Raw genomic sequence first — 57,671 nt, 5'->3', positions numbered from 1 at the left:
AAGCCGCCAAGCCCTACAATAACAACGTTGGCATCGGCCAGTTGTAATTGCCCTGCCTCACCCACTTCTGGAAGTAAGACTTGCCGGGAATAAAGCATAAAATCGGCATCGCTAAGTGTTTTGCCACTGACCGTCTCGCCATGATAAAGCGGTTTATTTGTGCTCATATTTGGCATGCACTTAGCACCCAAATATGGCTCCCAAGCTTGGCTAAGCACTGCAAACGCCGCGACTGGATCCTGAGCCTCGGTTATTGCCCGCACCACAGCAATATTGGCCACACCAGTGGCTTTCACCTTTGCTAAATTATCTAAGTCGATGCCGCCAATAGCGACCAAGGGATAATGGTCTTGGAACAGTGCGACATAGCGTTTAAGTTTTGCAAGCCCTTGGGGCGCCGAAGGCATTTGCTTCGTCGTGGTTGGGAATATATGCCCAAGCGCTATGTAGGATGGCGAGTATTGGTGCGCCAATAGCAACTCGAAATAACTGTGGCTCGATATGCCTAGCGCGAGCCCCGCGGCTTGAATGGCCGCTAAGTCAGTAACGGCGAGATCTTCTTGGCCTAAATGTACCCCGAAGGCATGGTATTTTATCGCTAACTGCCAGTGATCATTAATAAAAAGCTGTGCATTAAAATGCTTGCCTAAGGCAATGGCTGTTTGAATTTGTGCTTCTAATTCGGAGCCAATTAACTCAGGTTCACCTGACTTAGATTTGCCTGACTCACATCTATCTAGCGCAGACTTGCCTAAATCAAATTCGACTGGCGCTGAACTAGTTAACTCGCTGATGTCAGTTTTGATCCGTAACTGCACGGTTTTAACGCCCGCAGCTAACAAACTTTCCAGCATGGTTAAGTCATTCACTACGGGGTAAACACCAAGATCGGCATCGAGCACTTTAAAACAGTGGGATAAAATATTTTGAGGTGGCGTCGAGGCTATTCTTACCTGAGCGGTTGCCTGAGCTGTTGCGGATAAAACTGTTGCAACTAAATCACTTCTAACATCAAGATGTCGATTGAGGTGATGACGAATAAAATTGCCATCACACAGATTTATCTTGGCATAGCGGGACAAGTTATTAGGCCAACCCGTACGGGCCAACGGCCCTGGACCTTGCCCTAAACCAATCGCCGCGCTTAAGCCTTGACTCACATAGGCTTTGGCAACCACCACCGCATCTTGCAATACAAAACCCTGCGCTAACACAGCGGCAATGGCCGATGACAAAGTGCAGCCGCTCCCATGATTATGGCGGGTATTAACCCGTTGGCTGGCTAACCAGAAGCGCCCATTTTGATGCAGCTCAGAGCTCGCGCGCACTTGACGACAAACTAGATAATCCTCGGCAAGCTCAAGATCCCAGCCATTACTCTTGTAAGCGGTATCAAGAGCGTTAGCGTGAGTTTGAGCATGAGTATCAGCAAGAATGTCAGAGCTGCCAAAGCTTACATCGCCCCCTTTGGCGAGCACACTGCAATCAAGACTCTGAGATAAAGCCAGTGCAGCAGCAGCGAATTGCGCTTTCGTTGAAACATCACTGTGAGTTAATCGCCCAAGTTCAAGCACATTGGGCGTGATAAGTTCGATTAAACCTTTGAAAGGCCTAAAATCTAAGGCTGATTTAGCCGCACTTTTTATATCCTGACAGTTATCGACTGCTAATGCATCGCCACAACTGGCGACCATCACAGGATCGACAATCACAGGCACAGATGGATAGTGGATTTTAAAACTCGCGATCCAATCTGCCAGCAATGCCACTTGAGTTTGATCTGCCAGTAAGCCGATTTTAATTGCTTTGGGTGGTAAGTCGGAAAGTAAAGTCGTCAGCTGAGCCATTAACATCGCCGCTGATACGGGCTCGACTAAAGTGACCGTCACAGAACTTTGCGCCGTCACTGTGGTGACCACACTGCAACCGTGACAGCCCAAATCTTGAATTGTCGCTAAGTCCGCCTGAATACCGGCACCGCCGCCACTGTCTGAACCAGCTATGGTCCAAACAAACGCGGGACGCTCGGTATTCATGGGCGCATTATCCCCATGAATACCCAACATAATTAGGCTTCCTCAGCTTCGGCGACAAGCTTGTCTTTCACGTGATAGATCTCGGCGCCCGAGGCAGCAAATTGTGCCGATTTTAGCGCCATTGCCGCTTCCAACTCCTGCGGCGTCTTGATTGTGACTTGCATGGCTTGGGCTGCCGCTTCAACTTGCTCCGCCTTCGCTTGTGCCGCCTCTAAGCCAGCGGCATAGGCGCGCACATCTTGGGTGATTTTCATCGAACAAAATTTAGGGCCGCACATAGAGCAAAAATGCGCGACTTTAGCGGATTCCTGCGGTAAGGATTCATCGTGATAAGCACGTGCGGTTTCAGGATCGAGTCCTAAGTTATATTGATCTTCCCAGCGGAATTCAAACCGCGCCTTTGCCAGCGCATTATCACGAATTTGCGCACTTGGATGACCTTTCGCCACATCGGCGGCGTGGGCGGCAATCTTATAAGCAATCAAACCTTGCTTAACATCTTGTTTATTCGGTAATCCTAAGTGTTCTTTTGGCGTGACATAACACAACATAGCGCAGCCGTACCAAGCAATCATGGCCGCGCCTATGCCGGAGGTGAAATGATCATACCCAGGTGCGATATCGGTGATTTGCGGGCCAAGGGTGTAAAACGGTGCTTCATCGCAGTGAGCTAACTGCTTGTCCATGTTCTCTTTAATGAGCTGCATCGGGATATGTCCCGGCCCTTCGATAATGGTTTGTACATCGTATTCCCACGCGATTTTGACTAGCTCACCTAAGGTTTCAAGCTCTGCAAACTGGGCAGCATCATTGGCGTCGGCAATTGAGCCTGGACGCATACCATCACCTAAAGACAGGGATACATCGTAGGCGACGCAAAGCTCACAGATCTCACGAAAATGGCTATAGAGGAAGTTTTCCTTGTGGTGACTCAGGCACCATTTGGCCATGATTGAACCGCCGCGGGAAACGATCCCGGTAACGCGTTTAGCCGTCATCGGTACATAACGAAGTAACACACCAGCATGAATCGTAAAGTAATCAACACCTTGCTCCGCTTGTTCAATCAAGGTATCGCGGAACACTTCCCAGGTTAAATCTTCTGCCACGCCGTTCACTTTCTCCAGCGCTTGATAAATCGGCACTGTGCCAATGGGCACTGGCGAGTTGCGGATGATCCATTCGCGGGTCTCGTGGATATAACGACCCGTGGATAAATCCATTACCGTATCTGCACCCCAACGGGTTGACCAGACGAGCTTTTCCACTTCTTCCTCGATGGATGACGTCACCGCAGAATTACCAATATTGGCGTTCACTTTCACCAGAAAATTACGCCCTATGATCATAGGTTCGGCTTCGGGATGGTTAATATTCAGCGGAATAATCGCGCGGCCACGGGCGACTTCAGCGCGGACAAATTCGGCGGTAATCGGTTCGCCGACTAAGGCACCAAAAGCTTCGCCCTTGGCTTTACGATTGAGGATTTCATCCTGTACTTCGGCAAGTGCCATGTTCTCGCGGATCGCCACATATTCCATTTCGGGAGTGATAATCCCTTGACGGGCATAGTGTAATTGACTGACTCGCTTGCCCTGCAGCGCTCTGCGTGGGCGGACAATGGCACTCGAGCCTGCCTCAAAACGCAGATGGTCTAAACCATCATCGGCGAGTCTTTGTTGGGTAAAGTCTGAGGTCGCACAGGGTAATTGCTCTGTATCGTTGCGGGCTAGGATCCAGTTTTGTCTTAATTTACCAAGGCCTAGACGCACATTGATGTCGGCCTCAGGATCGGAATAAGGTCCGGCGCAATCGTACACTCGGATTGGCGGATTTTTCTCCATGATAGGCGCATCATCTGTTCCGCCCACCAGCGTGTCAGTCTGCAGAATGTGTCGCATGCCAACGCGAATATCGGCACTTGAACCTTCGAGATAAATCTTTTGTGAATTAGGATGTTGCAGTGGCGCTAACGTATCGATAAAGGCTTGGGCCTGCGCGCGGGTTTCGCGGCGACTCGGCGCCTTAGGCACGATTGATTGACTAGACTCAGCCGATTTATTAGGCATTGTCGATTTATTAGGGATTGTCGATTCTGGCGCTGTGATTTCTGTCGCATTGGCAGCTACAGCTGGGTTTTGGTTTGAACTGGACATAAGCAATCTCACGTTAAAAAATGGAGTTGCTTGTCTGGAGAATTGAGTTGTTGATAGCTGGACATGGCAATCAACTTTTGTGGCCAACACTGGCTTCAAAAATTGAGTTACCCTGCTCAATAACAATTAAATCTAAACATTAAGGCTTAAAACACTGCTGAGTAAACAGGTGTTCAAGCCGTCTATTTTTGCGATTTAATGTGTGTTATTACGCTTGTTTCCTTCGCAGGTTTTAACCTGATCAGGTTCAACGGATCCCGAATAAACGGTCTCAGCCAAGAGGCACTCCGACAAGATGAGTGCGCAGTATAGACAGAAGCGGCAGCAACAAACAAGGAAAAAAGCAATTAAAAACCTTAACTACCAATCCAAAATAAAGATTCATAATTTATTGTTTTTAATTGATTAAATTAAATTAAACTAAAAAATCTATAATTAGCATGAAAATAGATCATAAAAGAAAGTCACTATTTATGGGGTTTGAGCATCATTTTATTTAATCGAGATTGAATGGCATCATCAATAGCTTGATTGATTTTTTTGCCACTGCAGTTAATGGGAAAACCTAAATTTTCGGCGTTAGGATTAATTTGTGTCCCCAGACGGACGACGCGATAACAAGTATCCCCTATACGCACAATACGATTTGGGTCTAAGGGTAAATCTAGACTCGTTGTGCCACCGAAATCATCGGCGTTAGGGACAAATAACACTTCCATCTCAGGGCTCATTTCACTCATATTCGATTTCCGGGTGAATTTATCGGCCTGTTCAATGACGAGATCATCGAGCGCTTGCTCGCGCTGACGTTCAAAATATTGCTGGGTGAATAAACTCATGCTTGAGCTTGTCGCTATTGTGCTCTCACCTTCTGCTGCGGGCGAACTCTTAGTGCCAAGCTGCGGCTTTATTTCTGTGGTATCAAGCGTATTAGTTGGTTTTTTTGCCGTCACTTCCGCGGACTGTACTTCACTTTGGGCACTTGATTGAGATTGGCTTGATTGAGTGATGTCCGGTTTAACCGTATCTGGCTTCACTTTTCCCTGATCTACTTTTTCAGGCACGACCTTTTCAAATATTGGCATAGGCTTAACTTGAGTTGCAGGCGTGGGAACAATTGTAGGCGTAACAGAACTTGTCATCTCAGTCTTATCCTCGGCCTTGCTCTCTGTTTCTAGCGCAGCGCTTTCAGCCTTCTCTACTGCGGGAGCATAAATAAAGTAAGCTTTGAGCGCCGTCACTTTAGGGCCCCGGCTTTCAGTTTCTGTTAATCCAAAGGGATTTAACTGTGGGCGCCACAAAATACAGATAAGTAAAAATAAACACGCATGCACTAAGAGCACAAAAAATAACAGACTTAATCCTTTGAAATACGGCTGACGAGTACGTAACCCCAATCCTTGAGCACGGGTTTGTATTGTCCTAGGCAGTTCAGGTTTGGATTCAGATTCAGCAACCAATTTATCTTGATGTTGATCTTGATGTTCAGCATGGATTTCTTGCAGTACTAAATCTTGGGCTTGCTCTTGGTCTATAGCTTGAGTGTCATGCTCAGTGACTAAACGGCCTGCACCGCGATTGAACGCTGACGGCTCGGCAGCAGTGGTAAAAACTGGCGTTTGAGCAGCATCTAGATCAACGAAGTGATGATCAAATGCAATAAAAGTCTCGCCTTCTGGCGATGTGACCGAAAAAAGCAAAGCACTATCAGTATCATCTCCAATCGCTATTGCTGTAGGAGATACTGTCAATAAAGGCACGGCTTTGGGTTGACGTTGAAAAGGCAAAATCCATCCTTAGGTTTTGTGTAGTCTCAATTGATTTCGATGATGCTTAACGTGGAACAATTACACTCAAATCCAATATCAATCCAATATCGAGTTGCTGAATATTGAAAGAGAATTATCCAATGATTGCATTTACTTGCGAGTGCTCAACGCAGATTAGAGGAGGCAAACAGGGTAAAGTTCAACGCGAATGCAACACGTTACAAGCGCAGTGCTTACGCTAATGCTTAGTAAGACACTTGTCAGTCGAGACAAATAAGGCTGGGAATTGAGATCACAATCGCGCTAAATTGATGGGAAAATGCTTGCTAACTCTTACGTCTTAAAGCGGATAACATCATCAATGCGATACGCTGACGGGAATACAAGACGGCGTTAAAAATCTAAAGGGCGAAAACAATAGAAGCCAGCCACACACTTAAGCTTACAAGTGTACGCTTAAATATGGTGATTTATTTTCCTAACTGATAGACTTAGCCATTATCGTTTGCGAGTGTGTATCTACCATGTCGAGTCAAAGTGTTATCGAACAACAAAACCCAGCTAAAATCCCTGCTAAGTCTGGGCCGTATAGTATTAAAGAAGAGATCGCTAATAGCGTATCCCATGGCTTAGGCGTCATCGCAGGCATAGTGGCATTAGTACTGATGTTACTCAAAGGGCAAGATCATCTAACGACAATTCAACTAACAGGCGTTGCCATTTATGGTGCGAGCATCATAGTGCTTTTTCTATGCTCGACCTTATACCACAGCGTTAGCCATTCAGGCTGGAAACATAAACTTAAGATCGCCGATCACTGCGCAATTTACTGCTTGATTGCAGGAACTTACACACCTTTGATGCTGATAAGCCTACAGGGGACGCAATCGATAGTGATTTTAACAGCGATTTGGTCGCTTGCGATTGGTGGGATCTTATTTAAAACGCTATTTATTCACAAATTCAAAAAGTTAAGCTTAGTCTTGTATCTCGCCATGGGCTGGCTATGTGTCACTGTGATGGGCGATTTAACGGCGGCCATGTCGGAGTTAGGTTTTAATCTATTGATCTTAGGCGGATTATTTTACACTTTAGGTGTTGTGTTCTACGTCGGGAAACGCATTCCATTTAACCATGCCATTTGGCATTTGTTCGTGCTTGGCGGTGCCATGAGTCACTTTCTGTGTATTTATCTGACTGTTATTTAAATGGCTATGATTTACCTGATGGTGATTTAACTAGCTCTAATTTAAATGGCTATGATTTAACTGATGGCGATTTAACTGGCTCTAATTTAAATGACTATGACTTAACAGATGGTGATTTATCTGTGGGTCAAAACTAAAAGTCGTTAATTATCTATTTAAGCACTTCCTCGAACTCTCTCTCAAACATCGCAATCAAGTACGGCTATTCAATTCAGTAAATAGCGACGCTAATAGCGTCGCTTGTTCTGCTCTACCACACTGGCGCCAAAGCGCAATAATACATTCTGCAGTGCACAAGCCCCCTTCTTGCTGATTACGCCGCAATATAAAGGCGGATTCAGGCATAAGTGGCGGCAAACTGACTCGTGCAGCCGTTTTAAGATAGGGGCTCTGGCGGAGCATCTTACGCGCCTCCTGCCAGGTTGCATCTAAAATCACCACTTGGTTAGGCATTCGCTGTGCTGCTATGACTGTAGATTGCGCTGCCGCTAACAACATTTGTGCGTTCGAGAGCACTGGCTCAGCTAAAACCGTATCTAAGGCATTATGATCAATGGGCACAGCGGGCTCAGTATCGCTTGCTGGAAACAACAGTTTAGCCTGCTGCGATGCCAACATAGCCACTAAATCGTTATCAGGTGCAGTTCTCGACCAGACGATGCTTTTCACCTCTTCAGGGAATGCGGCTAACGCGAGTTGGCCAGTATTCGTTTTGCGGGTTAACTCGCGTTCGTGGGTCAATAAAATAATCTGCATTGCCTTCCTTGCTGCGGCAAAAGAATGAGAAATAAAATTAAACATCTAGCGATGTTAGGAACAGGCTCGAAGCAGTATCAGCTTAAAAGAGCACGTTGAAATAACGACGTTTAATCGCTAACCAAACCCTGCTCACTCAGTTATGTGTGAAATAAAATCATATATTAAACACATGATTTGAAAGTGATAAAACTTACAAACATTCCAACACTATCTGTTTTAGCAGAAAAGTTTCACGCTCTATTGATTGGCCTTTATGTGGATGATTGCGCTGAATATCTTCATTATGGGCGATAGCTTGATGAATATTGAGCCATTCAGGCCGCATGCCATTTTTTATCTCATGGGCTTCTAATCGAGTCTCACCTAAACCACGCTTGCCCAGTGCGGTGTCGATACGGCACACGTAACAGAATGACTCCATGTGCACTACGTTCGCCCCTTCACGATACCAAGGCCGAAACTCTTCGTAACGACCAAAGGGGGCTAACACTTGAATGTCTAGGGCGCCGGTTTCTTCCTGTAGCTCGCGGATCAGCCCGTCTTCAAGGCTCTCGCCGTCGTCAATTCCGCCGCCGGGTAAGCTGTAATCGCGATATTTTTGGGTATACAACAGCAAAATGTCTTCACCCGATAACACTATCGCGCGGGCAGCTCTGCGATAAAAAACGCGTGCCGTCTGTAGGTTAACCGCTGGATCTTGGGTGGTTCTCAATAAACGCATAGTCGTAGCCATTTGCCGAAAAGGAGTCGCAGCATAAACGAAAATGTGCCAAATGCAGATCAAAAACTGTAGCAGAGGTAAAAGTCACATTCAGTCCAGTCCGAGTGGTTAATAGATTTTAACGATTACAGATTGATTGTTAACGGTTTATGCCAAAATCATTTTACCCATAATATTACAACGAGATCGCGATGCGATCCTCTCCTTCGCTTGATTCTCATCGTAGCTGCTCTTCTTAGGTTCTCAGCGTAATTCCCAAGCAGCAAAAAGACTCAAGCTCACTTATGCCCCCCCATGTTCACTCAAGAGCAGGGCCAATTGCTGCTGATAGGCATCAATAATCGCTGGTGTTTGCTTATGCGTGGGCATGCGTTGGTAATGACCAATCACCTGCGACAAATAACGCTGCGCTCGTCGCAAACTTGCTTCATCTAGCATCTGCCACATTAACGAACCCGTAGCACTGATAGACCGACCATTTGGAGCCGCGATAGTACTGACATTGAGGATTTCGTAGAAACGTTGATTCTCTTCCAATAAATGTTCCGACTTAAGCCCTAGCCCTAAGGCAGTGAGTGATTGCCTGACATAGTAATTATGATGCACGGGACACAAAATAAATTCGAGGTGCCGCTGTGGGTGCTGGGCTAGAATTGCCCGCACTAAGTCCACCAGCAGTTCACCGCCCACGCCAGCGATGATAATCAACTGTTTATCCTTGTCACTGGTTTGCGCGAGCGGTAAAGCCGCAACATCAAGGCAATGTACTTGCCACTGAGTATCACGACTTAAATTTGGCTCTATGTCTAGGTTTAAGTGTGGATCTAAGTTTGGATCTAAGTGTGAATTTAGGCCTGATATGTCAGCGGGGAAGAAACGCAGCAAACGCAGTTCAAGCGCCTGCATCAGCGAAGGCACACAATCGACAAAGTGTACATGGCGGGCAGCGCTCCTTTCTAGCAACAGCATACCGAGCAAACCATGATCGCAGCAGCAATCCCAAATATGGTCGTAATGATCACTGATCATGCTGTTTATCTGTTGTAAACGTTGGCTAATTTTCACGGTTTGACCTTACTGCTGCGGCTCCAAATACTGTAAATCCCACTGTAAATCCCACGCTAAATTGCATTTTTAAGCAAAAATAAAAGCGCGCATTCTACCCGAGTCAAAAGCAAACCACATCTTTTGTTCGTGCCCTCGCAATGCTTCTCGTCACTTCTGTTACGTCACGCCTTAATGTGGTGAATACGTATGCAGGCCGTTGCGGTTAAAAAGCCATCGCCACTAGTATGCTGTGAGTCACATTCATTATAAAAACAAGGATCAAGGAATGTTCATCAAGACCAACCCTATTCAGTTTACTGGCCGTCACTTAACAAAGAGTCACGCTCGCCAGAGCTCATCATGCCAAAAGCGATCGCAAGCGCTATTGAGCCCTACACTTATCGCTTTTGCGGTCACTAGTCTCTTTAGTGCCAACGTATTTGCCAAAACCGTTACCGTCAGCTCACCCAACCAACAAATTCAAATCAGCTTGAGTGACGATACAGGCCGCCCCGAATATAAAATCGATTTTCACGGCAAGACAGTCATAGAACCGAGCCGCTTAGGCTTAGTTTTTCAATCCCTTGGTGAACTCGGTCAAGGATTGCAGATTAACAGTAGCGATAAAAAGAGTGCCGATGACAAGTGGCAACAACCTTGGGGCGAACAGGAATGGATCCGCGATCAGCACAATCAACTGACCGCAGTATTAAGCAACGGCAAGGTGCAACTCGAAGTCGAGTTTAAAGCCTTTGACGATGGTATTGGCTTTCGCTATCACTTAGCCGAACAAGCCGCCCTGCCCGCGAATTCGCCGCTCTTAATCACAGACGAGTTAACCGAGTTCAATGTCGGTCAAGCCGATAAAGCCACAGCATGGTGGATCCCTGCCCGTGGCTGGAATCGCTACGAATATTTGTATCGCACCACAGCGCTGAAAGAAGTCGATAGAGTCCACACGCCCTTCACCTTTAAACTCGCGAACGGTACGCACTTAAGTATTCACGAGGCCGCCTTGGTGGACTTTGCCGCCATGACCTTAGATCAGCAGCGCGATGGAAAGCTTAAGGCCGATCTCACGCCTTGGTCCGATGGCATTCGCGTCAAAACTCAAGTGGGCTTTTATACGCCGTGGCGCACCATTCAAATTGCCGACAACGCGACTGGGCTGCTCAATTCGCACCTTATCCTTAACCTCAATGAGCCCAATAAACTCGGCGATGTTGCTTGGGTAAAACCGGGGAAATACGTCGGTATTTGGTGGGGAATGCACTTAAATGAAAATACTTGGGGTTCGGGCCCAACCCACGGCGCCACCACCAGCGAAACCGAACGCTACATGGATTTCGCCGCTAAATATCAGTTTGATGGTGTATTGGTAGAAGGTTGGAATGAAGGTTGGGACGGTGACTGGTTCCATAATGGCGATCAATTTAGCTTTACTAAGGCCTATGCCGATTTCGATCTGCCCGCCATCACAGCCTACGGCGCGAAAAAAGGGGTGCGTTTAATCGGCCACCACGAAACCGCAGGCTCTGTTACCCATTATCGCGATCAAATGGCAAATGCCTTTGCCCTGTATGAGAAGCACGGTGTGACCCAAGTCAAGACGGGCTATGTCGCTGATGGTGGCCAAATCAAGCGTATCGATGACAAAGGCATTACCCGTCACGAGTGGCACGACGGCCAGTTTATGGTGGGCGAGTATCTGCACAGCGTCACTGAAGCGGCGAAACACCATATCAGCATCAATAGTCACGAGCCCATTAAAGACACGGGCCTACGCCGAACCTATCCGAACTGGATCGCCCGCGAAGGTGCCCGCGGCCAAGAGTACAATGCTTGGGGTAGCCCACCAAACAGCCCTGAACATACGGCCATGTTACCCTTTACCCGTATGCTCGCGGGTCCAATGGACTTTACTCCGGGGATTTTTGACTTAGCGCCTAAGGGGTTGGATGCGCAAAACCGTGTGCAAACCACCTTGACCAAACAGCTCGCCCTGTACGTTGTGCTCTATAGCCCAATCCAAATGGCAGCAGACTTACCGCGCAATTATGAAAAGCACTTAGATGCCTTCCAATTTATCCGCGATGTGCCCACGGATTGGTATCAGAGTGTCGCACTTGCCGGTGAAGTCGGTGACTATGTGGTCTTTGCCCGCCAAGCGAAGGATCAAGGTGATTGGTATTTAGGTGCACTCACGGATGAAACCGCGCGCAAGGTCACGGTCAAACTGGATTTCCTCGATCCCAAGAAACGTTATCAAGCGCAGATTTACCGCGATGGCGCAAACGCCGATTGGAAAACCAATCCCTATGATTATGTGATTGAAACCAAAGAAGTGAGCGCTAAGGATAGTCTAAACCTCGCACTCGCTAGCAGTGGCGGCACGGCAATCAGATTCAAAGTACTTTAGGTTTAGCACTTTAAATTCAGCATGTTAACGTTAGCGCGTTAACTGAGTGTTTGAGCGAGTGCAAAAAATACAGAGTAAAAAGCAGAAAGTCACCCAGGATGCACCTTGTCCCTGGTGACTTTTTATTGCCAGATAGGACCTGTTTATCCCAATACAAAACGTAAAAGTTAACCAGAGTCGAGGCACCTTAGTTGATGTTGGCCTAAATTCAGTTCGTGCTCATTGGCCGACAAATTGCTATAAACCGAATAAACAGCCTGTTAATGCCCTCACAAACTCACCCACATCGTAGACAGACCATGCCAGTCCAAGGCGAATGCGTACAATCAACACAGGTGCAAAAATACTTCAGTTAGATTAATCTGACATTCCTTTACTTGCTTATGGTATTCAGCGTGCGATATAGGGCAAATTTATTAGAAATGCGCAGCTTTAAGCGTTTCGAGACTGAACTCGCGCACTTAGGCTTTAGCCATTTTCAACCCTTAGCGCCACTTCGCCCTTGGGTGCAGCGCTACTTTCATTTGCGCGTAGCGACTGATTTACCGCAGAGCATTGAGCAGACATTTTATCCAGACGGCGGCACTAGCCTACATTTCTATTTCCCAACGCCAACACTAACTCAAACGCTCAGCGGCGACGAACCTCAAGTGTTGTTTCATTGTGGTCAGAGCCGACATTCCCACGCCTTTTTGCCAGGAATCGAGCTGCTGACAGTTCGCTTTTACCCCGGCGGCGCGTTTCATTTACTCGGCATTGAACTGCAAGATATTCAGTCTGCCACATCAGTGATGGCTATTGATGCGACGCAATTGCAGCTAACAGGATTGGCTCAACTGTTATCGCAACTGGCGGAAACGAATCAACCAGCCCGACGCATCGCATTACTTGAGCATTGGCTATTGCAACTCAACCAGCGGCAATTTGATGCGGCCTTATCTCGACATAAAAGCGCTATGGTTGGCTTAGTGCAGGCGAATTTACCAAAGCTTATTCAAACCCAAGCCAGTTTAGAGGATTTCTACGGACAACTGCCCTTAAGTCGCCGCCAGTTTGAACGAAGATTTAAACAAGAAACCGGATTGTCGCCGGCGCAGTTACTACAATTAAACCGAGTCAAAGTCGCCCGAAACTTACTCAGCCAATCACCTAACCTCAGTCTAGTGCAGGTTGCATTCGATTGCGGATTTTACGATCAAGCCCATCTACATCAACACTTTGTGCGGGTGACACAGCAAACGCCAGGGCAATACAAAAAGCGTAAAATGTCGCAAATCTCCAATCCTAGGTCGCGCTAACCGCTTAGATTGAAGCCTCAGCTTATAGGAGGCTTTTATGTCAGAACGTATACCACGCCAGCAAATTTATCAGCTACAACCCGCACTCGCCAACGCACTGTTAAGCTTAGACAAAGCAGCCGGCGACTCCCACTTTTCGCCATTACTGGTGCATTTAGTCAAGCTTAGAGCATCGCAACTCAATGGCTGCGCGTTTTGTCAGCGAATGCACGCAGAAGAAGCCAGAAGCGACGGTGAAGAACAGCTGCGTTTAGATTTACTTGCCGCTTGGCACGAGGTCGATGGACTCTTTAATGAACGGGAACGTGCAGCGCTGCTCTGGACAGAAATCTTAACCCAAGTTGCCACTGCGCCCGTGCATGACAGTCAGTATGCGGCGCTTGCAGAGCATTATTCCGAGAAAGAAATTGTCGACCTCACCAGCTTAATCATTGCCATTAATGGCTGGAACCGCGTCGCGATTGCCTTCCACCTGCACCCCATCTAGCGGCACATAAATGGACAAATAAACAGGGCACCTAATGCGGTGCCCTGTTTGTTGGTATCACTATGCCGTTCGTATCGCTATGTCGTTAACTTAAGGTCAGCGCGACAATTTTAAGTGGATGATTGTCATCGAAAGATGGGAAATCTTCATGGGGATCGAGCCAAGTGTGCGCTGTGACTGTACGGCCTTGTTTTTCAACGCAGCGTACTAAACTGTCAAACCATGCTTGGCGCTCAACTTTCGCCACATTGTTGCAGCAAACGATAGTGCCACCGACTTTAGTCGCCATTAATGCAGGCTTAAATAAACCTTGATAATCATTGATCAAATCGACAATACCGAAAGCACTCTTGGCATAACGCGGTGGATCGAGGAACACGAGATCAAACTGGGTTTGCGGTAATTTGGGGTAGCTCGGTAATTTTTGATTGCGGCGCCCTCCCACACTTAAACCAGCTAATTGGCGCAGGGCCGGAAACGCATCACTCTGGACAAACTCACACACATTGGACACCTGATTTAGCGCCGCATTCGCCTTGCCCGTGGCTAAAGCAAAAGAAGAAAAATCGACGTTCATCACCCGAGTCGCACCGCCGATGGCTGCCGCAGTGCCAATGCCGCAGGTGTAGGAAAACAAATTCAGCACGGTTTTATCTTGGCTATTTGCCCGCACATATTCGCGGCCAATACGCATATCGAGGAATAGCAGCGGATCTTGCCCTTCGTGGCGCAGTTTAGTGCTGAACTTGATGCCATTTTCCTGCATAACTCGCTCAGCACTCGCAATCTCTGTCAGTGACGGTGATAACGCGTTCAATACGCGGGAATTGCCTAATGAGCGGTCGTTATACACAATCGGCAAATCGGCCTGTTGCAGCAAAACGGCACTCACATCGGCTAACTCTTCGTCGGTTAAGGTCTGATGAAAACTCTGCACTAGCCAAGTATCGCCGTAACGGTCGATATTCAAGCCACTCACGCCTTCGACTGTGCCATGGAACACCCGAAAACAATCGGTTTGATCCTGTTCTGCTTGTTGTAAAAAATCATGGCGTTTCGCCAGAGCCGTCGATAACAGCGTTTGAATAGACATAAAAAGCGGGACTCGCGCAGCGGAAACCTGCGTAAGGTTTCAAGAAGGAAAACGGCATGATAGCAAACTAGCACTCAGAATATCGGATAAATTCACCCTACCAATGCGAAAAACAGGCCTTAAAAAGTGCATAGTAGGACAACGACCAAGCTTGATTGGGTTCATACACTTTTTGGCTTTAGTCGTTACGGCTCAATGCATGCTCAAACTCACTTATGCCTTCCGTTTGCGATTCAATTCACTGAGTCCTTGATGGATAAGGCTTAAGCAGGCGGAGGGATCTTCTAACGGCAACAGATGCCCATATCGCTGATCTTCTAAAAATACCGTATTCGGTGTGAGCTGTTGCCAACGCTGCCAAGTCGCTTCAGAAAAGAACACTGACGGTTTCCCTCGAATGGCGACGCAGGGAAGCTTTATCTGCCGCAATATCGATAATACATTCGGCGGCTGGGTGTAATTATGCGCTTCCCACCGTTTAGGAAACTTCAACGTGAATTGGCCATCATTGTGTTGATAAACCCCGAATTGGGCTAAGGCAGCAAAAGCCTCATCATCAAAGCGTTTGTATAGCTTACTCATTTTGCAATATTCAAGGAAATGCTCACGACTTTCCCACACATCGCGCTTCTTTAAGGTGTTTTTGGCGGGCGCGGTCAAATTCATTAATGATTTAGGCATTAACTTGGCAAACCAAGCGATAGGGCGCGACACCATTGCAGGTTCAATAAGTATCAGTGCTTTAAACAAATCGGGTCTTTTGTTAGCGGCAAGAATGGTACTGGTTGCTCCCATCGAATGACCCATTCCGACAATTGGCGCACTGCAATGCCGCTCAATATGCAAGATCAAATCATCGGCATATAGCTGCCAATCTCGGCGCTTAGGCGGCAAACCTACATCGGGCCATGTCGGCCTTAACTCGAGTGAATTAAGGCTAAAGGCTTGCTGCAACTTGGCCAATAAAGGCGCATAAACACCTAATGGAAAACCATTGGCATGGTAGAAATGTACGCTTTCACCAGTATCAGAAAAGGTTTTAAAAACCTTAGCCTGTTGTAATTCAGTCCAAATTTGATCCATCAAATCCTACTTATCGAGTCCCACTGTTATAGTTCAACGGATTCAATCGTACCAATCTAAGCCGCTAGGCACCTTACGCTCAAGCTACGAAATCTAGCGATGAAATCAAACCTGTCGATATCAGTCTCTACGACGGCCTTAAAAGGTCATTAAATCACTTCAATCAACTGCTCTAATCCAGGCGCCGTTTTAGTTGGCACAAACTCTATCACCTCAAACTCGGCAACATCGGCAATGCAGAACGGATCTTGCTGCAAAATGGCCTCTAGCGCCGCGCGACTCTCTGCCTTCGCGAGGATGACGCCGCCAGTACGTGGTACTTTACGACCCGAGGCAATAAAAGTCCCTGCGGCATAATACTGATCAAGATATTCGATATGCGCGGCTAAATGTAACTCCACTTCGGCAATCGGCTTTTTATAGGTGAGCGAAACAACAAACATAGGTATCCTCTTATTCAGCAAGTCGGGGCTTATACAATAGGTTTCTTCCCGCTGACTATATAGTGCGGTCCTAATATATAGTGCGGTCCTCAAGTGTCAAATGAACTTAGCCTCCAGCAAAGTTAAAAACAGTCAACAGCAGGTTGCACCTCTGTTTACGTGTGGTTATCAACCCATGATGAATACGTATGTAAGCGGTTGTACCTAAAACCAAGGCAAGGCTACTATAAATCCGCTCGTTTCACCCTCTGCTTGTGGGGTTTGAGATGTGTGAGGTCGTTTCTGATAGGGTTATATACAAGGATTACTATCAGGCTTAAGTTCTTTCTGCTGACTGGCTTTGAGCCATTCTTTTGGACTGACTCGTTTTCATTAAGGTGTTAAGTCCAAATGTGAAATGAATTTATCGGCGAATATGCTTCTGAGGGAGAGGTATATTCGCCATTTTTTCACAGAGCAGACGCATTCATAATATGTGCGAAACCATCCATTGCTCGGCAAAACAATTAAAACAATAAGCACTCAAGGCAGACATACTGCCGGCAACAGAAAGGAAGTTCAATGTCTTCGAATCATCAACAGGCGAATCAACAAGATAGCCATCAAGCTGTCGTGCCTCAGGCGCCGCATTCATTCAAGCAACAACCTGAACTGAATTTCTGGCAAATTTTTAATATGTGCTTCGGCTTTTTAGGCATTCAATTTGGTTTTGCCCTGCAAAATGCCAACGTTAGCCGCATTTTCCAAACCTTAGGCGCCTCTATCGATGAAATCCCCATTCTGTGGATTGCCGCGCCGCTGACGGGTTTGTTGGTTCAACCTATTATTGGTTATTTAAGCGATAAAACTTGGGGACGCCTTGGCCGCCGCCGCCCTTATTTTTTGATTGGTGCGATTTTTACCACTCTCGCCATTTTTATCATGCCGCACTCGCCTACCCTGTGGATTGCCGCGGGCATGTTGTGGATAATGGATGCCTCGATCAACATCGCCATGGAGCCGTTTCGCGCTTTCGTTGGTGACAATTTACCGAAAAGCCAGCGTACCCAAGGCTATGCCATGCAAAGCTTTTTCATCGGTATTGGCGCTGTGGTCGCTTCGGCCTTACCCTATATTTTGACTCACTTTTTTGCTGTCGCGAATACTGCACCAGCGGGTGAAATTGCCGACTCAGTGCGTTATGCCTTCTATTTCGGTGGCGCAGTATTATTGCTCGCGGTCACTTGGACTGTCGTATCGACAAGAGAATATTCCCCCGAAGAGTTAGCCGCCTTTAACGCTAAACAAGTCGATGCTGAGGATGAAACCTTAGCTCGCACTCGTACCCGCAAGGATTATCAATTTGCGTCCTTCGTGTGGATGGGGCTCGGCGCCCTGCTCACCTTCGCTATTTGGGCGCAGGATCTAGACAAGCAACTGTATATCTTAAGCTTAGGGATTTTCGCCTTTGGTCCATTGCAACTGTATTGCGCGCTGCGTTTAGGCAATTCGCAACCCGCTGAACGCCATAAGCTCGGCATGGTATTTAGCGTGGTCGATGACTTATTCCATATGCCCAAAGCCATGCATCAACTGGCGATTGTGCAGTTTTTCTCTTGGTTTGCACTGTTTGCCATGTGGATTTACACCACGTCTGCCGTGACGTCCTACCATTTTGGCAGCAGCGATGTGTTGTCTAAGGCCTACAACGACGGCGCAGATTGGGTCGGCGTGCTGTTCGCCTCCTACAATGGCTTTGCCGCCATTGCCGCGATTTTTATTCCTATGCTGGCTAAGCGTATCGGCATCAAGCTAACCCACACAGTCAATATGTTCTGTGGCGGTATAGGCTTGATTAGTTTCTTTTTTATTAAAGACCCAAGCCTGTTATGGCTGCCGATGATAGGTGTCGGTATCGCGTGGGCGTCCATTTTATCTGTGCCCTACGCCATGTTGTCGGGCATGTTACCCCCGCAGAAAATGGGCGTTTACATGGGGATTTTTAACTTCTTCATCGTGATCCCGCAGCTTCTTGCCGCCAGTGTGCTGGGTTTAATACTCAATGGTTTGTTCGATGGTCAACCTATTTATGCACTGATCACGGGAGGCGTCTTGATGATGTGCGCTGGTATTGCCGTGCTTTTTGTTGAGCAAGAAATTGTGGTTCAAAATGAGCAAAGTGCTGGCCTGAATGGCAACACGCCCTTAAGCGCAAAAGCCGTAAACAAAGTTAATTGATAAACATCACTAAGCACAAAATGTGGCCAACAGTTAGCTGATATACATCCAATATGTGAAGCGCGGTGAACTCGCCCCATTGGCGATTCACCGCAGCATGAAGCTTTTATATCAATTCAATCACTATAAAAATATAACCATTATTTGGGGAGAACGAGATGGAATCGAGTCCTACGCCGCAGCAGGATCTGCACACTAGCCAAACCCGTCACGCACAAACGTTAACAAGGCGCAGCCGCCTAGCGCTTGCCGTCGCCGCAAGTCTATTAGGGACAATAGGATTCACAGCCTGTTCACCCACATCGAATTCAGCAACACCGAGCATGAGTGGCAATGCCGCATCAAATGTGCAGCAGGTTGCTCCCGGCGCACCGGGTAAAGCGCCGACTTGGGCATTTTCGGGTAAAACCGGTATTGGAACGTCGTACGAGCCTTACACCCAAGGTCAATACCAAGATGCCAAGCAAAATCCCATTAGCCGCGTCTGGTTCTCCCTCGCCCAAGGTATTTTAACCGAAACCATGTATGGTCTGATCCATAATGCGCAGCTCAAAGAACTGCAATTTGTGATCACGGGAAATGGCTTTGTCGATACAGAAAAAGATAACACCATCAGCAGCATAGAATATTTAGATACCGATGCTAATGGTCGCCCACAATCCCTTGCCTATAAAATTATCAATAAAGATATTGAAGGTAAGTATCAGATTGAAAAGCATATCTTTACCGATCCTGACCGCGACACCCTAATGATGCGCGTCACCTTTACCGCCTTTGAAGACGGCATTACGCCGCATTTGTATGTCAATCCGCATATCGATAACGCAGGCGCCAATGATATCGGCCGCATCGATACTCATACTGACAATCATGCCAACACTCATGCTAGTAATCAGGCGCTGGTGGCCTATACCGCCGCCAAAGACAGCAGCGTGATGACGGTGAAATCCGATCTCAATTTTGTGCAGGCAACGACAGGCTTTGTCGGCGTCTCTGATGGCCTAGCCGATTTGGCCGATAACGGCACACTCGATAAGCCCTATCAAACGACAAGTGCGCAAGATAAATCGACCGTTGGCAATATCGCCTTTACTGCGAGTTACCCTACGCTCATCAAAGCCAAACCCGTCACTTTTAATCTCGCCATCGGTTTTGGTAAAGATGAAGCACAGAGTTTAGCCAATGCCGATGCCACCTTGGCCGCAGGTTATGATGCAGTGCTCAGCGCCTACAAAGGCGACGCCACCCATGTCGGCTGGCATGATTACTTAAGCTCACTGCCCGCCATCGCTAACATGGCCAACAACACCACAGATAGCGGTAAGCTGCTGTATACCAGTGCTATGGTCTTGAAAGCGCAGGAAGATAAAACCTATGCGGGCGCACTTATCGCTTCACTTTCTAACCCTTGGGGCGATACGGTTTCGGCAGCCGTGCCGAGTACTGGCTATAAGGCGGTATGGCCGCGCGACTTTTATCAATGCGCCATGGCATTCCTCGCCATGGGTGACACGCAAACGCCCAAGGTGGCCTTCGAATACCTGAAAAAAGTGCAAGTGACCGAAAAGACGCCCGGCTTTACGGGTACGCCGGGTTGGTTCCTGCAAAAGACCCATGTGGATGGCCAAATTGAATGGGTTGGCGTGCAGCTCGATCAAACTGCCATGCCTATCATGCTCGGCTGGAAACTCTGGCAAGCGGGCGTGCTCAGCCCTGATGAGATCGGTTACTGGTATCGAGAGATGCTCAAAGGTGCAGCGGACTTTTTGATCAGCGGCGGTGAGGTTAATCTGGATTGGAATCACACCCAAATCACCCCGCCCAAAACCCAGCAAGAACGTTGGGAAGAACAGGCGGGTTACTCCCCCTCGACAACGGCTGCCGTGATCGCAGGTCTTGTAGCCGCGAGTGAAATAGCCAAAGAAGCCAAGGATATCGACTCCAGCAGCCGTTATCTTGCCGCCGCAAAAGGTTTAAATGATAGCTTAGAAAAACACTTAGTCACCACCCAAGGACTACTAAAAAACAGCGCAGGCGTCAGCGCGCCTTACTATTTACGTTTAAGCCCGAATGGCGAGCCAAATACTAGCGATATACTGGCAGCGAATAACGGTAAGCAAGGTTTAGATCAGCGTCAGATCCTCGATGGCGGATTTTTAGAACTAGTACGTTATGGCGTGCGCGGTGCAACTGATAAGCTGATCAATCAAAGTCTTCAACTGATTGATAATACTGAGCTTGAGCACAACCTACGCCTTAAATATGAGTTTAGCGCCAAAGATGGCAGCAAAATCCCAGGCTTTAGACGTTATGGCAACGATGGCTACGGTGAGGATACGGTTTCTGGCCATAACTATGCGGAATCGGGCAGCAACAGCGCCGATCAACGTGGCCGAGTCTGGCCCTTCTTCACCGGTGAGCGCGGTCATTTTGAATTAGCACTCGCCCAAGCAAAAGGCGAGCTAACAGGCAATAACGCCCAGCAAACCAAGCAGCAGTTGATCAACACCTATGTGCAGGGCATGGAAACCTTTGCGAATGCGGGCATGATGTTACCCGAGCAAGCCTGGGACGGTGTCGGCGATGCCACCCGCTACCATTACCAACTCGGACAAGGCACTAACTCGGCCACGCCGCTCGCTTGGACCCATGCCGAATACATCAAACTGGTGCGATCGATGACCGACGGCCAAGTCTGGGATAACTACCCTATCGTCCCAGCGGCATTGAAATAATGTATTGAAATAACATATTAGTCGAACTACAAATTCGGTATATCGCTGGCTAGAACAACCTCTCATAAGTTGTTCTAGCTTTTTTATAGGGGTTTTATAATGCTTGATTTAGCTCCTACTCTCCCCACATAAATTATTTCGATAAGTATCATTGTTAGACTATACTGTTCATACGTACAGTATATTGTGATTTATTATGATGATCCTAGGCCGCTTCGCCAAACATACCCAATATCGGCTCTCGCTATTTAGCTCCTTGATTGCCGCAGGATTTCCGTCACCTGCCCAAGACTATGTAGAACAAACATTAGATCTCAATGAGTTATGCATCAAGCACCCAGCCGCCACGTTTTTTGTCAAAGTCCAAGGGGATTCGATGATCGACGCGGGGATTTTCTCCGGTGATATTTTAGTGGTGGATCGCTCATTACAGCCGGCCCACGGGGATACCGTTGTCGCAGCAGTCAACGGCGAGTTTACCGTAAAGCAATTGCAACTGCGCCCTGTAGTGCAATTACTGCCACGTAATGCCTTATTCTCCCCGATTGCCATCAATGATGAGTCTGAGTTAAACATCTTTGGGGTGGTAACCAACGTGGTGAAAAAGCTCAAATGACGCCCTCACTATTCGCACTCGTCGATTGCAATAATTTTTATGCATCCTGTGAGCGGATGTTTAGGCCAGATTTAGCTGGCAGGCCGATTGTAGTGTTATCCAACAACGATGGCTGCGTCGTCGCCCGCTCGGCAGAGGCAAAACAACTTGGCATCAAGATGGCGGTGCCTGTGTATCAAATCGCAAACCAACTCCGCCAGCATCACGTTGCGGTATTCTCCTCCAACTATGCACTCTATGCCGACATATCAAATAGAGTCATGACCACCTTAGAACAAATGGTACCGAAAGTAGAAGTGTATAGTATTGATGAAGCGTTTTTAGATCTTTCTCGTCTCGATAAATGCACTGATATTCATCAGCTTGCACTTAATATTTATCACCGAATACCGCAGTGGATTGGGATCAGCGTTTGCGTCGGCATTGGACCGACAAAAACCCTGGCTAAACTGGCAAACCATGCCGCGAAACGCTATCCCGCGACGCGGGGCGTGGTTGACTTGCGCGACCGTGAACGCCAACGACGGCTGATGGCGCTTATCCCTGTCGACGAAGTCTGGGGAATAGGCCGTAGGCTTACAAAACGCTTGAACATCATGGGTATAAATACCGCGTTGCAATTGGCGGATGCGCATCCAAAGCTTATCCGCGACACCTTTTCTGTCACCGTTGAGCGCACGGTACGCGAACTTAACGGCATTGCCTGTGATGACATACAAGAGGTCGCCGCCACTAAGCAACAAATTATCAGCTCCCGATCCTTTGGCAGCCGTATTGATAATTTAGAAGCGATGCAACAGGCAATCAATGAATACACTTTTAGGGCCTGTGAAAAACTGCGCTCCGAGCGCCAGTGCGCTAAAGCGATGTCGGTATTTGTGCATACTAGCCCTTTTAGCGATGCAACTCCCCAGTACAGCAAATCGCTGTCGGGCAGTTTAGTTCGCCCCAGCAATGATACGCGGGATTTTGTCACCCTTGGCCAAAGCCTACTGCAACGCATTTGGCGTGAAGGTCATGCCTATGCAAAGGCTGGTGTCATGTTAGGGGATTTTTTTGGTGCAGGCGTGTTTCAGCTCGGATTATTCGATGACGTCACGCCTAGGCCTAAAAGCAAGGAGCTGATGCAGTTACTCGATAAAGTGAACCACAGCGGTCATGGAAAAATTTGGTTTGCAGGACAAGGTATTGATCCCACATGGGGAATGAAGCGTGAGCAGCTTTCCCCTCGCTACACCACCCAATGGGCACAATTGCCCATAGTGAAATAATCAACAGATCCAATGGCTAAATGACCATCTGCGAATTACAGACCCCACCTAACTCTACACTAACTCTAAAATCCATATAGCACTAAAACCCATCTAGATCTAAAAAATATATAGCGCTAAGCCCCGTCGGGCGTTAACGCTAAAGCGCTATTAACACCCATCAAGCTATAACTCATTCCGCCTTAACACTCCTCATCGCTGAGATCTTCAAAGTACCAGTAGCCTAGATTCACCCATTCGGTAAGTTGCGTGAGCAAATCAGCATGGGCTAACCAAGGAGCTAAGACTGCTTTATCCAACTGATTACTATCACATAGTAATGGGATCACTGCGGCCAATTCGGCTGAAAGCTGATACTTATCACCATTAATATAGACAACACCCTGTGCCACATTGATATCAAAATACAAACAGCGCAGCCCGCCGAGGCGAATAAGCGGCTGCTCATCGAGCCAAGCGAGCACTTCGTCTTGCGTGATGTCCAATGGCTCATCGGGTAAATCTAAGGCGCACTTTGACTGAGTTAAATAGCGGCCCGAAAACTCGCTCACCAGTTCATCGGTCAGCATATTGGTCAGTTGGGTGCGTAACCGCGCTAAATCGCCATTATCGACACAACCACTGCGGGTGGTCAGCTCGCGGTCTGGATCTTTAATCTGCTGTGCGCCTAAATCCTGTTCAGACAAATGATCGGCCAAAGCACTTATCATATCTTTGGCGGAAGCTGTGCGATAACCTACTGAAAAACTTAACGACTGTTCTAAGGTTATGCCGTCATGGGGGAATCCGGGGGGAATATAAAGGATGTCGCCGGGCAACAACTCAGTATCGATAATCGGGTCAAAGGCTTCGGTGTGCAGCAAAGCGGGATGGGCGGCAAACTCTTTGTGCGGCCCCAGATCGCCCACGCGCCAACGGCGACGTCCCGAACCTTGGCAAATAAACACATCATACAGATCGATATGCGGCCCCACGCCACCACCTGGCGTCGCAAAACTCACCATCACATCATCTAAACGCCAGCGCGGAATAAAATCAAAGCATTGGATCAAGGCTTCCGCATCGGGCACCCAGTTATTCAAGGCTTGCACGATCAGAGTCCAATCCCGTTCTCCGAGATGATCGTAGGAATCGAAGGGGCCAAATTCCGCCTGCCATTGGCCAGCTTGTTGGTACACCCGCCGAGATTCCACCAGCTCATCCATGGCTAAGCCCGCTAATTCTTCGGGCGAGACTAAATCTTGAAAATGTTTGAATCCTTGGCGGATCACCAAGGGTTTTTTCTGCCAATATTCTGCTAAAAATTGCACGGGCGTTAAGCCGTTAATATCGAGTTGCATGGATTGCTCACAAACCAAACTGTTATTCATAGCAGCAAATGCTAACAGGAAGCGAAACCAAGAAAGCTCGACCGGATCAACAAAGCATTAAGTCTTTCGTCAGCGCCAATGTGATAGTGAATTTACTAACGTATTGAATTACAATCGGCTTATCAAAAAGCATTTCGCCACAAACAGCGCTAATGCTGACACATCATTTATTGAGTCCATGTAAGATCTATGCCTACAACAGCAGCTAACACTTTGGTCGTGCTCGACTTTGAAACCACGGGGCTATCGCCCAATCAAGGGGACCGCGCGATTGAAATCGGAGCTGTGCTAATTGAAAACGGTGTGATCACCCAAAGATTTTCTGAGTTAATGAACCCAGGATTTAGAATAAGTCGCTTTATTGAAGACTACACTGGGATCAGCAATCAAATGCTCAGGGACGCGGCGCCCTGCAATGAAGTGATGGCGCGTTTTGCGGACTTTATCGCCGATCATAATTTAGTTGCCCACAATGCGGCGTTCGATCAGCGCTTTTTAGATGCGGAGTTTGCCCAAATTCGCCATCGTTATCTTGGACAATTTGGCTGTTCCTTGCTGGTGGCGAGACGTTTGTATCAAGCGGCACCCAATCATCAGTTAGGGACTTTAGTACGCTATAAACAATTGCCGACCGATGGCACTTTTCACCGCGCCTTAGCCGATGCCGAAATGACCGGCCATTTGTGGCTAGCGATGCTGGCAGACCTTCAACAAGAGTTCGGCGTCAATGCCCCCACCTTCGAGTTACTGCAAAAAATCGCTAAGAAAACCAAAGCAGACGTACCAAAATTTTTGCGTCAATACGCAGGCAAGTGATCTAAAAACAACGCCGCTAATTGACAGTAAAAAGCCGATATATCCTAGGATTATCGGCTTTGTTCCATCAGCTTAGTTTCAACAGGTAAAATTAACGATTCAATCGGTTGCCGACAAAAATATTATGCTAGCGATAGCGGCTTAAGCGGCGCGCTATCAATGCCGCAGGAGCTGCGAACCACTAAGGTTGTCGGAATAAGCTGCGCACTCACCTCTTGTCCGCGGATAAGTTTGAGTACACTGTCGACTAAGATTTCTCCGGCTAATTGGGTGTTCTGCTTAATGGTCGTTAATGGCGGATTGGCAAAACTCGCCACCGGAATATCGTCATATCCCACGACGGCCACTTGCTCTGGAACTGAAATGCCCTTTTCTTTCAGCGCCCGAATCGCGCCGATGGCAATCAAATCGCTGGCCGCAAATATCGCATCAAACTTAGCGCCTTGGGCAATCAACACCATAGCGGCATCGTAGCCAGAACTTTCTGTGCTGATGGCCGACACTTGCTTAGTCCGATCAACGGGAATATTCGCCGTTTGCAGCGCCTTTACATGACCTAAATATCTGTCCCTAAACTCAGGACTGTGGCTCGAAGCATCGCCTAAAAAGGCAAACGCTTTGCGGCCAAGGGAAATTAAGTGCTCTGTCGCGATCAAGCCGCCTTGATGATTATCACAGCCTATCGATAGCACAGACTTGTTGTTATGCTCGGCGCCCCAAATCACAAAATGGGTATTCTGCGCTAATAGTCGTTCTAGCTTTTGCTCGTAATCCATATAGTCGCCGTAACCGAGCAGAATAATGCCATCGGCTTTATTACTGTCTTCATAATCGGCGTGCCAATCGTTGGATAATTGCTGAAAAGAAACGAGTAAATCATAACCCTGCTGCGCTGTTGCTCGAGTGATGGAGCCCAGCATAGACAGGAAAAAAGGATTGATTAACGAGTCATCATTAGTAGGGTCTTCACACAATAGCAGCGCTAAGGTATGGCTATTTTGGGTGCGAAGATTACTGGCGTTTTTATCGACCTTGTAATTCAGCTCTTTAGCAATAGCTTGAATACGTTGGCGAGTTTCTAAATTGACTAACGGGCTGTTTCTAAGGGCACGGGAAACCGTTGACTGGGATACGCCAGCACGATAAGCAATATCAATCGAGGTCGCTTTCGATGCCATAAAGAGGATATAACCTTAATTATTATTTTGCGTCGATACTAAAACAGTTCCACTAACTTGTATAGACGAATGCGTTAACATCCGTCTTACATTGGAGACTCTGCTTAAATGCCGAGCTGATCGAGCAAATCATCGGCTTCATTATCAATGGCACGAGTCGCAATAGCGGGTTTATCGGCCATCTTAACCCAAGGCGAAACATTCGAATTTGAGTCGTTATTTCCCCCAATCGAACTGTGCTGCTCTAACAGACTATCGGGGTCGAACTCTTCATCGTAGACAAATTCATCTAAACGGATAAATTCGGTTTTATCCATGGCAAATTCGAGGTAAAAAATATGATTGTTTTCAGTTCTAAACGACACTCTACGGGCCACAGCATCATCTAAGTTAGCATCGATTGAAATAGTTAACTCTTTATTAATCGTCAACATTTTGGGTTGACTTTGGCTGATTGACGTTTGTAATTCTTTTGAAATTTTATTAATAAAATCCCCTAAGATTTGGTTCATCAACTCACCCATCACGTTACCCACTTCATCTGACGTGTGCGAAAACGCTAATTCAGATTCAGGCATCCCCATGTTCAGCATGTAGCGACGGTAGATTTCAATCGCCGCAGAGGCGGAAAAGTTGATCACCACTAGGCCTGAAAAACCGCCATCAAAAATCGAGAAACAACCGAGATCAGGTTTTAGACGCGTGCGCGCGATACTTTGAACCATACCCGCGTGGGTAACATTACTGGCACTGGTGCTAGAGAGCACGTGGGCGACTGAGTGACATAACTTCAGTAAAATATCATCCGACGTTACGATAGTATTTGTGGTCATAATCGATTCTCAAACTGAATAATGCATTAATCTTGCGCGTAAAAGTGTAAAAAATCAAAATTAAAACAATTGATTAGCCTAATTTAGCAAGGCCGTAAAGTTAACATAATGCTAACTTATTGATATTTAATAGGTCAGATAAAACCTTCAAGGTGCAAGAACTTAAAAAACGGAATAACTTAATAAGAACATGCCCCATAATGCAACAGATTAAAATTCCCTATCATGATTCCCTGCTTCAGATCAAAGAAACTCATATTTTATAACGGCTTTTGCTGAATTTATGTCACAGACGATTCAATTGAGATTGATTCGCAGGTATATTAAGCAACAATTATTAGCCTTTGAGAAACCTAAATGATCACGTTTTTGCGCCGATTTACCATATTGCAACGCTTAATGATGATGCTTCTTATGGCCGCGATAGGGACTGTGTGTTTTGCCAGTTTTTCGATTAAAGAACAGTACAGCAATTTAATTGAGCAGAAATGGCTACAAATAGACGGTCAACTCGCCAGCATGTTAAGCGTGATAGATGTACATCGTCAGGATGCACTCAAAGGTAAATACAGCGAAGAAGACGCCAAGAAAGCTGCTGCGGAGTTAATCAATCAGACTCGCTATTCTGGCTCAGGCTATTTCATTGTTATTGATGATAATAATCAAATCCTCGCCCACGGTGACAATGCAAGTCTTGTTGGCACCTCAGCATTAACGTTTAAATTACCCAATGGCACTAATCCATTGGCCACTATGCTGCCTTTAGCGCGGGCTAAATCGAAAACCACCCTCGAATACCCTATCGCCGATCCTATGACCCGTGCGATAGAAGACAAGCTTGCCGAAGCCCGTTACTACCCACAATGGGGCTGGACAGTGATGACAGGTGCTTATCTCAGCGATGTCAAAGCGAGCTTAAAGTCAGTCATTATCGACTATCTGATTATCATGTTTTTGATTTCAGTGCCGATTTTTGCCTTCTTCCTTGTGCTTAATCATTCCATCACCTCGCCATTGAATGATGCTATTGATGCCCTTGAAGATATTGCCCAAGGCGAAGGCGACTTAAGTCAGCGGATTAATGCCCAAGGTAAAGATGAAATTGCCCACCTTGCCCGCGCCTTTAATATGTTTGCACAAAAAATTGGCGACATGGTCGGCCATTTACAGCCCTTAGGCCAAGCGTTAGACACAGACGCAAAACAACTCATGATTGCAGTTGAAGAGTCCAATCAAAGTGCTGAGCATATCCACAGAGAAACGGGCAGCGTTGCCACCGCCGTCAATCAAATGCTGTCGACCACCCATGAAATGGCGAGCAACACCCAGCAAGCGGCCGATGCGGCGAACAGCGTAAAAGAACAAGCGCAGCAAAGCCAAGTGGTGATTGACAACACGGTCAGCAATACTGAAAAGCTGGTAGCAGAATTAAAAGCCTCTGAAGTTATTACCCAAAAGCTAGGCGTCGCCTCACAGCAAATCGGTAGCATTCTCGATGTGATCCGCAGTATTGCTGAGCAGACAAACTTGCTCGCCCTTAATGCCGCCATTGAAGCTGCGCGAGCTGGGACCCACGGCCGCGGTTTTGCTGTAGTTGCCGATGAAGTCCGCGCCCTCGCCACTCGCACCCAAGACTCGACCAATGAGATCCAAAAAATCATTAGCGAGATCCAATCTGGTGTCGGCTCAGTAATGAAGAGCAACAATCAAACTCAGCTGCAATCCGATGAGCTGCAAGCCCAAGCCCACGAAGCGGGTAAAGCCATGGCGGCGATTCTGCAATTGATTGCCCATATCAGTGACATGAACACCCAATTAGCCAGCGCCACTGAAGAGCAATCACTGGTGACCGAAGAAATTAATCGAAATATTTGTAATATTTCAGAATTAACCGAAGTCTCAGTCAAAGCTAACGAAAGTAATAGCCATGCAGCTCAGTCACTGCAAGACATTAGCCAAGACATGTCCCGCACCTTAGGCCAGTTTAAAATCTAACTTGGCTGTATGACTTACCAACAGGGGGCGCATAGGGCGCCCTTTTCTTTGATCACATTTCCAGTAACCCAAGTTACGACTATCTCAGCAACGATGAATACTAATGAAAAAGTCCCATTAACCTCAAATTCTCTGTCACGCTAACGTGTGATATGCGGTATGCTTTAGCCTTAAAAATCCAACCGAGACACTGCCATGCGAATGACCTTAGCCGTTCACCCTGAACAGTACACTATTCATAGCTTTAGCCCGAATGCCGTATTGCCCAGTGAGGTTTTTGTACAGGACATGTATTTCATTGGAAAAACCCAAGAAGGTTTATCTTTAGTTATTTCCAGTGAAGTGAAACTCGACAGCCTAGAACAAGAACCGGGCTGGTGTTGTTTTGAAGTGCTCGGGCCACTCGGATTCTCGATGACAGGCATTTTATCTAAAGTGTCTGGCACCTTAGCGGACGAACAAATCAGTATTTTTGCAATTTCCACCTTTGATACTGACTACATTTTAGTGAAAAAGAATCGCCTCAAAAGTGCCGTCGCTGCCTTGAAAAAACAGGGCTACCACATCATAGAATCGAAAGACGAAGTGTAATACCCCTTTAAATATGAGCTCATCCACTATGTACGAAAAATCTGTCACCATTACCGCCAAACATGGGATTCACACCCGCCCTGCAGCTTTACTGGTTAAAGAAGCCAAAACCTTTGACTGCGATGTCATGGTCGAATGTAATGGTAAGCAAGCCAGCGCTAAGAGTCTGTTTAAGCTACAAACTTTAGGGCTATATTCTGGCGTCACGGTAAGAGTGTTTGCCGAAGGTGAACAGGCACAAGCCGCGGTTGAGAAAGTCTCCGAGCTGCTGATCACGCTAAGCTAGGCCTTTATCCTATTTACTAGTGCACTGATTAGCGCACCAATATCTAAGTGCTTACATGTAGAGCTTACCAACGAGGGATAAGTTGAAACGGATTCTGTTCGTGCCAATAGTTTACATGCCAACGCTTTACAAGCTTAGCGTCACTCAACTAGACTCGCTATCGCTAACGGACACTCAGTTCAGTGGTTAATTTAGGAAGGGATATGTCAATAACGGGGATTATAGTGTCATCGGGAATTGCCTTTGGTCAGGCTCTTCACCTTATTCACACCGAACACCACCTCGATTATCGCCCTATTCCCCTGTCGAAAATTCCCCAACAACAGGGCAAGTTTGCCAAAGCCTTGCAAGAGTTGCAGGCACAACTGACCCACAGCCTAGCCACACTCGATAGCGACTCCGAAAATTATCAGCTGATCGAAGCCGATTTATTATTATTGGAAGACGATGAGTTAATCGAGCAAGTAAATGATGCGATTCGTACCTTACAATTGTCGGCAAGTGTGGCGGTTGAACGTATATTTGCCCATCAAGCCAACGAGTTACAATCCCTAGAAGATCCCTATTTAGCCAATCGAGCCCAAGATGTTCGCTGTTTAGGCCAACGCGTTGTCGCGGCGATCAACGGCCATTTAGGCCAAGGACTCGACAAACTCGACAGACCCACTATCTTGTTGGCGCAGGATTTAACCCCCGCTGAATTTGCCTTGCTGCCAAGGGAAAACCTCTGCGGTATTGTGCTCAAAACTGGCGGTTTAACCAGTCATACGGCGATTTTAGCCCGAGCAGCCGGTATTCCTGCCATCCTAAGTTGCCAGTTTGATGCCGATTCTATCCCCAATGGCACGCCCTTAGTACTCGATGCGCTCAATGGTGAGCTTTGCGTTAATCCCAATCCTGATCAACAGGCAAGACTCACTGTCACCTTTCACCACGAACAGGCAAGACGGGCGGCACTGCAAACTTACAAAGATGGCCCAGCGCAAACCCAAGATGGCCATACCGTGGGGCTGATGGCCAACGTGGGTAATCTCAACGACATCACCCATGTCAGCGATGTTGGCGCCGATGGTATAGGTTTGTTTCGCACTGAATTTATGCTGATGAACGTCAGCACCCTGCCCGATGAGAAAGCCCAATACAGCTTATATTGCGATGCATTGCACGCTCTGGGCGGTAAAACCTTTACCATCCGCACCTTAGATATCGGTGCCGACAAAGAACTGCCTTGCCTGTGCCAAGAAATAGAAGATAATCCCGCCTTAGGGCTGCGCGGCATTCGCTACACCTTGGCACACCCCGACTTATTTAAAACCCAATTGAGGGCTATTTTGCGTGCAGCAAACCACGGTCCGATCCGCTTGATGTTCCCTATGGTTAATCAAGTCGAAGAATTGGATGAAGTGTTTGCACTGATTGCCCAGTGCCAAGATGCCCTGGAAGAAGAAGAGAAAGGCTACGGTGAACTCAGCTACGGTATCGTTGTCGAAACCCCCGCAGCGGTATTTAACCTCAATGCTATGCTGCCACGACTCGACTTTGTCAGCATTGGCACCAATGATTTAACCCAATATGCAATGGCAGCCGATAGGACCAACCCGCAGCTTACCCGCGACTATCCGAGCCTTTCGCCTGCCATTTTAGCCTTAATTAACATGACAATAGTCCAAGCAAAAGCGGCCAATGTGAAAGTGTCGCTGTGCGGTGAACTGGCCAGTTCACCACAAATTGCACCGCTGTTAATCGGCATGGGGCTGGACGAACTCAGTGTTAACTTAAGTTCACTGTTAGAAGTCAAGGCCGCCATTTGCCAAGGCAGCATCACACAATTTTCGGCATTAGCGCACACAGCATTACAACAAGATAGAATTGCAAGCTTACAGCAGTGTATAACAAGCTATAAATAGAGACATTTATTCGTTATGCTGCATTACAGAACAAAAACAATGACAAAAACAAGCAAAAGAGGCTCTAGATTATGGGATTTTTAAGCCGAATAAGGCGCTTGGTATCGGGCCAGACTCAATTAGCTGGCGGTATCATGGTATATGCCCCCGTTTCCGGGGATATTGTCGCCATTGAAAAAGTCCCCGACGTGGTTTTTGCTGAAAAGATTGTCGGTGATGGCATCGCTATCGCCCCCAAAGGCGAATTAATTCTGGCGCCTATCGACGGCACCATAGGTAAAATTTTTGAGACAAATCATGCCTTCAGCATTGAGTCTCCCCAAGGTTTAGAGCTATTTGTTCACTTTGGTGTAGGTACAGTCGAGCTGAGAGGCAAAGGGTTTAAACGTTTAGCCCAGGAAGGTCAAGAAGTGAAAGTCGGCGATCCAATTTTGTCATTCGACATTGATTATCTTAAAGATCAAGTAGACAGCCTACTCACCCCTGTCGTTTTGGCAAACATGGAAGACGTCAAATACCTAGACAAGGCCCAAGGCAGTGTTACCGCAGGTAAAGACGTGATTTTTACAGTGCAGATCTAATTTAAAATATTGCATCATCTATCGGTTGTTTGTTGAATAATAAAAGGCTGACTCACCATCATGAGCCAGCCTTTTACGTTTTTGAAAACCGAGCCTAAAACGGTATTGCATTCGCCAAGCTGTACCGATACACAGACTTAGGAGAATCTATTTCGGCCGTTCTCACGCTAAGCATCATGTTACTTGCAAATAACGGCTACATGACTCTAGTAAACTAATCTACTTTGAACATGGCAAAATCAGGTCGCGGCAATTTATCTAAAATACTGTACAGATAAATCACTAATACCGAGAGTGCCGCGCCCGTCAAAAACAGCCTCTGACCGCCAAAATGATCCAATATTATGCCGCCACCAAGGGGCGCGAGGGCAAAGCCTAAATCATAGAATGAGGCAGCCCCAAAGTAGGCGCCGCGAAGATGATCAGGGGCTAAGCGGTCGATATGCACATTCATAGTAGGAAACAAAATCGTCTCGGCGACGCTCATCACCACAATCGCACCAATCCAGCCCCAAAATAGATCCAGCGGATTAAATGCCAGCCAGATTTGTGAGCCGATCAGTAATAGCAATCCGATTTGAATCCGTTTGACGAGCGGAAAACGGGCCATGAGTTTCAATAGCAAAAATTGGGTGGAGATAATCACCATAGCATTGGTGAAAATCATGCCAGAAATTAACGTCAGCAAATCAGGCGCACCTGCGCGAGTAAGATATTGGATCAACGAACTGTCCATTTGGGCATAAATGAACATACACAAAATATTGGCAAAAATTAAACATTGCAGCAGTTTATCTTGCAATAGAATGGCGATAATTTGCTTACGGCTCACGACTGCCGCTTTTTTCGTGCTCGTCTCAGTATCACTCAATAAGCCATTCACGCCACGATTAACACCATCACTTGTTATGCCATTTACACAGCCACTTGCACCATCACTTTCAGTGCCACTCGTACCGCCACTTAAATTGTCATTCGATGAGGCGCCAGCCGCCAAAGCCGCATCCTGACGGGTTTGATGGTTAAATCCCCAATATAACAAGGCTAACAGCACGGCAAAGGCCACTGCGGTAAGGTAAAAACTGGACTGCTTGCCCGTAAGACCAAGCCATACCCCCAGCATAGGGCCAACGGCGCAGCCTACGTTGACGATGAAATACAGTGACTGCATCGCCAATTCGCGTGTTTTAGGATCGGCAATAATGTCGCCAATAGCCGCCGATGTCAGCGGTCGCCACAGTGAAGTGGCCATAGAGCACAATGTCATCACAACCACATACCCTTCGACAGAATTGGCTTCAGCCAATAATGAAAACGAAATGATATAGAGGATACCCGTCAGGTACATCAGCTTATGACGACCAATCCTGTCGGATAATGAGCTACCAACAAAACTGGTAAATACCGAAATAATCGCGGCGCTGGACAAGACCATGCCGACCTCTGTGGCACTTAGCGCAAATTTCTCATATAAAATAACAGCTAAAAATGGCCATACCATGTAATAACTGCCACGGGTGATAAACGACCCAAACAAAAATATCCACATCAAGCGCGGAAATTGCTTAAATCGCTGCAAAGAAACATCGCTGTGCATTTTAATCCTTTAAAAGTCGCGCTAGAGTCAACGCCAGATATCGAACTGATTTTAATGAAAAAACAATATATACAAGGCACTTAAGTTAAACAAGTGTTAAAAAGCCAAGCCAAAGCAAGGCAATAGCGATTATTATCCCTAGAAAATTAGCGTTTTGTTACTCACCAGATATCGGCAACACATCCCACTTGTGACATGCGCCGCACAATGCCACAATGCCAGCAAAATCAATGCTTGCCAGCCAAGCGTCCATCCACACTGGAGCATCATTTTGACCCTCTACGGTATTAAGAATTGCGATACAGTGCGTAAAGCACGTAAATGGATTGAAAATCATCAACTTCCAGTTCACTTCCATGATTTTAGAGATGACGGCCTACGTCAAGAAGACCTCGAATTCTGGTGTAAAGCCTCAGGCTGGGAAACCGTATTCAATAAGCGCAGCACGAGCTTTCGTGCACTCAGTGACGCAGATAAAACCGATATCGATCAAGCCAAAGCCATTCAACTTATGCTGGCGCAACCGACACTGATCAAACGCCCCGTCTTGGTCGTCGGTGAACACGTGCTGATTGGCTTTGATGAAGCCGCCTATAAAAGAGTATTTTCACTATGATGCCAGCCGATGATTATCCCGTAACGGAACTGGCAAAAGCGCTGATCGCCCGCCCTTCGGTGACGCCACTTGATGAAGGCTGCCAAACCTTAATGGCTGAAAGACTCAGCGCCATCGGCTTTAATATCGAACCTATGGTATTTGAAGACACCACCAATATGTGGGCTCGCCGTGGCAATGAAGGTCCGGTCTTTTGTTTTGCCGGCCACACAGATGTTGTGCCAACGGGTGATGTGAGCCGCTGGCACACGCCGCCTTTTGTGCCCACCATTATCGATGGCTACTTATATGGCCGCGGCGCCGCAGACATGAAAGGTTCATTGGCGGCTATGGTGATTGCCACCGAACGTTTTGTGGCTAAACATCCCGATCATAATGGCTCAATCGCCTTTTTGATCACCAGCGATGAAGAAGGCCCCTTTATCAACGGCACGACACGGGTCATTGATACCTTAGAAGCGCGCAACGAGAAGATCACCTGGGCATTAGTCGGCGAGCCTTCATCTACCCTAAAGCTGGGCGATGTGGTCAAAAATGGTCGCCGCGGCAGTTTAACCGGCAACTTAACCGTGAAAGGCATTCAAGGCCACGTGGCCTATCCACACCTTGCTGATAATCCAATCCACAAAGCCGCGCCTTTCTTGGCCGAGCTAAGTCAAATGCACTGGGATAATGGCAATGAGTTCTTTCCGCCCACCAGCTTCCAAATCGCCAATATTAATGGCGGCACCGGCGCATCGAATGTGATCCCCGGCGCACTAGACGTGATGTTTAACTTCCGTTACTCCACCGAAGTGACCGCCGAAATATTGATTGAACGGGTTGAAGCCTTATTGAAAGCCCACGAGCTAGACTACGATATTAGCTGGATTTTCAATGGCCTGCCATTTTTAACCGGCGATGGCCCACTGCTTGACGCGACCCGTATTGCTATTCGCCAAGTCACAGGCTATGAAACAGATCCACAAACCACAGGCGGCACATCGGACGGACGCTTTATCGCGCCAACGGGTGCCAAAGTGTTAGAGCTTGGCCCAGTGAACGCCACCATTCATAAAGTGAATGAATGCGTTAAAGTGGATGACCTTGAGCAGCTAGCCCTGTGTTATGAAGTGATTTTGGAACAACTATTGTGCTAACACACCTTGAGATCCGCCCCGAAACCGCGAGGCTTTACGGCTTAAACTCCCCTGAATTGGTGGAATATTTAAGTCCGTATCACCATGGGTATCATAGCTTTTGGCTCGAAGCGAACACCGCCATCGCCTTTAATGCGATGGCGGAAAAAGCCAAAGAGGCGGGCATAGCACTCGCCATCTGCTCTGCCCATCGCCCTTTTGAGCGACAACTGGCAATTTGGAATGCCAAGGCCAGCGGTAAACGCGCGGTATTAGATGCCAACGAGCAAGCGATGAGTATTAAGGGACTGAGTGACGATGCCATCGTCGACTTGATTTTGCTCTGGTCGGCGCTACCCGGTGCTTCACGTCACCACTGGGGTACCGATCTCGATGTGTTCGATGCGGATCAAATTGATGTCAAAGCCCTTCGCCTTATCGAAGCTGAATATGGCCAAACTGGCCCCTGCGCAAAATTGCATGCTTGGCTGGTGGAAAATGCCCATGATTTTGGCTTTTATTTCCCGTTTCAACAGGGGCAAAGCGCGGTCAGTCCTGAGCCTTGGCACATCAGCTATTTCCCTGTTGCGCAATTATTGTTGCCACAGTTCGATCGTGCCGAACTGGCAATCGTTTTAGAAAACAGTGATATGTTGCTCAAAGATGCGGTACTCGCCCGATTAGACTATCTAGTGGATGAATACGTGCTGCGTATCGCTCAGCCTTAGCTGTGGGATATTCGCCGCAGATTTTTGTAAAGGTTAAGCCCAGCGATCTATCGCCCAAATTGACGCCAGAATACGGCTTAACATAACGATATATTTGATTAAGTAGGCTTTATGGATTTTTCTTCACACCGTCAGCAGCTTGTTATTGCCGATCGAAAATTAAGTTACCTTGATGTCGGCTCAGGCCCTGTATTGTTGTTTGGGCACAGTTATTTATGGGATAGCGCCATGTGGGCGCCTCAAATTGCCGCGCTAAGTGCCCATTACCGCTGTATCGTGCCAGAACTGTGGGGTCATGGTCAGTCAGATTTACTGCCCGATAATGGTAAAACGCTACTCGATATTGCCGATCACATGTTGGCCTTAATGGATGCCCTCAATATCACTGACTTTAGTGTTATCGGACAATCTGTTGGTGCTATGTGGGGCGCAGAATTGGTACTGAAAGCACCAACAAGGGTTAAAACCCTCGTGATGCTCAACAGTTTTATCGGTTTTGAACCCGAAGTGACCCGCGCGAAATATGATGGCATGCTGGATATGATTACCGCAGCTAAGGCGATTCCTGCGGCGCTTATCAGTGCGATTTCACCTTTGTTCTTCGCAAATAATGCCGCGCATAACACACCTGAACTGGTCGCTGGCTTTGAACACTCACTTGCCACAATCTCAGCAGAAAAAATCCCCACGATAGTGAAACTGGGACGAATGATTTTTGGTCGTCGCGATACTATGGAAGATGCAGAGCAGTTGACGCTGCCTTGTCTTATCATGGCGGGCGTTGAGGATAAAGCACGCAGTGTGCTAGAAAGCTACCTAATGAGCGATGCCATCGATGGCAGTCAACTGGTGCATATTCCTGCGGCGGGACATATCTCAACCCTTGAACAAGCGGAGTTTATTAATCAACTCTTAGCCGATTTTCTCGCTAAACATCACTAATCTGTTGCTAAATACCGTCACTCAATAAAATCTTCAAGATGTGGACATTCGCATCTTGAAGACAGCTATTTCAGCTTAATCCACATCATCAATACCGAACCCAGGTTCAATCCCTATTTATCCCATGCATACATTGGGCTTTAGCTGATTTTGCTTCGCAGATTAGCCCACTCACCTTTCAAAGACTTCCCCATAAAATCTGCATTAACAAATAGAAATCACCATTTTGTCGTCAGCGCCTCAAAAAATGTTGCATAAAGGTGAAATCTACCATATATCAACTACCTTTATTACTGTATTCCCTCAACAAGGTATTCTGCCATGAGAAAAAGTACAGTTGCCCTCTGCGTGCTCAGCACACTTTATATGCAGTCTCTTTATGCCGATGTTCAAATAAATGGATTTGCCTCTATTGTCGCGGGCTCGAGTCTCAGTGACGATAAAAGCTATTATGGTTATGACAAAGAAATCAACTTTAATAATGATTCTAAAGTTGCCTTACAATTTACCGCCGATCTGGGTAGTGGCCTAAGAGCCACGGCGCAAGTGCTATCCAGAGGCAGTAACGATTATAGCGCTGAATTCGAATGGGCTTATATCTCCTACGACATCAGCGACAAACTTATGCTGATGGCGGGCCGCCAACGCTTTAACCTCTATAAATACTCAGATTATATTGACGTAGGTTATGCCTATCACTGGATCACCCCGCCCCGCGGCGTTTATTCACTGCCATTTAATTCAGGCGAAGGTGTCGGCTTAGTATATTCCGATTTATGGGGCGATACCGAAGTCGGTTTGACCTATAAGTATATTACGACTTCTGTTTCTGACTATGCACCTATAGGTTCATCAACACCTCCCGCGCCCTTCTCCGCCGAGGGCCACATAATGAACTTCAACTTTGTAACCTCAGGGTTTGAGTACGGCTTGAATATCGGCATAGTGACTGATTTCTCCTACGAGTTACCTGCTCTGCTGGGCCTAGGCGATGCGATTGCCCAAACAGGGTTATTTAGTCAGCAAGTGGTAGATGATCTTTTACCCATTAACGACAGCGCGTTACTCATAGGCGCTAACGTTAAATATGATGCGGGTAAATGGTTTATCTTGGCTGAATACACCCGAATTGACGTCGACCCTAGCAGTTTTAACATCCAAGATTCAGCCTTTGTTTCCGGCGGGATCCGCTATAAAGATTTCACTTTTCATTTAACCTACGGTATTGACAAAGGTGATCCACAATACGATGCCTATGACGGCATGTTACCGCTATACAATAGTCTGCCACCAGCAAACCAAGCTGCGCTAGCGCCTCTGGTTTTCGGTACAAAAGCGGCGCTTGAAGCACAGCAAGAAGACAGCGCCTACTACATCATAGGAACACGCTGGGATTTCCATCCCTCAGCCGCACTAAAACTGGAGTACACCAACTACAGCAATGACAAACCGTCCTCCGATGAACAGTTGCTGAGTATGGCAATAGACTTAGTTTTTTAAGGAGTTAAACATGAAACTATTAATAAGATCTCGGTTGATGATGAAAACCTTAGTCGCCAGTGCGCTTTTGCTTGGCAGTGCCTGTGTGCAAGCCGAAATTGCCGTCGTGGTGCATCCTTCTAATACGTCAGAAATTAGCGCTGCGGATATTTCACGTATCTATTTAGGTAAACTTAAGTCTTTCCCCAGTGGTGGCACTGTGGTTGCGCTCGATCAACCCGAGGGCTCACCCGCCCGTGATGCCTTCGTGAAGCAGATCCTCAATAAAACCGAGAGTCAGCTCAAAGCCTATTGGTCAAAACTGGTCTTTTCAGGCCAAGGCCAACCGCCAAAAGTCGTCGACTCTAGCGCTGAAATGCTCTCATTGATTGCCGCCAATCCGAATATGATCGGGTTTGTTGACGTCAGCGAAGTGAACGATAGCGTAAAAGTGATCAGTAAGTTCTAACCCATACTGCATCATCCTTGTCCGCCTTAATCTCTGGCGGACAAGATTTTCACTCAGCATTAGCGCGATATTAACCCCAAACACCCCCGCAAATGGCGCTCGAATCCCCAGAGAGAAGCTATCCATTTACAGTACTATTAAGAAAAAATAATCTCGATTTCTCAATATCCCGATTCAAACCTTAATTGGATAGACCAGCAGAAACAATTTTGCTGGTATACTCTTGCTAAAAATGTGCTGCTTGCATGAATTAGAGCATGAGAAGACATTTTATATGTCAATAAAACAATAGGTTAAAATGAAACTACTCAAACCTTTATTCGACAACAACCGCCGCTGGGCCGGACGTATACGTCAAGAAAATCCTGATTTTTTTGAGCAATTAGCGAAACAGCAACATCCTGAATACCTGTGGATTGGCTGCTCAGATAGTCGCGTACCGTCTAACCAAATCATCGATCTTATGCCGGGTGAAGTCTTTGTTCACCGCAATATTGCCAACATGGTGATCCATACCGATCTTAACTGCTTATCTGTGCTGCAATACGCCGTTGATGTGCTCAAGGTGAAGCACATTATGGTGGTGGGTCACTACGGCTGTGGTGGTGTGCGTGCGGCCATGAGTCAGCAACGCTTAGGCCTTATCGATAACTGGCTCGGGCATTTACGTGATATCTACCGTATCTATCAAGATGAATTAAAACAGATGGATGAAGCGAAACGTTTTGATCGCCTATGCGAGCTCAACGTGATTGAGCAGGTTGCCAACGTCACCAGTTCAACCATAGTGCAAGAAGCCTGGGATCGCGGCCAAGAAGTCGCAGTACACGGCTGGATTTACGGCATTGATAACGGTTTACTGACAGATTTAGATGTCACTGTCGATCGTGAACACGGCTTAGCCAATCCACGCTAACGGCCTGAATGTGTGCTTTTAACCCTTAGCTGAGTGTCATCTATACTCAGATAAAACCTGCACCTGTGCAGGTTTTTCTTTTTCCATGGCAATTTTCAGCAATAAAACATCGCAAGGGTCTATTACCCCAGTTATAATCCGCCAGTTAATTGCAGCGCGACCTATGCGCGACATATTCTAAGGAGATACCTTCCATGCCCGGTTTTGAATTATTTGGTCCTGAAGAGAAGCAGGAAGTCGCTGACGTTATGGAAAACGGTTTTACCTTCCGTTACAACTTCGACCATATGCGTAATGATCGCTGGAAGACTCGCGATATGGAGCAACTGCTCTGCGAGAAAATGAACGTGAAGCATGCTCACCTTTTGTCAAGCGGCACCGCTGCACTGCAAACGGCCATGATGGCTGCGGGCATTGGCGCTGGCGACGAAGTTATCGTGCCACCTTTTACCTTTGTTGCCTCAGTTGAAGCGATTTTTATGGCAGGCGCGATTCCTATCTTTGCCGAAATCGACGAGACACTGTGTTTATCTCCAGAAGGTATTGAAGCCGCGATTACCCCACGTACTAAAGCGATTAACTTAGTGCACATGTGTGGTTCTATGGCGAAGATGGACGAGATCAAAGCCGTCTGTGCAAAACATAACATCAAGATTTTAGAAGATGCTTGCCAAGCCATTGGTGGCAGCTACAAGGGCCAAGCCTTAGGTACTATCGGTGATGTGGGTTGTTACTCATTCGATTCAGTCAAAACCATCACCTGTGGTGAAGGTGGCGCTGTAATCACTAATAACACTGAAATCTACAACAACGCGCACATGTTCTCCGATCACGGCCATGACCACATAGGTAAAGACCGCGGCGCTGAGTCACATCCAATCATTGGCTTGAACTTCCGTATTTCGGAAATGAACGCCGCCTTAGGTTTAGCGCAATTACGTAAACTCGATACCATTATCGATATCCAACGTAAAAACAAAAAAACCATTAAAGATGCGATGGCCGCTGCTATCCCAGAAGTAACCTTCCGCCTGATCCCCGATCCAGAAGGCGACTCAGCGGGCTTCTTAACCTTTATGTTGCCAACCGAAGCGCGTACTATCGAAATCAGCAAAAAACTGGCTGAAAACGGCGTCGATGGCTGCTTCTACTGGTATGTAAACAACTGGCATTATTTGAAAAACTGGAAACACATTCAGGAGCTTAAGGCATCTGCTGCGTTGCCAATCACATTAATCGCCGACAGACCTGACTATACTCAAGTTTCTGTGCCTAAATCCGATGCCATTATGAGCCGCACCATTTCTATGCTCATCAAGTTGTCTTGGACCGATGCTCAGATCGCTGAGCGTATCGAAAACATCAAGAAAGCATTTGCCCAATAATTCTACGGGAGTTTGTTGCAATGAGTTTTAAGAATTTTAAAGTAGTTGAAAAAATGATCTTCGGCCGTGGCTCATTCGTCCAATTGGATGAAGTGTTAGCTGCTGAACGTAAAACCGCCGACGACTTCGTGGTATTTTTAGTCGATGACGTGCATCAAGGCAAAGCCCTTGAGGGCCGCATCCCAGCTAAAGCACAAGACATGGTGATTTGGGTTAACGTTGATGAAGAGCCAAGCACCATTCAAATCGACACGTTAACAGAGCAAGTTCAAGCTTTTAATAGCAAACTGCCTGTCAGCGTAGTGGGTTTAGGTGGCGGTTCAACCATGGACGTGGCTAAAGCGGTATCGCTGATGCTGACGAACCCAGGTGGCTCTGCCATGTACCAAGGTTGGGACTTAATCAAGAACCCAGCGGTACACCACATTGGTATCCCAACGATTTCTGGTACTGGTGCAGAAGCGTCACGCACCGCCGTGTTATGTGGTCCAGTGCGTAAGCTAGGTCTGAACTCAGATTACACAGTATTCGATCAAATCATCATGGATTCTGAGTTAATCGAAGGCGTTGAAACGGACCAATGGTTCTACACAGGTATGGATTGCTATATCCACTGTGTTGAATCTTTACAAGGTACCTTCTTAAACGAGTTCTCTAAATCCTACGCTGAAAAAGCCATGGATTTATGTCGCCAAGTGTACTTAGACGACCACGTAGAAAAAGACGACAAGCTGATGATGGCGTCTTTCATGGGCGGTATGAGTATCGCTTACAGCCAAGTGGGTGCCTGTCACGCGGTTTCTTACGGTCTGTCTTATATCTTGGGTTACCACCACGGTATCGGCAACTGTATCGCCTTTGACGTGTTAGAAGAATTCTATCCAGAAGGTGTTGAAGAGTTCCGTTTGATGATGAAGAAACACAACATCACACTGCCGAAGAACATCTGTAAAGATCTGCCAGACGAAACCATAGCAAAAATGGTTGCCGTGACTAAGAGCATGGGTCCACTATGGGCTAACGTTTACGGCGCGGGTTGGGAAGAGAAAGTCACAGACGAAATGTTGACTGCCCTGTTCCGTCGCATCTAAGCTCTAACACATATTAAAAGGGCTCAATTGTGAGCCCTTTTGTCTATATGCATTGTATTTCTACACTGTATATCTTTGATAAAAGTAGGATAATTTGATGAATGTGACTCTGTTAATCCCGGCTCGTTACGGTTCAAGCCGCTTCCCGGGCAAACCCTTAGCCCCGATTAACGGCAAGCCAATGATCCAACACGTGTATGAACGCGCGTCGTTAGCCAAAGGCCTCACCAATATTTATGTCGCTACCGATGATGACCGCATTAAAGCGGCCGTTGAAGGTTTTGGCGGCAAAGTGGTCATGACCAGCCCAGAAGCGGCATCGGGTACAGATCGTATCAATGATGCGATAAACCAACTGGGACTGAAAGATGACGACTTAGTGATCAACCTACAGGGCGATCAACCCCTTATTGACCCAACATCCATCGAGCAAGTCATCAGCCTCTTCGAGCGTCACCCAGGTGAGTTTGAAATGGCCACCTTAGGCTTTGAAATCGTCAATAAAGCCGAGCTTGACGATCCTATGCATGTGAAGATGGTGTTCGATAACAACAACTATGCCTTGTATTTCTCTCGTTCGCGTATTCCTTTTGGCCGCGACACCCAAGATTACCCCGTTTATAAGCACTTAGGTGTGTATGCTTATACCCGAAAATTCGTCCAAGCCTTCGCCGCTCTGCCATTAGGACGTCTAGAAGATCTGGAAAAACTCGAGCAATTACGTGCATTAGAATATGGTCATAAAATCAAAATCGCCATTAGCGCCTTTGATTCTATTGAAGTTGATACGCCAGAAGATATTCGTAAATGTGAGCAACGTTTAGCGGTTGATTGATCACCCGTGTGTCTTGCGCGCGAGTCTATTCGAAACAGGAGCTGAGTATGTCGACCTTAGAAGTCTGGATCATTATTATTTTGATCGTCGGTGTCATCGCCAGCAATCTTGCCGCGTTGAAGTACAGTGCTAAGTTCAAACTGCCGCAGTTCGGCCAACATGGTAAAGATAAGCAGATAAAGCCTACTGCTGAGCCTTCGGCAGCAGAGCATGACGCAGATGCGGCTTCAAACAAGCCAAGTTCTGCGGACTCAGAAGCCAATAAAACAGATGAGCCACCTAAGAACTAAACTCAACGGTGGCTTTAAGAGTAATCTGAAGATGACTCGTGAACTCGCCTCTTATAGACTGCGCTAAAAAGCTGAGCAATGATGTTCGCAAACATAGAAAAGGCGCCATAAGCGCCTTTTTTGTCTCTTATACCAATCGTATTAATCACAAGCTCGTCCACGCATCAACCTTAAGCTTTTTTCGCTGATGTGCGACTTAATGGCTGCTCCTCAAGGTGCGCCACTAAAAAGACTAAGAAGCGAAACAGGGATTTAATCCTCAGATCGTGGCTTTTATTGGGCTCGGCCGCGACTAATTTCTGCAGTGATTTGATTTTAGAGTAAGCATTCTCGACTAAAGCGTCGTTCTCTTTACCGACATACTTAGCAAACTCGGCAAATTCGCCAATAAACTTCAGGGTCACTTTACGGCGATTTAACGCAGTGAGTGCGGCGCCCTCTTTCAGTTTTGCCTCAAAAATACTGCATTCTAAACCGCTGGCGATCGCGCTTTGCGATAAACCGCTGCTTAAGGCATCGGCCAGAAAACCCAAATTGGCTTTTAACTCAAAGGCAATCGCCTGCTTACTGGCGCTCGATTGCTGCCAGCGACTGCGTTCCTTATCGAAAATATCGTATAGCTCTTTCCAAATGCTCATGCGCTTTGCCTACCTTGCACTGAATCGCTCCCTTTCGTTTAATGGCACTCGACTTTATTTTTTTAATACTAGCGACTGAAAGTTATCATAAATTTAAGATTTTCGGCATAGCGCTATGATAAATAATGAGTTAAATAATGGGTTAATGCACATTCACACTAAAACTAAAATCGGCATAAAAAAATGGCCCGAACGAGTCGGGCCATAGTGCAACCATATTCAAATCGAGAGCAATGTATGAGCTGCCTGAGCGAGAAACGAACTCAATGAGAACTCATGACTAACTCGCAGCTAATCCAATGAAATATAAAGTTAAAGCACTTGCGATTTTTTCGCATTATTTTTCTCGGCGGCGAGTCGACGCTGCGCTTCTTTTTTCTCGCGGCGCGCTTCAATCACTTGATTTACATCGCTGCCGATATGCGCTTCGTTACGGGCTTTTGCCAGATTCACTTGACGCTCACGCTCAACAAAACGTTTACGCTGCTCATCAGAAATTTTATCGATACAATGTGGGCAGCTGACACCTTGCACATAGGCAGGGCTCTGTTTTTCAGCTTCAGTGATTGGCATACGGCAAGCATTACATTGATCGTATTGGCCTTTCTTCAAGTCATGATTTACCGCAACGCGGTTATCAAATACAAAGCACTCGCCTTCCCACAAACTTTCTTCCGCTTTGACTTCTTCAAGGTATTTAAGAATACCGCCTTCAAGATGATACACCTCGTCGAAGCCTTGCTCTTTCAAATACGCGGTTGATTTTTCACAGCGAATACCACCGGTACAGAACATGGCGACCTTCTTATGTTTAGCAGGATCAAGATTTTGCTTCACATATTCCGGGAATTCTCTGAAGGTTTCAGTCACAGGATTAATGGCATTTTTGAAAGTGCCGATTTGCACTTCATAATCGTTACGGGTGTCGACTAAAATCACATCCGGATCAGAAATCAGCGCATTCCAATCTTGAGGCTTCACATAGGTGCCAACCACTTTAAGTGGATCAATACCTTCAACGCCCATAGTCACGATTTCGTTTTTCAGTTTGACTTTAGTGCGGTAGAACGGCATTTCATCGTCGAATGACAATTTGTGCACGATATTGTCTAGGCCATTTTGGCCGTTAAGCCAAACCAATAATGCTTCGATCGCTTCTTGAGTGCCGGCAACTGTGCCATTAATCCCTTCGCTTGCGAGGAGCAGAGTGCCTTTGATCTCGGCCTGTTCCATCATGGCGAGCAGTGGCGCTCGGATAGATTCAAAATGCGGTAAAGACACGAATTTATATAACGCACACACGACGACTTTAGTCATAACACCCTCTTTGCTGGCTGGAACTTAATTTCCAGTGCATAAACAAATCAATCAGCTGTAGACTGGCTACAGATCCCAAAATAGCGCGGAATTCTACCTGAGTCACAGCAAGATAAAAACAGATAAAATGCAGGGTCTTTAATTCTTTACGCACAGAGGTAAGAAAAATCATTTTCTGCTGGCAAATTAAGCAGAAATTTCAATATGAAAGCGTTACCATCTGCGCCCTTTGCACACAGCCTGATTGGCACGCGGCATTCGTACTGGCACACTCGCGTCGTCAATAAGCATGTACATGTAGAAGACAAAAGCCGACATCTGCGTACATCGCACCAACTTGCGTCGCATTAGCGCCGCACAGTAGAGTAAATCCTAATGGCTCTAGCCGTCTTATACACTTTTCGTCGTTGCCCCTATGCCATGCGAGCGCGTTTGGGACTCTTACTCGCCCAATGCAATGTTGAAGTCCGCGAAATCACCCTCAAAGCTAAACCAGCGCAAATGCTGGCCGCTTCACCCAAAGGGACTGTGCCGGTATTAGTGCTAGCCAATGGTGAAGTGATTGCCGAAAGTCTTGAGATCATGCGCTGGGCACTCACGCAAGCGGATCCCTTAGATCTGCTATGTCAGCAAAGCCCTGTAATTGAAGGTAAAATGGCGGAGCTTATCACGCAAAATGATCAGCAATTTAAGCCATGGCTCGACCGCTATAAATATGCTGACCGTTACCCTGAACAAACGCAAGCTGACTATTATCAGCAAGCGAGCCATTTCCTCACGCAACTTGAAGCATGCTTAGGGCAACACACCTTTTTAGTTGCCGATACACCTCGCCTTGCGGACTACGCCATCGTGCCTTTTATACGCCAATTTGCCGCAGTGGATCTTAAACGTGCACTGAGCGATGATTTTCCGCGACTCGCCGCTTGGCTAGAAAACCTCATTTCGAGTGAAATATTTATTCGTGCGATGGAAAAATATGTGATCTGGGACGCTAGCCATTCTCCAACTTGCTTGTTAGGAGACATGTAAGCCAATAAGATTTAAAGATTATTTTTATTTTATGTTATAGCCATCGGTAAAATATTCGAGTAAGGTATTTGACAGTTAGTGAGGTCGCTAATTTAGCTACAGATCACTAGGCAAGCTTCTCAAGATAAATGTAACCGCGCTTAATGTCTTTCAAAGGCGTGAATGATAGAACACAAGGATAAGGCAGTTGGAACATATGGATATCAATATCATTATTATGCTTGGGGGCCTGATGCTACTGCATTTTCTTTTCGCCCTTCGAGCCTTCAAGAGTAAAGTGGATCTCAGCACCAACAAAAAATGGTTATGGTGCTTTCTGAGTCTGATCCTCGGCCCTATGGGGTATTACGGTTATCACGGTTTTATTCCCCTCGATAGAATTCTCAAAGACTAAGCCGTCAAACACCATCACATTGGGCGACAACACTTGCTACCGCATCATTGCCCCGCCCAATTCAAATACTCATTTCAATACGAGTCAAAGCACATAAATAAGCATTTAAACAAATACTTACAAGAGCTTAAACACGCAAAAAAATAGCGCAAGCTTAGGCTGCGCTATTTTAATGATTCCTCTTTTACAAAACCTTAAAATTTAAATCATTCGCTATAAATGGCTATGCAACAGCACAGCATCATCGGGGACTTTTTGGATCACAGGCGCTTGCCCTTCAGCCAAGGCTTGTTTATAGCTTTGATTCATTTTAAGGGCGAGATACAAATCTGGCCGGATCAGAATGCCGCCTTCCCCTGTCTGCATACCCGCTTGCTCGAACCAACTCAGCATCTGTCGTTTACGCCCCGCAAGCACTAAGCGTACTCCACGCTTTTTAAGCAATTGATGTAAATCTGCCAACATGGCCATCACACTTAAATCTAAATGGGTAAAACAAGGCACGGCATCAATAATGATGCAATCGACCGGCTCAGATTCCCGAATAAACTTTTCCAGTAAACGGCGCTTAAAATACGTCGCATTAAAATAAGTTAACGGCGAATTAAAGCGATACATAAACACGCCAGGCACAGATTTAGCTTTACCCGAATCATCGACGCTGCGGATAACGCCCTTATGATCTAAGCCAAGCACTTGATCCGTGGGGCGCATTACCGTCGCAAGGAACTGGAATAACCCCAGTAACACGGCCAAAGTGATCCCAGGAATCACCCCAATAAATAGGACAGAGAACAAGGTGATACACGCAAGCAAGAAAGCTGACTTATCGCGCACACGCAAATTCCACAGCGACTTAAGATCGATAAGCGAAATAGAGGCAATCACCAATACCACCCCTAATGCTGCGCTAGGGATGTACTTCAACGGCGCAGTAAAAAACAGCGCGACAACGCCAATCAATACCGCCGCTATGATGGACACTAACTGGCTCTTGCCGCCATTGGCATCGTTTACCGCAGTGCGGGAATCGGCGCCGCTCACCGCAAACCCTTGGGAGATGGCGGATGCGATATTGGCTAACCCTAACGCCCTGAATTCTTTATCTGCATCTATATCGTAACCATTTTTTGCCGCAAAACTTCGAGCGGTCAGCATCATGCTCACAAAGCTCACCATGGCTAAGTTGAGCGCTGGCACCACCAACTCACGGGCCAGCCCCAAATCAAAAGCCGGTGCTTGGAATGAAGGTAAACCAGAGGTCACCTCTCCGACAACGCTAATGTCAAAGCTCGTCAGGTTAAATACCCAAACAAGAAACGCCGCCATCGCCATCGCGCACATAGATGCGGGCCATTGGGGACGAAACCGTTTCACTAAGGCATAGGTCGCCAGCGTCACAATCCCCATTGTCAAGGTCGGCCAATGGGTTTTTGATAAATAAGAAGGGGCGCCGCTGAGGCGTTCGATTAAATAGCGCTCGTCGAAGGTAAAACCAAAAATCTTCGAAAATTGTCCGACGATAATGGTGATCGCGACCCCGTTCAGCAATCCCATCAAAATCGGCTTTGACAGAAAATCAGCAAGCACACCCAGCTTAAAACGGCTCGCGATCAAGCACCAAAAGCCTGTCATGGCTGTCATGGTCATGACTAACTGCCAATGCTTCATGCTATCGCCTGCAGCAAGGGGCGTAACAACGGCGGCGATAACGGCGCAGGTCGCCGCATCTGGACCCACGATTAATTGCTTTGAGGTCCCAAATAGCGCGTATACCAGCATAGGCAAAACGCAGGAGTACAAACCCACAGCAGCATTGACGCCTGTGAGCTGGGCATAGGCAATCGCGACAGGGAGTGCCACGGCGGCAACGGACAAGCCTGCGCGCACATCATCCCTAAGCCATTGCTTTTCATATTGTAATAATTGCGCCAATCCCGGCATAAACGAAATCAAACTAGGAAACTTCACTCGGCAACCTCCATTCACACCATCAAGATAAGCACTAATCAGTATAACCGAGACTGAAAATATTCAGCGAAAAGGTCATTACCTAAAAGCCAGCAATAGTATGTTGGTTATGGCATAAAGCCAATCATTACGCGAGTATTTTCCTCAGAATATTTATGGAGTTAGGCGCTGAATAAACACTAAGTTAGCGCAATATCATCGGCAGTGACACTAAAAGTAAACTGCCCATAAACCAATTAAAATGACGCTTACGTCTATCCGTATTGAGTTTCTTACTGATCGCCGCACCGACAAACACCCAAGTAAATGACGCCGGAAATCCCACTACGTTAAAGGTTAATACCCCAAGAAAGGCACTGAGCCAAAAGCCATCGCCGCCTAATGTGAATGCGCTGCACAGGGTAATTGTCGACATCCAAGACTTAGGGTTAATCCATTGGAATAAGGCGGCCTCAATCAGGGTCATAGGTTTTCGGCCGTCATCAAGATGCGTGCTCTGCACTGGCGACGTCACTAATTTGTACGCGAGATACAGCAAATACGCCAAAGCGAAATATTTCAAAACTTGGTGCAATACCGGTAATGCTTCAAACAAGGTTCCAAGCCCAAATAACACCGCAAGGTGTAAAGAAGTCGAACCCAAGCGGATCCCTGCAATGTGCGGCACAGTGCGCATCACACCAAAATGCGCACCGGAACTGGCCAATAGCACATTGTTTGGTCCGGGCGTCATAGACATAGTGGCGCAAAACAGCGCAGTCGAGGCCATCAAAGTCCATAATTGTGGATCGTAAAGTAGTGCGGTATTCATATTCACCTTAAATTGTATGCATACATTTATTGACATAAAAAGATGCAATAAATAATATACGGAGAATATTAGAGATCAATGGATTTATTGTCATGAGTACAATCTGGACGCCAGACCTAACAGCTTTTTCAGGCCCGAAATATCAGCGCTTAGTCAGTGCGATAGAACAAGGCATTTTGCAGAAGGTGTTGACCCAAGGCAGTAAACTGCCACCGCAGCGCCGTCTAGCCGATGCTTTAGGCATCACTATTGGCACTGTAACCCGCGCCTATGCATTGGCGGAACAAAGGGGTTACGTTGAAGCACGCGTCGGTGATGGCACCTATGTCAACGCCTCCCCAGTACCAGAGATCGGTAACGTACAATTGAATATGGCGACCTGCCAGCAGCCACTCACAGATCAAATCAGCACTCTCAGTGATTGCCTCAGCCAATTAGCAAAAGACCCGACAAAGCTCAGCCAGTTACTGGGTTATCGCGCCAGTCCATTAGATCAACATCAACAAGTGTTTAACCAATGGCTTAACCAACGCGGCATACAACAAACGCCTGAGCAACTGATCTTTACCCATGGCGGCCAGCAAGCGATTTTTGCTTGTTTAAGTGCATTTTTATCAACGGGCGATGTGCTGCTGCACGAGCAATACAGTTATCCAGGCGTGAGAATTTGTGCTAAGCAACTCGGCGTGACCAGCATTGGTGTGCCCCTCACCCATGAAGGTGTAGATCTCGCCCGCTTTGAGGCGTTAGTGCAAATCCATCATCCCAAGTTAGTCTATCTAACCCTGAATAATCAAAACCCTACCTGTATTCAATACAGTGAGTCGCAGCGGCAAAAACTCCTCGAATTGGCCGAGCAGTATCAGTTTTATATCATTGAAGATGATGTGAATTATTGTTTACCCGAAGAGTGGCATTCGCCCCTGTGGCAATTAGCAAAACAGCTGGCTATCCCACGGGTGATTTATATTTCTAGCCTGTCAAAATTGTTTTCTGGCGGCCTAAGGCAAGGTTTTATTCTGGTGCCTGAACCACTTATCGCCCAAGTGCGACTCGCGATTCATAGCCAATGCTGGATGGTATCGCCGCTGAACATTGAAATAGCCTGTCAGTTGATTAAGAAAGGCCAAATCACTGCCGATCGCGATACCATAGTTCGCCAACGCCAACGTCTCTGTATCGCCATGAGCGAACGACTGAAATTAACCCAAACTTGGCGAGGACTGAACGGTTGGCTACAACTGCCAGAAGATATCAAAGCCCATCACCTCGTCACTGCACTGGCCGCTAAAGGCATTTTGATCCGTAATGGAGATGACTTTAATTGCCATGACAATTTTATTCGCTTGAGCCTTGGCGGCGCCGAAAACGACACTCAATTTCAACATGCGATTGAATGTATCGAGGCGACGATTCACTCCCTGGTACAAAATGCCTATTCAGTGGTGTAATCTCGCTTAAAAACCTCCGAACTCAGCCAATTTTTATGCGCCATGTCAGATGAAGTTAATTCACACTAAATAGCTAATTTGTAAAATTAGAGAGCATAAAAAAGCGCCAGTAGCATGTATGCTACTGGCGCAGATGTGACTGACAAGCATGATGAAGGAGCAATTAGCTATAAACCACTAGCGCAGCACTATTTAATCTTTAGTTGGTAAACACTCGTCGTGCCGCTGACTTCATTGCCTATGATTAACAAAGGATTACCGTTAGGGCTTTTATCGGCACTGACAAACTTCATCCCTTCTGGCCCTAAATCACCCGCCAATGTTGCATCCCCTTTGACTTCACCCGTATCTGTATTGATAACAAAGTCGGCCTCAAAATCACGATTCACAACATAGTCGATAAAATGCACATCGAAGGGATTGGTCACGTCATAAATCATAAAGCCTGCGGTGCGTTCCAAACCAACAAAGGCATATAGTCGTTGACCAATTTGACCTAGGGCTAAGGCTTCTGGCTCTGGTCCTTTATCATCGCTGCGGCTATCGCCTTTATTTTCTTCGTTATTATTGTTGAAGTGACTGCCTAAAAGTGCCGCGGTAATACGTTCAAAATCACTCGCACTGTCAAAGACTTGCTGACCGTCTGCGCTCCAAATCGAGAATGAGCGAGCACCGAAGCTGACTATCTTGTCGTAATCGCCGTCCTTATCGTCGTCACCCATGCTAGTGGTCACTTTAAGGCGGGCTAACTGCGTTTTATCTTTTGCAGCGGCAAATTGTGGGTGATTTGGGTCGAGCACTAAATCCCCTGCGCGGGCTTCTTCAGAAAAGCCCGCATAATCACGGGAATCACCTTCGTTGGCCGTAACGATAAAGTCGGTATTGTTCCAACGGTAGCTCGCGACAGTATCGGGTTGATACATGCCGTAGACGCCTGTGTAGCTTTGCAGGTTGACAAGATTGTCTTTGTCACTCGCATCAATTTTATTCACTTCAAGTCCGTAATCCTTAAGGCCTAGTGGTAAAATCTTGGCGACTTTGGCATTGGCGATATCAATTACGGCAATGGCATTGTTCTCTTGCAAACTGACAAACGCACGGCGGTTATCTTGGCTAATGGCGATATATTCAGGTTCTAAATCCTGCGCCACACTCGCCATTGGGCCATTGATTTTAATGTCTAGCGTGATCTCACTGGCACGTGCACCGCCTTGATTAAATTCACTAAAACCGATAATAGCCGCAGTGGCTGCGGGCTTACCGTCAGCAATTGCAATCAGCGCCACACTGCCTTCAGGATCTAAGGTATAGGCTGGATTTGGCTCGCCTTCATTGGCCACTAATAAGGTTTTACCATCGTGGGTAAATGCCACGTTATCGGGTAAAGCGCCGACTTCTACCGCGCTGATAAACTGCGGTGCATCTGTGCCGTTAAGCTGATAAAAAGCGACAAAACCATTGGCTTGGGTTTTATTGCCGTCAGCATCGCCACGTTCAATCGCAGCCGCTAACAAGTTGCCTGAAATGCTCACACTGTTAACGCTACCCATAAAGGTTTGGCCAACGTCTTTAGCCACATCAAGTTCGCCAAATTTTTCGAGATTATTCAATGCTAACGGATCAGCGGCATTGGATGCCGTTGCTAATAAACGGCCATCTATAATGTCCACTTTGCCGCTAATGGCATTGACCACAAAAATACGGTTAGATGCACTGTGATATTCAACGATTTCAGCGGCACTTAAGCCATAAACGCCAGTCTGATGACGACCAATTAACTCAGCTTTTAAGCCTGCAGTTTGTGGCTGGCAAACATATTGGGTTTGCGCTGCTGCAATTTCGCTGTCATCTAATTGTCCATTATTGTTAGCATCTAATCCGGTATCGATTCGCTGGCCACCGGCGGGACAATGTGCATCACCGATATTCAATGCCGTCACGTTAACCAGTGAATTTAAGCCGTTGTCTCCTTTATCACCTGCTGCGCCATCATCACCGCTACAGGCTCCGAGTAATAAGCTCGCCATAATGGCAGCGGCTAGCGGAAGTCGTTGTGTTTTCATCGTGTCATTCCTGAATATTTTATTTTTAGTAGGGTGAAGCTAAAGCCCACTAAACTAGTCAGCATAAAAGACGTAGGGATGACAAAGCCGTGACACTCAGATGACAGCTCGTACTTTTGAACGAGTCAGTTTAAACCATCAGGATGTGAAGGACTAAGATGTAAAGAACTGAGTTACAAAGGGCTACGATTTGATAAGAAAGACTTGATAAGAAAGATTTAAATGAAGAATCTTGTGAAGATAACGGCCCAATCTACTAAAGTGACACTTCGGTAATCAAACTTACCACTTAGTTACAATTTAATCGGTAAAATACAGTAAAGAAATCAGCGCAAAGATTGGTTTATTTGTCCGAGCACTTTACTATGCTATTGCTTGCTGTCTGAACTGTGCAAATAGACAATACCGCAATTCACTTTTGCCTAAACCCCGCCAATGATCTTGATCATGTGCTCTCGCTCTTAGTGTAGAAACTGGTAGCGCAGGAACTGGCTTCAAAATGGCGGATTAATTGTGAATTGTTCTAGTACAATTTAAACCACACCGCATAAACCTGTGAAATACGCTTTCAATTCTTTCGCCACCCGAGGTAACAGTGGACCCACAATCACAACCTTCTGCCCATAACGGCAGACGTATACCGAATTTAGCGCTGCTTATTCCCATGCTTGCGGCGATTGTCGCGATCACGCCATTGGCCATCGACATGTACTTACCTGCGATGTCGACATTGGCCCTCAGTTTTCATACCAATGTCACGACAGTGCAGCAGTCCCTGAGTATCTACTTAGCGGGTTACGCGCTGGGCATGTTATGTTTCGGCCCCCTAGCCGACCGCATTGGTCGTCGCCCTATGGTGATATTGGGACTGAGTGGATTTATGCTCACCAGCTTACTGATAGGGTTTGCGGGTCAAGTCGAAGTCTTTCTTGGACTACGTTTTTTGCAGGCTTTTATCGGCGCGGCTGCGACTGTGGTGGTACCGGGATACATCAAAGAAGTCTATGGTGACAATACCGCCAAGGGTATGTCATACGTGAGTTTAATCATGATGTTAGCGCCATTACTCGCACCTAGCATTGGCAGCGTGATCCTCGAACTCGGTGATTGGCATTTAATCTTCTTCATTCAATCCGCCTATGCCGCAACCCTGTTATTACTGGTGCTGTTTGCGCTAAAAATGCCCAGCGATAAAGATATGGATACCCGCAGCCAGAAATCGTTTCTTGGCGCCTATGCGACCGTATTTTCCCGCCCTGGCGTTAAGCTAAACATTGCCAGCGGCGTGTTAACGTCTTTTTCATTTTTCTGTTATCTCACTGCATCGCCCTTCGTTTACATGGAAGTCTTTGCCTTAGATAAATCCTATTTTGCAATCTTGTTTAGCACTAACGTCGGCGCGTTGATGTTGGCCAATATCATTAATACGCGCATCGTGGGCCGTTATGGTTCGCTACGTATGTTGCATGTGTCGACCTTTTTCGGGGCGATTGCTGGTGTCGGTTTATTAACCGTAAACCTGCTGGATATGAGCTATCACTTTACCGTGATCATGCTTATTCCTTTAATGGGTAGCCTAGGGGTGATGTCAGTCAATGCCGATGCGATAGTACTGATGAAGTTCAAGCAAGAAACGGGAACCGCAACCGCAGTTATTGGCACCTTAAGATTTGGCTGTGGCGCACTGGCGGGCCCGTTATTGGCAGTGTTTTACGATGGCACAGCCGTGCCCTTCTCTGCCCTCATGTTAGGTTCTATTGTGTTAGTCGGTATTTGCCAATTCAATCGTCCAAAGCATCAAATACCGCCGACGGTTTAAGGAGCTATTTTTAAGGGTCTATTTCTAAGAGCCATGGATACCAATGCCACATCGGCAACACATGTTTGATCGCATAAAACAGCGCATTGGCTTTCACAGATGTAGCAAATAAGTAATATTTAATCGCGACAGTTAAGTATCTGCTTATCTAACCTCCAACACCAAAACGGCACTTTTAGTGCCGTTTTTGCTTTTTAAGCATCTAACAATCTGAAAAATATAAGATAAGCCCATAAACCAGCCTAGGTTACTTGGCGATTCAAGCAAGTTATCGAGTCATTCAAACGTGAAATTGTTTCAAGTTGGTTATTTTTTACATAAAAGGCTTGAAATGTTGTTTTTTTTGAATATGATGAAATTCTGTTCATTGCAACAGTTGCTGCATCCTAAGGGATGAGTCACTTGTCTTCGACGAAGTCAGTTCAGCATTTCGGAGTCTGAATTACCCTTCAGGCTTAATTTTTAGAGCGATTACCGTCGCTGTAACAAGATACTGTTTACCGTAACGGTACTATGCAATAGGAGTTCCACATGGAGATGTTATCCGGCGCCAGCATGATAGTGCGTTCTTTGATCGATGAAGGCGTAAAGCACATTTTTGGCTATCCTGGCGGTTCAGTTTTAGATATCTACGACGCCCTGCACGTTATCCCCGGTATTGAACACATACTCGTTCGCCACGAACAAGCCGCCGTACACATGGCCGATGGCTACGCCCGTGCCACGGGTAAAGTGGGCGTGGTATTAGTCACCTCAGGCCCAGGCGCGACCAACGCGATTACCGGTATTGCCACCGCTTACATGGATTCTATCCCCCTTGTGGTGTTATCGGGTCAAGTCCCGAGCAATCTTATCGGTAACGATGCCTTCCAAGAATGCGACATGATAGGTATCTCTCGCCCTGTAGTGAAACACAGCTTTTTAGTTAAAGATCCGACTGAAATTCCTGAAATCATTAAAAAGGCTTTTTACATTGCCTCTACTGGCCGTCCCGGTCCTGTGGTTGTCGATCTGCCAAAAGATTGTTTAAACCCCGCCCTGCTGCACGAATATTGCTACCCAGAAAGCGTCAAAATGCGCTCGTACAATCCAACGACATCAGGCCATAAAGGTCAGATCCGCCGTGGTCTTCAAGCCCTGTTAGCCGCAAAAAAACCGGTACTTTATGTCGGTGGCGGCGCAATTATCTCAGGTTGTGATAAGCAAATTCTGCAATTAGCTGAGAGATTAAACATTCCCGTCGTCAGCACGTTGATGGGGCTTGGCGCCTTTCCAAGCACCCACAAAAACAGTTTAGGCATGCTTGGGATGCACGGTCGCTACGAAGCCAACATGACAATGCATAACTGCGATTTGATCTTCGGTATTGGTGTACGCTTCGACGATAGAACCACCAATAATGTGGAAAAATACTGTCCGAACGCGACCATTTTGCACATAGATATCGATCCCTCTTCTATTTCGAAAACTATCCACGTGGATATTCCTATCGTGGGGTCAGCCGACAGTATTTTAGACAGCATGTTGGCACTGTTAGATGAATCGAACGAACACAACGACAACGATGCTATTGCTACTTGGTGGAATGACATTGAACAATGGCGCAGTCGCGATTGTCTGGCCTATGACAAAAACAGTGGCCGCATCAAACCACAGCAAGTGATTGAAACCTTGTATAAGCTGACCAATGGCGATGCCTATGTCGCATCAGATGTTGGCCAGCACCAAATGTTTGCCGCCTTGTACTATCCGTTCGATAAGCCGCGCCGCTGGATCAACTCAGGTGGCCTAGGG

The 57,671-nt window shown here is 46.8% G+C and carries 49 protein-coding genes and 1 riboswitch (2 of these 50 cut by a window edge); of the genes, 31 read left to right on the top strand and 18 right to left on the bottom strand.

Annotation, left to right across the window (positions count from 1 at the left end):
• From NE536_RS10195 to NE536_RS10185, 3 genes are all read right to left on the bottom strand, one after another.
• Positions 1-2,066 carry the 5' portion of a ThiF family adenylyltransferase gene (locus tag NE536_RS10195; RefSeq protein WP_261272624.1) on the bottom strand. It extends 715 nt beyond the left edge of the window, so the window shows 2,066 of its 2,781 coding nt (coding positions 1-2,066); it begins with the start codon at positions 2,064-2,066; its stop codon lies off the left edge, out of view.
• A 2-nt stretch (positions 2,067-2,068) separates the two neighbouring features.
• Positions 2,069-4,192 (bottom strand): phosphomethylpyrimidine synthase ThiC, encoded by a 2,124-nt coding sequence (gene thiC, locus NE536_RS10190; RefSeq protein ID WP_261272623.1) that lies wholly within the window; start codon positions 4,190-4,192, stop codon positions 2,069-2,071.
• Between the two features lie 201 nt (positions 4,193-4,393).
• Positions 4,394-4,492, bottom strand: a riboswitch (TPP riboswitch).
• A gap of 167 nt (positions 4,493-4,659) precedes the next feature.
• A complete protein-coding gene (locus tag NE536_RS10185) occupies positions 4,660-5,979 on the bottom strand; it encodes a hypothetical protein (protein WP_261272622.1) in 1,320 nt (439 codons plus the stop codon).
• 506 nt (positions 5,980-6,485) lie between these two features.
• On the opposite strand from NE536_RS10185, the gene trhA reads away from it, so the two are divergent.
• Both trhA and NE536_RS10175 read left to right on the top strand, forming a co-directional pair.
• The gene (trhA, locus tag NE536_RS10180) at positions 6,486-7,169 is read left to right on the top strand and encodes a PAQR family membrane homeostasis protein TrhA (RefSeq protein WP_259563411.1); all 684 of its coding nucleotides are present in this window, start codon (positions 6,486-6,488) and stop codon (positions 7,167-7,169) included.
• Positions 7,145-7,306, top strand: a complete 162-nt coding sequence (locus tag NE536_RS10175) for a pentapeptide repeat-containing protein (protein ID WP_261272621.1) — start codon at positions 7,145-7,147, stop codon at positions 7,304-7,306. Before trhA ends, NE536_RS10175 begins: the two co-directional genes overlap by 25 nt.
• Positions 7,307-7,361: 55 nt before the next feature.
• On the opposite strand, the gene NE536_RS10170 is transcribed toward NE536_RS10175, so the two are convergent.
• The 3 genes from NE536_RS10170 to NE536_RS10160 all read right to left on the bottom strand — a co-directional run bounded on the left by NE536_RS10170 (position 7,362) and on the right by NE536_RS10160 (position 9,714).
• A complete protein-coding gene (locus tag NE536_RS10170) occupies positions 7,362-7,925 on the bottom strand; it encodes a tRNA-uridine aminocarboxypropyltransferase (RefSeq protein ID WP_342455077.1) in 564 nt (187 codons plus the stop codon).
• A gap of 193 nt (positions 7,926-8,118) precedes the next feature.
• Entirely contained in the window at positions 8,119-8,649 is a 531-nt protein-coding gene (locus tag NE536_RS10165; RefSeq protein ID WP_261272619.1) for an NUDIX hydrolase, read from the bottom strand.
• Positions 8,650-8,931: 282 nt separating this feature from the next.
• A complete protein-coding gene (locus NE536_RS10160) occupies positions 8,932-9,714 on the bottom strand; it encodes a tRNA (adenine(22)-N(1))-methyltransferase (RefSeq protein ID WP_261272618.1) in 783 nt (260 codons plus the stop codon).
• A gap of 268 nt (positions 9,715-9,982) precedes the next feature.
• On the opposite strand from NE536_RS10160, the gene NE536_RS10155 reads away from it, so the two are divergent.
• The 3 genes from NE536_RS10155 to NE536_RS10145 all read left to right on the top strand — a co-directional run bounded on the left by NE536_RS10155 (position 9,983) and on the right by NE536_RS10145 (position 13,900).
• Positions 9,983-12,115: a glycoside hydrolase family 97 protein gene (locus NE536_RS10155; RefSeq protein ID WP_261272617.1), complete on the top strand. Its 2,133-nt coding sequence runs from the start codon at positions 9,983-9,985 to the stop codon at positions 12,113-12,115.
• 383 nt (positions 12,116-12,498) lie between these two features.
• On the top strand, positions 12,499-13,413 hold the full coding sequence (locus NE536_RS10150; protein WP_261272616.1) for an AraC family transcriptional regulator: 915 nt from the start codon (positions 12,499-12,501) through the stop codon (positions 13,411-13,413).
• Between the two features lie 37 nt (positions 13,414-13,450).
• Positions 13,451-13,900 (top strand): carboxymuconolactone decarboxylase family protein, encoded by a 450-nt coding sequence (locus tag NE536_RS10145; RefSeq protein ID WP_261272615.1) that lies wholly within the window; start codon positions 13,451-13,453, stop codon positions 13,898-13,900.
• A gap of 85 nt (positions 13,901-13,985) precedes the next feature.
• On the opposite strand, the gene NE536_RS10140 is transcribed toward NE536_RS10145, so the two are convergent.
• From NE536_RS10140 to NE536_RS10130, 3 genes are all read right to left on the bottom strand, one after another.
• Complete coding sequence (locus NE536_RS10140) at positions 13,986-14,993, bottom strand: class I SAM-dependent rRNA methyltransferase (protein ID WP_261272614.1); 1,008 nt, start codon at positions 14,991-14,993, stop codon at positions 13,986-13,988.
• A 213-nt stretch (positions 14,994-15,206) separates the two neighbouring features.
• Positions 15,207-16,076 (bottom strand): alpha/beta fold hydrolase, encoded by an 870-nt coding sequence (locus NE536_RS10135; protein WP_261272613.1) that lies wholly within the window; start codon positions 16,074-16,076, stop codon positions 15,207-15,209.
• Between the two features lie 149 nt (positions 16,077-16,225).
• Positions 16,226-16,519, bottom strand: a complete 294-nt coding sequence (locus tag NE536_RS10130) for a YciI family protein (protein WP_261272612.1) — start codon at positions 16,517-16,519, stop codon at positions 16,226-16,228.
• 561 nt (positions 16,520-17,080) lie between these two features.
• Here NE536_RS10130 and NE536_RS10125 point away from each other — a divergent pair.
• From NE536_RS10125 to umuC, 4 genes are all read left to right on the top strand, one after another.
• Entirely contained in the window at positions 17,081-18,736 is a 1,656-nt protein-coding gene (locus tag NE536_RS10125) for an MFS transporter (protein WP_261272611.1), read from the top strand.
• 158 nt (positions 18,737-18,894) lie between these two features.
• The gene (locus NE536_RS10120; RefSeq protein ID WP_261272610.1) at positions 18,895-21,471 is read left to right on the top strand and encodes a glycoside hydrolase family 15 protein; all 2,577 of its coding nucleotides are present in this window, start codon (positions 18,895-18,897) and stop codon (positions 21,469-21,471) included.
• 196 nt (positions 21,472-21,667) lie between these two features.
• A complete protein-coding gene (gene umuD, locus NE536_RS10115; protein WP_063883498.1) occupies positions 21,668-22,087 on the top strand; it encodes a translesion error-prone DNA polymerase V autoproteolytic subunit in 420 nt (139 codons plus the stop codon).
• Positions 22,084-23,358: a translesion error-prone DNA polymerase V subunit UmuC gene (gene umuC / locus NE536_RS10110; protein WP_261272609.1), complete on the top strand. Its 1,275-nt coding sequence runs from the start codon at positions 22,084-22,086 to the stop codon at positions 23,356-23,358. Before umuD ends, umuC begins: the two co-directional genes overlap by 4 nt.
• 182 nt (positions 23,359-23,540) lie before the next feature.
• Here umuC and NE536_RS10105 read toward each other — a convergent pair whose 3' ends face one another.
• Complete coding sequence (locus NE536_RS10105; RefSeq protein WP_261272631.1) at positions 23,541-24,698, bottom strand: ribosomal protein uL16 3-hydroxylase; 1,158 nt, start codon at positions 24,696-24,698, stop codon at positions 23,541-23,543.
• Positions 24,699-24,917: 219 nt separating this feature from the next.
• Between NE536_RS10105 and NE536_RS10100 the strand changes: the two genes are divergently transcribed.
• Entirely contained in the window at positions 24,918-25,544 is a 627-nt protein-coding gene (locus NE536_RS10100; RefSeq protein ID WP_261272608.1) for a 3'-5' exonuclease, read from the top strand.
• A 122-nt stretch (positions 25,545-25,666) separates the two neighbouring features.
• On the opposite strand, the gene NE536_RS10095 is transcribed toward NE536_RS10100, so the two are convergent.
• Together NE536_RS10095 and NE536_RS10090 are read right to left on the bottom strand one after the other, a co-directional pair.
• On the bottom strand, positions 25,667-26,722 hold the full coding sequence (locus NE536_RS10095) for a LacI family DNA-binding transcriptional regulator (protein WP_220590354.1): 1,056 nt from the start codon (positions 26,720-26,722) through the stop codon (positions 25,667-25,669).
• Between the two features lie 104 nt (positions 26,723-26,826).
• Positions 26,827-27,555 carry a DUF3334 family protein gene (locus NE536_RS10090; protein ID WP_131524467.1) on the bottom strand — a complete coding sequence of 243 codons (729 nt, stop codon included), beginning with the start codon at positions 27,553-27,555 and terminating at the stop codon, positions 26,827-26,829.
• Between the two features lie 357 nt (positions 27,556-27,912).
• On the opposite strand from NE536_RS10090, the gene NE536_RS10085 reads away from it, so the two are divergent.
• The 5 genes from NE536_RS10085 (at position 27,913) to crr (ending at position 32,915) form a co-directional block, all read left to right on the top strand.
• Positions 27,913-29,550 carry a methyl-accepting chemotaxis protein gene (locus NE536_RS10085; protein WP_220775843.1) on the top strand — a complete coding sequence of 546 codons (1,638 nt, stop codon included), beginning with the start codon at positions 27,913-27,915 and terminating at the stop codon, positions 29,548-29,550.
• 195 nt (positions 29,551-29,745) lie between these two features.
• Positions 29,746-30,141 carry an ACT domain-containing protein gene (locus NE536_RS10080; protein ID WP_259529887.1) on the top strand — a complete coding sequence of 132 codons (396 nt, stop codon included), beginning with the start codon at positions 29,746-29,748 and terminating at the stop codon, positions 30,139-30,141.
• A gap of 28 nt (positions 30,142-30,169) precedes the next feature.
• Complete coding sequence (locus NE536_RS10075) at positions 30,170-30,427, top strand: HPr family phosphocarrier protein (RefSeq protein WP_006081819.1); 258 nt, start codon at positions 30,170-30,172, stop codon at positions 30,425-30,427.
• A gap of 203 nt (positions 30,428-30,630) precedes the next feature.
• Positions 30,631-32,334 carry a phosphoenolpyruvate--protein phosphotransferase gene (gene ptsP, locus NE536_RS10070; protein ID WP_261272607.1) on the top strand — a complete coding sequence of 568 codons (1,704 nt, stop codon included), beginning with the start codon at positions 30,631-30,633 and terminating at the stop codon, positions 32,332-32,334.
• 71 nt (positions 32,335-32,405) lie between these two features.
• Positions 32,406-32,915 carry a PTS glucose transporter subunit IIA gene (gene crr, locus NE536_RS10065; protein WP_106650635.1) on the top strand — a complete coding sequence of 170 codons (510 nt, stop codon included), beginning with the start codon at positions 32,406-32,408 and terminating at the stop codon, positions 32,913-32,915.
• Positions 32,916-33,129: 214 nt separating this feature from the next.
• Here the strand turns inward: crr and NE536_RS10060 are convergent, their stop codons facing one another.
• Positions 33,130-34,512, bottom strand: coding sequence for an MFS transporter (locus NE536_RS10060; protein ID WP_261272606.1), 1,383 nt, complete (start codon positions 34,510-34,512; stop codon positions 33,130-33,132).
• Between the two features lie 271 nt (positions 34,513-34,783).
• Here NE536_RS10060 and NE536_RS10055 point away from each other — a divergent pair, with 271 nt between their 5' ends.
• The 11 genes from NE536_RS10055 to NE536_RS10005 all read left to right on the top strand — a co-directional run bounded on the left by NE536_RS10055 (position 34,784) and on the right by NE536_RS10005 (position 44,381).
• A complete protein-coding gene (locus NE536_RS10055) occupies positions 34,784-35,128 on the top strand; it encodes an ArsC family reductase (RefSeq protein WP_006086822.1) in 345 nt (114 codons plus the stop codon).
• Positions 35,128-36,267, top strand: a complete 1,140-nt coding sequence (gene dapE, locus NE536_RS10050; RefSeq protein ID WP_261272630.1) for a succinyl-diaminopimelate desuccinylase — start codon at positions 35,128-35,130, stop codon at positions 36,265-36,267. Before NE536_RS10055 ends, dapE begins: the two co-directional genes overlap by 1 nt.
• Entirely contained in the window at positions 36,261-36,974 is a 714-nt protein-coding gene (locus NE536_RS10045) for a M15 family metallopeptidase (RefSeq protein ID WP_261272604.1), read from the top strand. Before dapE ends, NE536_RS10045 begins: the two co-directional genes overlap by 7 nt.
• Positions 36,975-37,085: 111 nt before the next feature.
• The gene (locus tag NE536_RS10040; RefSeq protein ID WP_261272603.1) at positions 37,086-37,916 is read left to right on the top strand and encodes an alpha/beta fold hydrolase; all 831 of its coding nucleotides are present in this window, start codon (positions 37,086-37,088) and stop codon (positions 37,914-37,916) included.
• Positions 37,917-38,237: 321 nt separating this feature from the next.
• The gene (locus tag NE536_RS10035) at positions 38,238-39,416 is read left to right on the top strand and encodes a porin (RefSeq protein WP_261272602.1); all 1,179 of its coding nucleotides are present in this window, start codon (positions 38,238-38,240) and stop codon (positions 39,414-39,416) included.
• A 10-nt stretch (positions 39,417-39,426) separates the two neighbouring features.
• Positions 39,427-39,864, top strand: coding sequence for a type 2 periplasmic-binding domain-containing protein (locus tag NE536_RS10030; protein WP_006081830.1), 438 nt, complete (start codon positions 39,427-39,429; stop codon positions 39,862-39,864).
• A gap of 298 nt (positions 39,865-40,162) precedes the next feature.
• Complete coding sequence (gene can, locus NE536_RS10025) at positions 40,163-40,780, top strand: carbonate dehydratase (RefSeq protein WP_006081831.1); 618 nt, start codon at positions 40,163-40,165, stop codon at positions 40,778-40,780.
• 194 nt (positions 40,781-40,974) lie between these two features.
• Positions 40,975-42,165 carry an 8-amino-3,8-dideoxy-alpha-D-manno-octulosonate transaminase KdnA gene (kdnA, locus tag NE536_RS10020; RefSeq protein WP_006081832.1) on the top strand — a complete coding sequence of 397 codons (1,191 nt, stop codon included), beginning with the start codon at positions 40,975-40,977 and terminating at the stop codon, positions 42,163-42,165.
• Positions 42,166-42,185: 20 nt separating this feature from the next.
• The gene (gene kdnB, locus NE536_RS10015; protein WP_011846934.1) at positions 42,186-43,256 is read left to right on the top strand and encodes a 3-deoxy-alpha-D-manno-octulosonate 8-oxidase KdnB; all 1,071 of its coding nucleotides are present in this window, start codon (positions 42,186-42,188) and stop codon (positions 43,254-43,256) included.
• Positions 43,257-43,353: 97 nt separating this feature from the next.
• Complete coding sequence (gene kdsB, locus NE536_RS10010; protein WP_006081834.1) at positions 43,354-44,091, top strand: 8-amino-3,8-dideoxy-manno-octulosonate cytidylyltransferase KdsB; 738 nt, start codon at positions 43,354-43,356, stop codon at positions 44,089-44,091.
• A gap of 47 nt (positions 44,092-44,138) precedes the next feature.
• Positions 44,139-44,381, top strand: coding sequence for a DUF2897 family protein (locus NE536_RS10005; RefSeq protein ID WP_261272601.1), 243 nt, complete (start codon positions 44,139-44,141; stop codon positions 44,379-44,381).
• Between the two features lie 170 nt (positions 44,382-44,551).
• On the opposite strand, the gene NE536_RS10000 is transcribed toward NE536_RS10005, so the two are convergent.
• Both NE536_RS10000 and trhO read right to left on the bottom strand, forming a co-directional pair.
• The gene (locus NE536_RS10000) at positions 44,552-45,019 is read right to left on the bottom strand and encodes a hypothetical protein (RefSeq protein ID WP_006086831.1); all 468 of its coding nucleotides are present in this window, start codon (positions 45,017-45,019) and stop codon (positions 44,552-44,554) included.
• Between the two features lie 312 nt (positions 45,020-45,331).
• Positions 45,332-46,336 carry an oxygen-dependent tRNA uridine(34) hydroxylase TrhO gene (gene trhO / locus NE536_RS09995; RefSeq protein ID WP_261272600.1) on the bottom strand — a complete coding sequence of 335 codons (1,005 nt, stop codon included), beginning with the start codon at positions 46,334-46,336 and terminating at the stop codon, positions 45,332-45,334.
• A gap of 375 nt (positions 46,337-46,711) precedes the next feature.
• Between trhO and NE536_RS09990 the strand changes: the two genes are divergently transcribed.
• Both NE536_RS09990 and NE536_RS09985 read left to right on the top strand, forming a co-directional pair.
• Complete coding sequence (locus NE536_RS09990) at positions 46,712-47,368, top strand: glutathione S-transferase (protein ID WP_261272599.1); 657 nt, start codon at positions 46,712-46,714, stop codon at positions 47,366-47,368.
• A 196-nt stretch (positions 47,369-47,564) separates the two neighbouring features.
• A complete protein-coding gene (locus tag NE536_RS09985; RefSeq protein ID WP_126493490.1) occupies positions 47,565-47,762 on the top strand; it encodes a hypothetical protein in 198 nt (65 codons plus the stop codon).
• A gap of 213 nt (positions 47,763-47,975) precedes the next feature.
• On the opposite strand, the gene NE536_RS09980 is transcribed toward NE536_RS09985, so the two are convergent.
• On the bottom strand, positions 47,976-49,733 hold the full coding sequence (locus NE536_RS09980) for a SulP family inorganic anion transporter (RefSeq protein WP_261272598.1): 1,758 nt from the start codon (positions 49,731-49,733) through the stop codon (positions 47,976-47,978).
• A 184-nt stretch (positions 49,734-49,917) separates the two neighbouring features.
• Complete coding sequence (locus tag NE536_RS09975; protein WP_259514118.1) at positions 49,918-50,544, bottom strand: LysE family translocator; 627 nt, start codon at positions 50,542-50,544, stop codon at positions 49,918-49,920.
• A gap of 92 nt (positions 50,545-50,636) precedes the next feature.
• On the opposite strand from NE536_RS09975, the gene NE536_RS09970 reads away from it, so the two are divergent.
• Entirely contained in the window at positions 50,637-51,995 is a 1,359-nt protein-coding gene (locus NE536_RS09970) for an aminotransferase-like domain-containing protein (protein ID WP_261272597.1), read from the top strand.
• A 188-nt stretch (positions 51,996-52,183) separates the two neighbouring features.
• Here NE536_RS09970 and NE536_RS09965 read toward each other — a convergent pair whose 3' ends face one another.
• Positions 52,184-54,058, bottom strand: a complete 1,875-nt coding sequence (locus NE536_RS09965; RefSeq protein WP_261272596.1) for a choice-of-anchor I family protein — start codon at positions 54,056-54,058, stop codon at positions 52,184-52,186.
• A 595-nt stretch (positions 54,059-54,653) separates the two neighbouring features.
• Here NE536_RS09965 and NE536_RS09960 point away from each other — a divergent pair.
• Both NE536_RS09960 and NE536_RS09955 read left to right on the top strand, forming a co-directional pair.
• Positions 54,654-55,877 carry a multidrug effflux MFS transporter gene (locus tag NE536_RS09960; RefSeq protein ID WP_261272595.1) on the top strand — a complete coding sequence of 408 codons (1,224 nt, stop codon included), beginning with the start codon at positions 54,654-54,656 and terminating at the stop codon, positions 55,875-55,877.
• Positions 55,878-56,408: 531 nt separating this feature from the next.
• A protein-coding gene (locus NE536_RS09955; RefSeq protein WP_006081845.1) for an acetolactate synthase 3 large subunit crosses the window boundary here: on the top strand, positions 56,409-57,671 show its 5' portion. Its footprint extends 456 nt past the window's final position; only the first 1,263 of its 1,719 coding nucleotides appear in the window; it begins with the start codon at positions 56,409-56,411; the stop codon falls past the right edge of the window.

Source organism: Shewanella septentrionalis (assembly GCF_025370265.1).
GTDB classification, from domain to species: domain Bacteria; phylum Pseudomonadota; class Gammaproteobacteria; order Enterobacterales; family Shewanellaceae; genus Shewanella; species Shewanella hafniensis.
The sequence above is the reverse complement of the archived record's forward strand: the minus strand, read 5'-3'. Positions and strand labels throughout refer to the sequence as shown.

Excerpts from the sequence above, each read along its gene's own strand:
- thiC (WP_261272623.1), bottom strand. The coding sequence starts at position 4,192 with ATGTCCAGTTCAAACCAAAACCCAGCTGTAGCTGCCAATGCGACAGAA.
- trhA (WP_259563411.1), top strand. The coding sequence starts at position 6,486 with ATGTCGAGTCAAAGTGTTATCGAACAACAAAACCCAGCTAAAATCCCT.
- NE536_RS10170 (WP_342455077.1), bottom strand. The coding sequence starts at position 7,925 with ATGCAGATTATTTTATTGACCCACGAACGCGAGTTAACCCGCAAAACG.
- NE536_RS10165 (WP_261272619.1), bottom strand. The coding sequence starts at position 8,649 with ATGCGTTTATTGAGAACCACCCAAGATCCAGCGGTTAACCTACAGACG.
- NE536_RS10155 (WP_261272617.1), top strand. The coding sequence starts at position 9,983 with ATGTTCATCAAGACCAACCCTATTCAGTTTACTGGCCGTCACTTAACA.
- NE536_RS10150 (WP_261272616.1), top strand. The coding sequence starts at position 12,499 with ATGGTATTCAGCGTGCGATATAGGGCAAATTTATTAGAAATGCGCAGC.
- NE536_RS10145 (WP_261272615.1), top strand. The coding sequence starts at position 13,451 with ATGTCAGAACGTATACCACGCCAGCAAATTTATCAGCTACAACCCGCA.
- NE536_RS10140 (WP_261272614.1), bottom strand. The coding sequence starts at position 14,993 with ATGTCTATTCAAACGCTGTTATCGACGGCTCTGGCGAAACGCCATGAT.
- NE536_RS10135 (WP_261272613.1), bottom strand. The coding sequence starts at position 16,076 with ATGGATCAAATTTGGACTGAATTACAACAGGCTAAGGTTTTTAAAACC.
- NE536_RS10130 (WP_261272612.1), bottom strand. The coding sequence starts at position 16,519 with ATGTTTGTTGTTTCGCTCACCTATAAAAAGCCGATTGCCGAAGTGGAG.
- NE536_RS10125 (WP_261272611.1), top strand. The coding sequence starts at position 17,081 with ATGTCTTCGAATCATCAACAGGCGAATCAACAAGATAGCCATCAAGCT.
- NE536_RS10120 (WP_261272610.1), top strand. The coding sequence starts at position 18,895 with ATGGAATCGAGTCCTACGCCGCAGCAGGATCTGCACACTAGCCAAACC.
- umuD (WP_063883498.1), top strand. The coding sequence starts at position 21,668 with ATGATGATCCTAGGCCGCTTCGCCAAACATACCCAATATCGGCTCTCG.
- umuC (WP_261272609.1), top strand. The coding sequence starts at position 22,084 with ATGACGCCCTCACTATTCGCACTCGTCGATTGCAATAATTTTTATGCA.
- NE536_RS10105 (WP_261272631.1), bottom strand. The coding sequence starts at position 24,698 with ATGCAACTCGATATTAACGGCTTAACGCCCGTGCAATTTTTAGCAGAA.
- NE536_RS10100 (WP_261272608.1), top strand. The coding sequence starts at position 24,918 with ATGCCTACAACAGCAGCTAACACTTTGGTCGTGCTCGACTTTGAAACC.
- NE536_RS10095 (WP_220590354.1), bottom strand. The coding sequence starts at position 26,722 with ATGGCATCGAAAGCGACCTCGATTGATATTGCTTATCGTGCTGGCGTA.
- NE536_RS10090 (WP_131524467.1), bottom strand. The coding sequence starts at position 27,555 with ATGACCACAAATACTATCGTAACGTCGGATGATATTTTACTGAAGTTA.
- NE536_RS10085 (WP_220775843.1), top strand. The coding sequence starts at position 27,913 with ATGATCACGTTTTTGCGCCGATTTACCATATTGCAACGCTTAATGATG.
- NE536_RS10080 (WP_259529887.1), top strand. The coding sequence starts at position 29,746 with ATGCGAATGACCTTAGCCGTTCACCCTGAACAGTACACTATTCATAGC.
- NE536_RS10075 (WP_006081819.1), top strand. The coding sequence starts at position 30,170 with ATGTACGAAAAATCTGTCACCATTACCGCCAAACATGGGATTCACACC.
- ptsP (WP_261272607.1), top strand. The coding sequence starts at position 30,631 with ATGTCAATAACGGGGATTATAGTGTCATCGGGAATTGCCTTTGGTCAG.
- crr (WP_106650635.1), top strand. The coding sequence starts at position 32,406 with ATGGGATTTTTAAGCCGAATAAGGCGCTTGGTATCGGGCCAGACTCAA.
- NE536_RS10060 (WP_261272606.1), bottom strand. The coding sequence starts at position 34,512 with ATGCACAGCGATGTTTCTTTGCAGCGATTTAAGCAATTTCCGCGCTTG.
- dapE (WP_261272630.1), top strand. The coding sequence starts at position 35,128 with ATGCCAGCCGATGATTATCCCGTAACGGAACTGGCAAAAGCGCTGATC.
- NE536_RS10040 (WP_261272603.1), top strand. The coding sequence starts at position 37,086 with ATGGATTTTTCTTCACACCGTCAGCAGCTTGTTATTGCCGATCGAAAA.
- NE536_RS10035 (WP_261272602.1), top strand. The coding sequence starts at position 38,238 with ATGAGAAAAAGTACAGTTGCCCTCTGCGTGCTCAGCACACTTTATATG.
- NE536_RS10030 (WP_006081830.1), top strand. The coding sequence starts at position 39,427 with ATGAAACTATTAATAAGATCTCGGTTGATGATGAAAACCTTAGTCGCC.
- can (WP_006081831.1), top strand. The coding sequence starts at position 40,163 with ATGAAACTACTCAAACCTTTATTCGACAACAACCGCCGCTGGGCCGGA.
- kdnA (WP_006081832.1), top strand. The coding sequence starts at position 40,975 with ATGCCCGGTTTTGAATTATTTGGTCCTGAAGAGAAGCAGGAAGTCGCT.
- kdnB (WP_011846934.1), top strand. The coding sequence starts at position 42,186 with ATGAGTTTTAAGAATTTTAAAGTAGTTGAAAAAATGATCTTCGGCCGT.
- kdsB (WP_006081834.1), top strand. The coding sequence starts at position 43,354 with ATGAATGTGACTCTGTTAATCCCGGCTCGTTACGGTTCAAGCCGCTTC.
- NE536_RS10005 (WP_261272601.1), top strand. The coding sequence starts at position 44,139 with ATGTCGACCTTAGAAGTCTGGATCATTATTATTTTGATCGTCGGTGTC.
- NE536_RS10000 (WP_006086831.1), bottom strand. The coding sequence starts at position 45,019 with ATGAGCATTTGGAAAGAGCTATACGATATTTTCGATAAGGAACGCAGT.
- trhO (WP_261272600.1), bottom strand. The coding sequence starts at position 46,336 with ATGACTAAAGTCGTCGTGTGTGCGTTATATAAATTCGTGTCTTTACCG.
- NE536_RS09990 (WP_261272599.1), top strand. The coding sequence starts at position 46,712 with ATGGCTCTAGCCGTCTTATACACTTTTCGTCGTTGCCCCTATGCCATG.
- NE536_RS09985 (WP_126493490.1), top strand. The coding sequence starts at position 47,565 with ATGGATATCAATATCATTATTATGCTTGGGGGCCTGATGCTACTGCAT.
- NE536_RS09975 (WP_259514118.1), bottom strand. The coding sequence starts at position 50,544 with ATGAATACCGCACTACTTTACGATCCACAATTATGGACTTTGATGGCC.
- NE536_RS09970 (WP_261272597.1), top strand. The coding sequence starts at position 50,637 with ATGAGTACAATCTGGACGCCAGACCTAACAGCTTTTTCAGGCCCGAAA.
- NE536_RS09965 (WP_261272596.1), bottom strand. The coding sequence starts at position 54,058 with ATGAAAACACAACGACTTCCGCTAGCCGCTGCCATTATGGCGAGCTTA.